Annotated in this window: 56 protein-coding genes (1 of these 56 running past the window's edge); 24 read left to right on the forward strand and 32 right to left on the reverse strand. The window is 53.1% G+C overall.

All coding sequences use genetic code 11. The annotated features are described in order from the left end of the window. Positions 1-235: 235 nt before the first annotated feature. The 10 genes from DS901_RS17355 to DS901_RS17400 form a co-directional block, all read right to left on the reverse strand. A complete protein-coding gene (locus tag DS901_RS17355) occupies positions 236-721 on the reverse strand; it encodes a hypothetical protein (protein ID WP_113778208.1) in 486 nt (161 codons plus the stop codon). 271 nt (positions 722-992) lie between these two features. Continuing rightward, entirely contained in the window at positions 993-1199 is a 207-nt protein-coding gene (locus DS901_RS17360; RefSeq protein ID WP_258546785.1) for a F0F1 ATP synthase subunit gamma, read from the reverse strand. Between the two features lie 216 nt (positions 1200-1415). Next, on the reverse strand, positions 1416-2000 hold the full coding sequence (locus DS901_RS17365) for an HdeD family acid-resistance protein (protein WP_113778209.1): 585 nt from the start codon (positions 1998-2000) through the stop codon (positions 1416-1418). Positions 2001-2276: 276 nt separating this feature from the next. Beyond that, a complete protein-coding gene (locus DS901_RS17370) occupies positions 2277-3908 on the reverse strand; it encodes an alpha-D-glucose phosphate-specific phosphoglucomutase (RefSeq protein ID WP_113778210.1) in 1632 nt (543 codons plus the stop codon). A gap of 212 nt (positions 3909-4120) precedes the next feature. Beyond that, positions 4121-5155, reverse strand: a complete 1035-nt coding sequence (locus tag DS901_RS17375; RefSeq protein WP_113778211.1) for an ABC transporter ATP-binding protein — start codon at positions 5153-5155, stop codon at positions 4121-4123. Further along, positions 5143-6564, reverse strand: a complete 1422-nt coding sequence (locus DS901_RS17380) for a mannitol dehydrogenase family protein (RefSeq protein WP_113778212.1) — start codon at positions 6562-6564, stop codon at positions 5143-5145. Before DS901_RS17380 ends, DS901_RS17375 begins: the two co-directional genes overlap by 13 nt. Continuing rightward, positions 6564-7400, reverse strand: coding sequence for a carbohydrate ABC transporter permease (locus DS901_RS17385; protein WP_113778213.1), 837 nt, complete (start codon positions 7398-7400; stop codon positions 6564-6566). The genes DS901_RS17380 and DS901_RS17385 overlap by 1 nt, the downstream gene beginning before the upstream one ends. A 12-nt stretch (positions 7401-7412) precedes the next feature. Beyond that, positions 7413-8351: a carbohydrate ABC transporter permease gene (locus DS901_RS17390; protein WP_113778214.1), complete on the reverse strand. Its 939-nt coding sequence runs from the start codon at positions 8349-8351 to the stop codon at positions 7413-7415. Positions 8352-8522: 171 nt separating this feature from the next. Continuing rightward, positions 8523-9818, reverse strand: coding sequence for an ABC transporter substrate-binding protein (locus tag DS901_RS17395; RefSeq protein WP_113778215.1), 1296 nt, complete (start codon positions 9816-9818; stop codon positions 8523-8525). 99 nt (positions 9819-9917) lie between these two features. After that, positions 9918-10940, reverse strand: a complete 1023-nt coding sequence (locus DS901_RS17400; RefSeq protein ID WP_258546786.1) for a LacI family DNA-binding transcriptional regulator — start codon at positions 10938-10940, stop codon at positions 9918-9920. Positions 10941-11153: 213 nt separating this feature from the next. On the opposite strand from DS901_RS17400, the gene DS901_RS17405 reads away from it, so the two are divergent. Both DS901_RS17405 and DS901_RS17410 read left to right on the forward strand, forming a co-directional pair. Beyond that, positions 11154-11846, forward strand: a complete 693-nt coding sequence (locus tag DS901_RS17405; protein ID WP_258546787.1) for a FadR/GntR family transcriptional regulator — start codon at positions 11154-11156, stop codon at positions 11844-11846. Beyond that, positions 11847-12764, forward strand: a complete 918-nt coding sequence (locus DS901_RS17410) for a sugar kinase (protein WP_258546788.1) — start codon at positions 11847-11849, stop codon at positions 12762-12764. 48 nt (positions 12765-12812) lie between these two features. On the opposite strand, the gene DS901_RS17415 is transcribed toward DS901_RS17410, so the two are convergent. The 3 genes from DS901_RS17415 to DS901_RS17425 form a co-directional block, all read right to left on the reverse strand. Further along, positions 12813-14264 carry a heme biosynthesis protein HemY gene (locus DS901_RS17415; protein WP_113778217.1) on the reverse strand — a complete coding sequence of 484 codons (1452 nt, stop codon included), beginning with the start codon at positions 14262-14264 and terminating at the stop codon, positions 12813-12815. A gap of 11 nt (positions 14265-14275) precedes the next feature. Beyond that, positions 14276-15442 (reverse strand): COG4223 family protein, encoded by a 1167-nt coding sequence (locus DS901_RS17420; protein ID WP_113778218.1) that lies wholly within the window; start codon positions 15440-15442, stop codon positions 14276-14278. Between the two features lie 75 nt (positions 15443-15517). Continuing rightward, positions 15518-16231 (reverse strand): uroporphyrinogen-III synthase, encoded by a 714-nt coding sequence (locus DS901_RS17425; RefSeq protein ID WP_181820924.1) that lies wholly within the window; start codon positions 16229-16231, stop codon positions 15518-15520. Between the two features lie 67 nt (positions 16232-16298). Between DS901_RS17425 and tsaD the strand changes: the two genes are divergently transcribed. Genes tsaD through DS901_RS17450 form a run of 5 tightly spaced genes read left to right on the forward strand, consistent with a single transcriptional unit; the run spans position 16299 to position 19471 of the window. Then, positions 16299-17375 (forward strand): tRNA (adenosine(37)-N6)-threonylcarbamoyltransferase complex transferase subunit TsaD, encoded by a 1077-nt coding sequence (tsaD, locus tag DS901_RS17430; RefSeq protein WP_113778220.1) that lies wholly within the window; start codon positions 16299-16301, stop codon positions 17373-17375. Continuing rightward, entirely contained in the window at positions 17372-18334 is a 963-nt protein-coding gene (locus DS901_RS17435; protein WP_113778221.1) for an NAD(P)H-dependent glycerol-3-phosphate dehydrogenase, read from the forward strand. The genes tsaD and DS901_RS17435 overlap by 4 nt, the downstream gene beginning before the upstream one ends. Continuing rightward, entirely contained in the window at positions 18335-18607 is a 273-nt protein-coding gene (locus DS901_RS17440; protein ID WP_113778222.1) for a YciI family protein, read from the forward strand. After that, a complete protein-coding gene (locus tag DS901_RS17445) occupies positions 18607-19026 on the forward strand; it encodes an EVE domain-containing protein (protein WP_113778223.1) in 420 nt (139 codons plus the stop codon). The genes DS901_RS17440 and DS901_RS17445 overlap by 1 nt, the downstream gene beginning before the upstream one ends. Before the next feature lie 49 nt (positions 19027-19075). Further along, positions 19076-19471: a DUF1761 domain-containing protein gene (locus DS901_RS17450; protein ID WP_113778224.1), complete on the forward strand. Its 396-nt coding sequence runs from the start codon at positions 19076-19078 to the stop codon at positions 19469-19471. Positions 19472-19683: 212 nt separating this feature from the next. On the opposite strand, the gene DS901_RS17455 is transcribed toward DS901_RS17450, so the two are convergent. From DS901_RS17455 to ahcY, 4 genes are all read right to left on the reverse strand, one after another. Beyond that, the gene (locus DS901_RS17455; protein WP_113778225.1) at positions 19684-20025 is read right to left on the reverse strand and encodes a DUF2853 family protein; all 342 of its coding nucleotides are present in this window, start codon (positions 20023-20025) and stop codon (positions 19684-19686) included. Positions 20026-20152: 127 nt separating this feature from the next. After that, positions 20153-20386 (reverse strand): extensin family protein, encoded by a 234-nt coding sequence (locus tag DS901_RS17460; protein ID WP_181820925.1) that lies wholly within the window; start codon positions 20384-20386, stop codon positions 20153-20155. Then, positions 20383-20862, reverse strand: a complete 480-nt coding sequence (locus DS901_RS17465; RefSeq protein ID WP_113778227.1) for a hypothetical protein — start codon at positions 20860-20862, stop codon at positions 20383-20385. The genes DS901_RS17460 and DS901_RS17465 overlap by 4 nt, the downstream gene beginning before the upstream one ends. A gap of 6 nt (positions 20863-20868) precedes the next feature. After that, entirely contained in the window at positions 20869-22257 is a 1389-nt protein-coding gene (gene ahcY, locus DS901_RS17470; protein WP_113778403.1) for an adenosylhomocysteinase, read from the reverse strand. Positions 22258-22367: 110 nt separating this feature from the next. Here ahcY and DS901_RS17475 point away from each other — a divergent pair, with 110 nt between their 5' ends. Both DS901_RS17475 and DS901_RS17480 read left to right on the forward strand, forming a co-directional pair. Then, the gene (locus DS901_RS17475; RefSeq protein ID WP_113778228.1) at positions 22368-22958 is read left to right on the forward strand and encodes an HD domain-containing protein; all 591 of its coding nucleotides are present in this window, start codon (positions 22368-22370) and stop codon (positions 22956-22958) included. After that, entirely contained in the window at positions 22955-23446 is a 492-nt protein-coding gene (locus DS901_RS17480) for a GNAT family N-acetyltransferase (protein WP_113778229.1), read from the forward strand. The genes DS901_RS17475 and DS901_RS17480 overlap by 4 nt, the downstream gene beginning before the upstream one ends. Here DS901_RS17480 and DS901_RS17485 read toward each other — a convergent pair. Continuing rightward, entirely contained in the window at positions 23443-24753 is a 1311-nt protein-coding gene (locus DS901_RS17485) for a polysaccharide biosynthesis/export family protein (RefSeq protein WP_113778230.1), read from the reverse strand. The two genes, DS901_RS17480 and DS901_RS17485, sit on opposite strands and share 4 nt — an antisense overlap. 187 nt (positions 24754-24940) lie before the next feature. Here DS901_RS17485 and DS901_RS17490 point away from each other — a divergent pair, with 187 nt between their 5' ends. The 8 genes from DS901_RS17490 to DS901_RS17525 all read left to right on the forward strand — a co-directional run bounded on the left by DS901_RS17490 (position 24941) and on the right by DS901_RS17525 (position 31795). Beyond that, positions 24941-26992, forward strand: coding sequence for a putative bifunctional diguanylate cyclase/phosphodiesterase (locus DS901_RS17490; protein WP_113778231.1), 2052 nt, complete (start codon positions 24941-24943; stop codon positions 26990-26992). Positions 26993-27046: 54 nt separating this feature from the next. Beyond that, entirely contained in the window at positions 27047-27658 is a 612-nt protein-coding gene (locus tag DS901_RS17495; RefSeq protein ID WP_113778232.1) for a ribonuclease D, read from the forward strand. Continuing rightward, a complete protein-coding gene (locus DS901_RS17500) occupies positions 27658-28626 on the forward strand; it encodes a KpsF/GutQ family sugar-phosphate isomerase (protein WP_113778233.1) in 969 nt (322 codons plus the stop codon). The genes DS901_RS17495 and DS901_RS17500 overlap by 1 nt, the downstream gene beginning before the upstream one ends. Before the next feature lies 1 nt (position 28627). Further along, positions 28628-29227, forward strand: a complete 600-nt coding sequence (locus tag DS901_RS17505) for a hypothetical protein (protein WP_113778234.1) — start codon at positions 28628-28630, stop codon at positions 29225-29227. 26 nt (positions 29228-29253) lie between these two features. Further along, the gene (gene lptA / locus DS901_RS17510) at positions 29254-29739 is read left to right on the forward strand and encodes a lipopolysaccharide transport periplasmic protein LptA (RefSeq protein ID WP_258546789.1); all 486 of its coding nucleotides are present in this window, start codon (positions 29254-29256) and stop codon (positions 29737-29739) included. Beyond that, positions 29739-30488: an LPS export ABC transporter ATP-binding protein gene (gene lptB / locus DS901_RS17515; protein ID WP_113778235.1), complete on the forward strand. Its 750-nt coding sequence runs from the start codon at positions 29739-29741 to the stop codon at positions 30486-30488. Before lptA ends, lptB begins: the two co-directional genes overlap by 1 nt. 234 nt (positions 30489-30722) lie before the next feature. Next, complete coding sequence (gene hpf, locus DS901_RS17520; protein WP_113778236.1) at positions 30723-31298, forward strand: ribosome hibernation-promoting factor, HPF/YfiA family; 576 nt, start codon at positions 30723-30725, stop codon at positions 31296-31298. Positions 31299-31330: 32 nt separating this feature from the next. Further along, on the forward strand, positions 31331-31795 hold the full coding sequence (locus DS901_RS17525) for a PTS sugar transporter subunit IIA (protein WP_113778237.1): 465 nt from the start codon (positions 31331-31333) through the stop codon (positions 31793-31795). Here the strand turns inward: DS901_RS17525 and DS901_RS17530 are convergent. The 7 genes from DS901_RS17530 to cysQ all read right to left on the reverse strand — a co-directional run bounded on the left by DS901_RS17530 (position 31792) and on the right by cysQ (position 39551). Further along, positions 31792-33225: a sulfotransferase family 2 domain-containing protein gene (locus DS901_RS17530; protein ID WP_113778238.1), complete on the reverse strand. Its 1434-nt coding sequence runs from the start codon at positions 33223-33225 to the stop codon at positions 31792-31794. The genes DS901_RS17525 and DS901_RS17530 overlap by 4 nt on opposite strands. Beyond that, positions 33222-34925, reverse strand: a complete 1704-nt coding sequence (locus DS901_RS17535; RefSeq protein ID WP_113778239.1) for a DUF5927 domain-containing protein — start codon at positions 34923-34925, stop codon at positions 33222-33224. Before DS901_RS17535 ends, DS901_RS17530 begins: the two co-directional genes overlap by 4 nt. Continuing rightward, positions 34922-35905: a glycosyltransferase family 2 protein gene (locus DS901_RS17540; protein ID WP_258546795.1), complete on the reverse strand. Its 984-nt coding sequence runs from the start codon at positions 35903-35905 to the stop codon at positions 34922-34924. The genes DS901_RS17535 and DS901_RS17540 overlap by 4 nt, the downstream gene beginning before the upstream one ends. 37 nt (positions 35906-35942) lie before the next feature. Beyond that, a complete protein-coding gene (locus DS901_RS17545) occupies positions 35943-36968 on the reverse strand; it encodes a glycosyltransferase family 2 protein (protein WP_258546790.1) in 1026 nt (341 codons plus the stop codon). A gap of 16 nt (positions 36969-36984) precedes the next feature. Beyond that, positions 36985-37866, reverse strand: a complete 882-nt coding sequence (galU, locus tag DS901_RS17550; protein WP_113778241.1) for a UTP--glucose-1-phosphate uridylyltransferase GalU — start codon at positions 37864-37866, stop codon at positions 36985-36987. Positions 37867-37953: 87 nt separating this feature from the next. Further along, a complete protein-coding gene (locus tag DS901_RS17555) occupies positions 37954-38754 on the reverse strand; it encodes a 3-deoxy-manno-octulosonate cytidylyltransferase (protein ID WP_113778242.1) in 801 nt (266 codons plus the stop codon). After that, entirely contained in the window at positions 38754-39551 is a 798-nt protein-coding gene (gene cysQ, locus DS901_RS17560; protein WP_113778243.1) for a 3'(2'),5'-bisphosphate nucleotidase CysQ, read from the reverse strand. The genes DS901_RS17555 and cysQ overlap by 1 nt, the downstream gene beginning before the upstream one ends. 104 nt (positions 39552-39655) lie before the next feature. Here cysQ and DS901_RS17565 point away from each other — a divergent pair, with 104 nt between their 5' ends. From DS901_RS17565 to radC, 4 genes are all read left to right on the forward strand, one after another. Further along, a complete protein-coding gene (locus DS901_RS17565; RefSeq protein ID WP_113778244.1) occupies positions 39656-40480 on the forward strand; it encodes an ABC transporter permease in 825 nt (274 codons plus the stop codon). Positions 40481-40693: 213 nt separating this feature from the next. Beyond that, entirely contained in the window at positions 40694-42598 is a 1905-nt protein-coding gene (gene dnaK / locus DS901_RS17570; RefSeq protein ID WP_113778245.1) for a molecular chaperone DnaK, read from the forward strand. A gap of 75 nt (positions 42599-42673) precedes the next feature. Beyond that, entirely contained in the window at positions 42674-43822 is a 1149-nt protein-coding gene (gene dnaJ / locus DS901_RS17575) for a molecular chaperone DnaJ (protein ID WP_113778246.1), read from the forward strand. A 69-nt stretch (positions 43823-43891) separates the two neighbouring features. After that, complete coding sequence (gene radC, locus DS901_RS17580) at positions 43892-44650, forward strand: RadC family protein (RefSeq protein ID WP_113778247.1); 759 nt, start codon at positions 43892-43894, stop codon at positions 44648-44650. On the opposite strand, the gene DS901_RS17585 is transcribed toward radC, so the two are convergent. Together DS901_RS17585 and secA are read right to left on the reverse strand one after the other, a co-directional pair. Beyond that, positions 44647-45636: a hypothetical protein gene (locus DS901_RS17585; protein WP_113778248.1), complete on the reverse strand. Its 990-nt coding sequence runs from the start codon at positions 45634-45636 to the stop codon at positions 44647-44649. The two genes, radC and DS901_RS17585, sit on opposite strands and share 4 nt — an antisense overlap. Positions 45637-45705: 69 nt before the next feature. Further along, positions 45706-48384 (reverse strand): preprotein translocase subunit SecA, encoded by a 2679-nt coding sequence (gene secA, locus DS901_RS17590; RefSeq protein ID WP_113778406.1) that lies wholly within the window; start codon positions 48382-48384, stop codon positions 45706-45708. Between the two features lie 184 nt (positions 48385-48568). Here secA and DS901_RS17595 point away from each other — a divergent pair, with 184 nt between their 5' ends. Genes DS901_RS17595 through DS901_RS17605 form a run of 3 tightly spaced genes read left to right on the forward strand, consistent with a single transcriptional unit; the run spans position 48569 to position 51028 of the window. After that, a complete protein-coding gene (locus tag DS901_RS17595; RefSeq protein ID WP_113778249.1) occupies positions 48569-49414 on the forward strand; it encodes a peptidylprolyl isomerase in 846 nt (281 codons plus the stop codon). Positions 49415-49418: 4 nt separating this feature from the next. Further along, positions 49419-50633: a bifunctional glutamate N-acetyltransferase/amino-acid acetyltransferase ArgJ gene (gene argJ, locus DS901_RS17600; RefSeq protein WP_181820926.1), complete on the forward strand. Its 1215-nt coding sequence runs from the start codon at positions 49419-49421 to the stop codon at positions 50631-50633. Then, a complete protein-coding gene (locus tag DS901_RS17605; protein ID WP_113778251.1) occupies positions 50630-51028 on the forward strand; it encodes a (deoxy)nucleoside triphosphate pyrophosphohydrolase in 399 nt (132 codons plus the stop codon). Before argJ ends, DS901_RS17605 begins: the two co-directional genes overlap by 4 nt. Before the next feature lie 53 nt (positions 51029-51081). Here the strand turns inward: DS901_RS17605 and infB are convergent, their stop codons facing one another. The 5 genes from infB to DS901_RS17630 all read right to left on the reverse strand — a co-directional run. Continuing rightward, complete coding sequence (infB, locus tag DS901_RS17610; protein WP_113778252.1) at positions 51082-53577, reverse strand: translation initiation factor IF-2; 2496 nt, start codon at positions 53575-53577, stop codon at positions 51082-51084. Further along, positions 53574-54209, reverse strand: a complete 636-nt coding sequence (locus DS901_RS17615) for an RNA-binding protein (protein WP_113778253.1) — start codon at positions 54207-54209, stop codon at positions 53574-53576. Before DS901_RS17615 ends, infB begins: the two co-directional genes overlap by 4 nt. 24 nt (positions 54210-54233) lie before the next feature. After that, positions 54234-55844: a transcription termination factor NusA gene (nusA, locus tag DS901_RS17620; protein WP_113778254.1), complete on the reverse strand. Its 1611-nt coding sequence runs from the start codon at positions 55842-55844 to the stop codon at positions 54234-54236. After that, positions 55844-56419 carry a ribosome maturation factor RimP gene (gene rimP / locus DS901_RS17625; protein ID WP_113778407.1) on the reverse strand — a complete coding sequence of 192 codons (576 nt, stop codon included), beginning with the start codon at positions 56417-56419 and terminating at the stop codon, positions 55844-55846. The genes nusA and rimP overlap by 1 nt, the downstream gene beginning before the upstream one ends. Before the next feature lie 212 nt (positions 56420-56631). Then, positions 56632-57671, reverse strand: partial view of an ABC transporter substrate-binding protein gene (locus tag DS901_RS17630; protein WP_113778255.1) — the 3' portion only. The gene runs 502 nt beyond the window's last position; 1040 of the gene's 1542 nt are visible here — the last part of the coding sequence; its start codon lies beyond the right edge, outside the window; it ends in the stop codon at positions 56632-56634.

Raw genomic sequence — 57671 nt, forward strand, 5'->3', positions numbered from 1 at the left:
TTCGAACGAAAGGTGGCTTAAACGAGCAATTGGGGCGGCACGAAAGCGGGACACGTCCATCTTCTCTTCCGACGAATAATGCTTGCGGGTAGCTCGTTTGATATCTTTGACGAGCTTCTCGCCAGGGCTTTTGCGTGTTCCAGTTGTCTGTCTCATCTTCCACTCCTCAGTGGTTACGATGAACCAAGAACACTCTCTTATCAAATACGGCTATTTGGACCCATTAGCGCTGACGTCAGACAGTCACGGCCAATACTTGTTGAAACAGAATTTCAACTGATTTTGGCAAATAGTACCAAGCCGACGCGAACATGAAATCTGGCGGTTCAGAGGGCGCGCGCAATTCGGATACATTTGGCAAAAGCTGCAGGCCATAAACCACAAACAGTGCAAAGCACCCAAGGATCGACACCAGGATCACCCCTTCGTGCATCTGTGTGTTGCGGTTCATACTTTCGGCAATCAAAGATCGGAAAGACCACAGCGCAATGGCGCTCCAAGCAAGATAGTAGGCGGTGAATAGTATCGGCGCGCTATCATACCCGGCGTCGAACGCGAAACTATCTCTGATCAAGTAATAGCCTTGGCTTGAAACAAGCCAGAGTATTGCCGCAATCATGACAGCATACCCCATCTGCCCCAACGCATTGGAGGCAAGCGCACCCCGACACGGCGCATTGATTGGAGTCGTTATGGCCAACGGCGGGTTTTCACCCTGCATGAGGCAAGACCTTTCTTAGAACGCAGAATCTGCGTTTTCTGGGATGTAGTAGCGGGGCACCTCCGACGCCTCGGACCCCAGCATTTATACGGGGACGTCTGTGTTTTTTGTCGTTCAAAATTCAAGAACGCATCATGCGCCGCGCCGACCACATCGATGTGTGCAGTGTCTTCGGTGCTAATTTACGCATAGATTCGAATTTGTTTCGTGATCTAGGTCAAAGGCAAATCATCGGACTAGGTGATGCGCGAACAAAGAGCCCTGTAAAAGCCTACCGAACTTTATCACCGCGCTTGCGTCGCTTGTCCATTTTCAAGGCCTCAAACCCGATAATCACGTCCAAAAGTTCATTTGTAATTTCACTTTGGCGCATCGCACGTGTGTCAGATTTTAGCGCGCCTAACCTGTCATCAACCGATTGTTCTGCCTGCTGCATGATCGCAAGGCGCGCAATTTCATCGTCGAGTTCGACCTCCAAAGCCGTAATGTGCGCCCGAATTTAGTCGACGACATCAGACACGATTATATCTTTCTCCAAAGGATCGGTTATTTAAGGAGTCGGTGCGATTACATCGCGAATTCACCGTAAGCACTACGTGCCTGCGCGCCGCAGACCGATGGGAAGTCTCTGCCAATTGCAATCAGTTCTTTCGTTTTGAGACAGAAAGCAATTTCAAAAATTTCCGCATGTGGGTCATGTCTCCCGCATGTTGCGCTGCATCACCGCTGCAGATCGGGCAATCAACACCATCGCCGTGCCGGTGCTCACAAAATCAATGCCAACCATCAACCCTAAGACCACCGCAGAGGCTTCGGGTAAGACTGCAAAGATATAGACGCCCAAAGCAATACTGATCAGCGCAGAAAACCCGGCCCATGCCCAACCGAGCGCTGGCCTGACCCACAAGGCAAAGATGGTGTGAACGATTCCGGTTATCAACAAGATCACAGCCACAAGAACCGTGAGCGCGACAAGCCCTTCGAGCGGGTAGGACAACAACAATATCCCGCCTATCAACGTGGCAAGAGCTGCACCAATACTCCACGCAAACAGACCCGTCCCGCGCAAAGAAAATGCACCGATCACCGCAAGCGCGCCGCTGACTGTCAACAACCAACCGACCATCAATTCAACAACCAATGAGCTTAGAAGCGGGGCCGTAATCGCGGCGATCCCAAGCAGGATCATCACTACCCCGCCCCACAAAATGCCTTTGCGCATCTTTGTCACAAAAGCTGCGGGTCCTATGTTCAAAAATCCGTCGTGGTCGCTTTTCATGTTCTTTTCCTTCGCGCGCGAATGGGATCTGGATTAAGAAGCCGCAGCAAATGGCGCTATTTGCTCTAGCTATGGATATGGCATCACAACCCAAATGGCCGCTCAGAATTTAGAAGGCAATATCTTCTTGTTTTATCCGACGTCCGCACCCACAAAAGGATGCAGCGCTGCCGGATTTGATCCGCGTAATAATCTTTGTGGTAGTTGTCCAGCCGGCGCGCCAATGACACCCGCAGGACCGCCACCAATTACCCCGCGAAAATCTCACGCGGACATTTAAGTGATTACATCCGGCATGGTGCGTCCAATCATGTCTTGCATCTTGCTGATCGCCAAAGCTGCATCACGCACATTTTGTAACGCATCTTGTGTGGCACGGGACAAATCCCCTGTCTGATCGGCATATTGTTCAAGATACAGCCGGAGTGTCGCCCCTTGTGTGCCTGTTCCCGACAGTCGGAACACAGCGCGACCACCGCCTGTGAACGCAATACGGACCCCTTGGTTTTTGCTGACGGACCCATCCACTGGATCGTCATAAGAAAACTCATCAGCCGACGCGACGGTGAGACCCGCCACAGTTTGCCCTGAAAGCTCAGGCAACCGCGCGCGCAGATCCGACATCAACGCATTCGCTTCTTCAGTCGCGATAGCCTCGTAATCAAACCGTGAATAATAGTCGCGCCCATAGGTCGCCCAGTGATCGGTCACAATTTCAGACACTGATTGCTTGCGGACAGCCAGAATATTCAACCACAATAGCACCGCCCAAAGCCCATCTTTTTCGCGGACATGGTCAGACCCTGTGCCTGCGCTTTCCTCACCGCAAATCGTGACTTTGCCAGCATCCAAAAGATTGCCAAAGAATTTCCAGCCTGTTGGCGTCTCGTATAGCCCGATCCCAAGTTTTTGCGCGACCCGGTCGCTGGCCGCGCTGGTCGGCATGGACCGCGCGATGCCCGCAAGGCCGCCTGTATAGGCCGGAGCAAGATGTGCATTTGCCGCAAGGATCGCCAGACTATCAGATGGGGTGACATAAATTCCGCGCCCCACGATCATGTTCCGGTCGCCGTCACCATCGGAAGCAGCGCCCAAATCTGGGGCCGCATCTGACATCATCAAATCCATCAAGGTCTTGGCCCAAATTGGGTTTGGATCAGGGTGACCTTTGCCAAAATCTTCAAGCGGGGTGCCGTTGATCACTGTACCCGGCGCGGCCCCCAACGTGCGCTCTAGTATCGCCGTCGCATAGGGGCCAGTGACTGCGTGCATGGCGTCAAAACACATAGTGAACCCGGATTTGAAAAGCGTGCGGATAGCGTCGAAATCAAACAGGCTTTGCATCAGCGCTTCATAGCTTTCGACAGGGTCAACAACTTGCACGGACATGGTGCCTATACTCGATGTGCCGATAGACGAAAGATCAACATCAGCGGCCTCAAGCGTATGATATTGCTTTATTTTTTTCGTAATTTCAAAGATTCGAGCAGTCAGGTTTTCGGGTGCTGGACCACCATTTTGACCGTTGAATTTAACCCCAAAGTCTTCGTCAATTCCGCCAGGGTTATGGCTAGCAGAGAGAATAAACCCGCCATCAGCCTGATTTAGGCGGATCAAGTGAGATGCCGCGGGTGTAGATAGGATGCCATCCTTACCGACAATTGCCTTGGTCACGCCATTAGCAGCCGCCATTTTCAGGATAGTTTGAATCGCGTCGCGGTTAAAAAACCGTCCATCACCCCCGACAATCAACGTCTTATCTTGGCCGCCACCAACCGCGTCAAACGTCGCTTGAATAAAATTTTCAAGATAACCGGGCGCCATAAACACGCGGGTTTTCTTGCGTAGACCAGACGTTCCGGGCAACTGCCCTTCAATCGGAGAGCATGCGACGGATTTAATCTTCATGAGCTGATTCCTTTGTCTTGGCTACAGCGCGCATTATTGTCTGGGCGTTTTCTATGCCATTTAGGTACGCACGCACCGTGTCACGAAACCCATCAGGAACCAACCCGCGGGTTTTGTCGTCGGAAAAATGGCGCCGTACCTATTACGTACGACGCCACAAGCCCATGCATTGAAAACCTAAATCGCTTTAGGCTAGGAGGTTCTACATAGGCTTAGCTGCGCAAACCGGTCTCTGCATCAAAGTAATGTGCCAACTCAGGCTTAATCGTAAAGCTAATCACTTCGCCTTTTTTGGCCGCCGGTGGCTTTTCTGTTTTTGCAATAAATTCAACGCCAGTTTCGGTGATCATGTGAACCATCGCGTATTCGCCAAGGTTTTCAACAAGTTCCATCTTGCCTTCAACCACACCGTTTGCAGCATCGCTGATGACCATATGTTCAGGGCGTAGGCCAACTTGTTGCGAGGTTGGCAATTCTTTTCCAAGAACAGCCGCCGCATTTACCGCAAGGTCACCTGGGCCAAAGAAGTTCATCTTGGGGCTGCCGATAAACTGCGCAACAAACGCGTTCTGCGGGCGCTCGTACAGCTCAATCGGAGAGCCGACTTGTTCAATCCGACCATCACGCAGCACAACGATTTTATCAGCAAGGGTCATCGCCTCGACCTGATCGTGGGTCACGTAGATCATCGTGTTCCCAAGGCGTTCGTGCAAACGCGCAATTTCCAAACGGGTCTGAACCCGCAAAGCAGCATCAAGGTTCGATAGCGGTTCATCAAACAAGAATACTTCTGGATCGCGTACAATGGCGCGGCCAATGGCAACCCGTTGACGTTGACCACCGGACAAATTGCGCGGACTGCGGTCAAGGTAATCACCAAGCTGCAAGATTTCTGCAGCCGCTTTCACGCGCTTGTCGATCTCAGCCGGATCGGTTTTTGCCTGTTTCAGACCAAACGCCATGTTTTTGTAAACCGTCATATGCGGGTACAAAGCGTAGGTTTGGAACACCATTGCAACGCCGCGTTTTGACGCGGCAACATCGTTGACGACAGTGTCACCGATAGAAACGGTCCCATCGCTAATCTCTTCGAGGCCCGCAATCATCCGCAACAAGGTTGATTTCCCGCAGCCCGATGGGCCGACAAAAACAACAAATTCACCGTGTTCGATGTCAAGATCGACGCCGTGCATCACTTGCGTTTCACCGTAGCGCTTTTTTACATCGCGAAGTGTTAGACCGGCCATGTTGCCTCCAATTCAGTAATTTCGCGCCGCAACGTAGCGGCAAATTCAGGGTATGTTTCAGGTAGATCGCCCCAAAGCTGGCGACTGGTGATAAAGGCGTCTGTCCCAAGCATCGCTTTAAGATCGCTCCAGCTTGGTTCGACGTAGTCAAACGGGATTTTGCCAGCATCGACAAGGCGCGCAAACTGGTGCCAGCTCGCAATGCTACGGATCGCATGGACAGGCATAATTCCTTGCTTCAAGCAGCCCTCAAGCGTTGGACGCACAAAAATCGGAAATTTCGCCATGCCATCTGCGCAAATCCGCGCGACCGTGTCACCGATCGCTTTGTTCCCAAAGCGGCGGGCGATATCCGCAAGGTAATCTTCCTTCGAGAATGGCAACGCAATCGTCAGCGCGGGCAAGACTTCGTTTTGCTCAAACGCATGAAAATGATCGTTCAAATGTGGGACACGCATCGCGGCGTCAAAGGTTTCAACACCCTCTAACGCAGCAAGATAGCAAAGCGCCGTATGCCCACCGTTCAATACGCGGATTTTAGTTTCCTCGTAAGGATCAACATCAGCCGTCACCGTGACGCCTGCTTGTGCGAGATCGGGCATCGTTGCGGCGGCCCGGTCTTGCAAAACCCATTGGGTAAAATCTTCGGCCATGATCGGCGACGTCACTGTAACCCCGACCATCTGGCTCAGCTCTTCACATAGTTCTTGCGGACTACGCGGTGTGATCCGGTCCACCATCGAACAGGGGAAAGCAACGTTTTGCGCAACCCAACTGGCAAGCTGCGTATCGTTGCAAGCCTTCAAATAGGCCAACAAGTTGCGATGTAGCATCTTGCCATTCTGACGAATATTATCGCAGCAGGCAATCGTGAGTGGTGAGCCGATGCTATCCATCCGGCCACGCAATGCAGCCCGCAGATAACCATAGACACTTTGGGGTTGCCCTCCGGAAACTTCGCCCGCGATCATCGGATCATCCGTGTTTAGATCGCCATTCGGGTCTGTGTAATACCCGCTTTCTGTCACCGTAATGGTCACCAGATGTACCGATGCAGAGCTCAAGAGCTGCTCTGCCTCGGATTGTGCGATGCTCCAATCCACAAATTTCACATGCGAGCGTACACGCCGGAAATCGACGACATCATCCGCCGAAATAGACTTCAGATAATAGCCATCATGCGTTTCGATGTCAGCATTTGCCTCCGCAAATTGCGCGGATTCTGATCCACGTAGGTTAACCGCCGCAATGCCCCAACGCAGGTCGCCAGATACATCCATATAATCATCAATATAGACCGCTTGGTGGGCGCGGTGAAACGCGCCGTAGCCAAGATGGACAATACCCAGGTCACATGCGGATCTGTCATAGCTCGTAGCAGAGATATTCAAAGAGGGCGTAATCGACATTATTTCACAGCCCCGAATGTAAGGCCTTGGACCAGCTGCTTTTGGCAGAACCAACCGAGGATCACGATTGGCGCAATCGCCGCTGTCGACACCGCAGACAGACGCCCAAAGAACAGACCCTCTGGTGCGCGATTCCCTTCGATCAACTTTGACAAGGTCGCGGCATCAATCGTCGTTAGGCGCACGGTCCAATAGGCCTCGTTCCAGCAGAAGATGAATGTCAAAAGCGCCGTAGATGCAATGCCTCCCCACGCCAATGGGATCAGAATATCCTTGATCTCACCCCATGTTGAAACACCGTCCATTTTACCCGCTTCGATGATCTCTTTCGGGATCTCTTTGAAGTAGGTGAACAACATCCAAATCACAATCGGCAGGTTGATCAGGCACAAGACCACGATGACCAGAAAATGCGTGTCAAAGATGCCAAGAAAGTTCTTGGTCAAGAATGTCATCGGATAAAGCACGGCCGCAGCGGGCAGCATTTTCGTCGAGAGCATCCACATCAGGATATCTTTGGTATGACGGCTGGGGTTAAACGCCATCGCATAGGCCGCCGGGACACCCACGGCCAAAGCGAATAGCGTCGCAAAGGTCGATGTGATCACCGAGTTGATCGCGAACTTCCAGTAGTCATAGTTCTGGGTCATGTTCGTGTAGTTTTCCAGCGTCGGCGTAAAGCGGAACAGGTGTTCCGGTTTAACGGCGTCGGCATCTGTCTTAAAGCTGGTGAACACCAGCCAAAAGATTGGAAAAAAGAAGATAAGGGCGACGATCCATGCCACGATGGGCCATGCGATTTTGCCAAAATTTGAACGTTCTGTAACGGCTGCCATGATCTTTTCCCCCTAGTCCATCAAGCTTTTGCCAACCATGCGCAGCAAGAAGATTGCGATGATATTGGCAAGGATGACGGCAAAGATGCCCGTGGCGCTTGCGGCACCAATGTTATTGGATGTGAATTCGCCGATCAGATACGGCAGGTTTTTATTCCCGTTCCCGCGGCTGACGATCTCAATCTCTGCGTAAAGTGACAGGTGAAAGATCGATTGGATCATCACGACGATCGCGATTGGCCGGGCCAAATGCGGCACTGTCAAATTGATGAACTGCGACCAAGGTGATGCCCCGTCAAGCGTCGCTGCTTCTTTTTGGCTTTCGTCTTCAGACTGCAACGATGTCATAAAGATCAGCACGGCAAATGGTGTCCACTGCCAAGCAACCATCATGATCACCGCATAGGCAGAGGTTTGCGTGGCCCGGAACGAGATCGGTTCAAGCGTCGGCCAGAGGTTAAAGAACCAGCCTAATACCGGGAAATCCCGCAGGCCATCGACCAAATTATTGATACCACCAACTGCAATTCCTTGCAGGCCAAGCACCGGATCGAGGATCATGTTGATCCACAAAACTGCGTTCACGGCGGGCATCACAAAGAAAGGTGAGATCAGCAACACGCGAACGATGCCGCGGCCAGGGAAATTTCGGTTAATCAAAACCGCAATCGCAAGCCCCAAAACAACTGTGATGATCAAGATACTGCCTACGATAAAAACCGAGTTTTGGATCGCGAATAGGAAATCCTTGGCCTTCAAGACGTAGGCATAGTTCCCAAAACCGCGCCAGTTACTCAGCGCGGGCGTGGTCCATTCGGGCCGGATGTTGCTGTTCAACACATACCGAATGAATGAGAAATAGAGCGTCATGCTCAGCGGGACCAGCATCCAGATCAACAAAAGTATGACCGCTGGCGTTTGAAGGATGCGGGGGAGCGTTCTTTTGGACATAGCTCGGGTCACCTATTCATTCGGGGTTGCGTAGTAATTATTGGGCGGGCGCTCATTCGGCGATCAGCACAAGATTGGATATGCCGCGATCAAGCCAAGCGATAAAGAGTTCTGCTAGGGTAACAGGCCCGACGTGAACCGCCGGGCCTGCACCATTTCTGTCAAAGAGAGTTAGTAGTAACCCGCTTCGGACATGATTGAATCGGCCGCAGATTGCGCTGCTTCCAGAGCTTCGTCGACAGATTTCGCGCCAGACAATGCCGCTGCGATTTCTTGTGCGACCGCTGTACCCACTTCTGGGAACTCAGGGATCGAAGCGAACTGAACACCAACGTATGGCTTGATGTCTGTGGCTTCTGGTGCCGCAGATTCAATCGCTGCCAATTCTGCGGCTGCGAAAGGTGCAGCAGCTTGGAACTCAGGGATAGCATATGTTGATGCACGTGTCCCAGTTGGAACAGAACCCCAACCGAAGTCTGGGTGGTTACCAACAGCTTCGATATAGGCTTTCGATGTTGCCCATTCGATGAATGCCTTGGCTTCATCGGCAGTATCTGTGCCCGCAGGAACAGCCATTGCCCATGCCCACAGCCAGTTCGCACCAACAGGGTTACCAGCATTCGGAGACTGCGCGTATGCAACACCGTCTACTTCAAGGAAAGAAGCCGCGATTGTCGCATCGATCCAAAGGCCACATTTGCCTTCGTTATAAAGCGCTAGGATCTCGTTGAAGGAGTTACCTTCAGAACCCGGAGGGCCGTATGTGCCCAGCAGCTCAACGTAGAAGTTGATCGCAGCTTTCCATTCGTCTGAATCCAGTGTTGGACGCATTTCAGCATCGAACCATGCACCGCCGAATGAGTTCACAACAGTCGTGACGAACGCCATGTTGTCGCCCCAGCCCGGCTTACCGCGCAGACATGCACCGTAAACCCCGTTGTCTGGGTCGTGCATTGCAGCGGCTGCTGCCATCACGTTGTCCCAGCTATCGTTGTCAGCGATTGATACGCCAGCCGCGTCAGTCAGGTCCTTGCGGTACATAACCATCGAAGATTCACCATAGAATGGTGCAGCGTAAAGCGTACCGTCAGCAGACAGACCGTTGCGCATTGCTGGCAGCATGTCGTCAACGTCGTAGTCAGCGCCGAACTCAAGTGGTTCGATCCAACCTGCAGCACCCCAAATCGGCGCTTCTTGCATGCCGATGTTGATGATGTCGTACTGGCCGCCACCAGTTGCTGTGTCAGACGTGACCTGCTCGCGCAGAACGCCTTCTTCCAGTGATACCCAGTTCAGAGTAACGCCAGTTTCAGCAGTGTAAGCTTCAGCGACAGTTTGCATGTTGATCATGTGACCGTTGTTCACGATCGCGATTGTCAGCTCAGTTGCGTGACCTTCAGCAAATGCAGTAGTTGCAGTTGCAACAGTCATCGACAGACCGACAGCCGTGTTCATCAAAGATTTCATCTTTTTCCTCCCAGAAACAAATCTCCACTAGAAATATCCTGATCAGTTCTGGCCGCGCGGTCAACCAAAATTTTACGCGCGGAAACTTTTTAACCGGAATTAAGCCGATTTTCGCATGATCAAATTGCCTTCAAAAAGAACAACTTTGTCTGTAATTTCATCACCTTCCAGATTTCCAAACAACGTTTCAACAGCATGCTTAGAAATCGCTTCGTAGTCTTGTGAAATTGTTGTAAGCGGCGGGCAAGTGAACCTTGAGAACGGATGATCGTCCATTCCGGCAATGCGAATCGCGCTGTCTTCCTCGAACCCAACGGGTATTTTGCGCGCAAAACAGGCCGATATTAACCCGATCGCAAGACGGTCATTACTGCACAAAACTGTGTCACTCGGGAAGCCGTCACTGTCGATAACTTCAAGCCCTCCGTTCCGCCCAATCTCTTCAAAGTTCCACCCTTCCCCTGTGACACTCACGACCTGCGGGGCGTGGCCAAGGGCTTCCATAGCCGCGATATACCCTTGCCGACGTTTATTTGCGTTTGGGTTTGCTGGGTTCTGCATCTCAAAGAAACACGGCGGCGTACCAGTCCGGCACAAATAGTCGACGATCAATCGACCAAACTGGAAATTATCCGACCCACCAAAGGAAAGCCCGATGTCAGGCAAATAACTATCGAACAAAACAGTTGGAACTTTTTGACTGAATTTTTCGATCATCGCCTTGTCTGAATTGCGCCCCAATGGGGCGATCAACAGCCCGGCCGGTTTGAGCGACCGCAGGCTATCAAGAATTTCAACTTCTTGATCGCGATTCCCATGCGCACTGTACAGCGTTGGTTGATAGCCCGCGTCGATACAACGCCTTTCGACGTTACGCGCAATTTCAGCAAAGAATGGGTCGGCAAGCGACGGGACAACAACGCCGATGTTACGGGTAAGTTTACGGTTTTGGTTCATCGCAAAAATATTTGGGCGGTAATCGTAGGTCTCAAGTGCCTGCTCAATCCGTTCGCGCGTCGTGTTGCGAACGGCATTGGGATCGTTGAAGTACTTGGAAATTGTTGGGCGCGAAATGCCGCTCGCCTTTGCAAAATCTTCCATATTTCGGATCTTGGTTTCCATCACTTCAGTCGCCTTCGGTTCGATAATTGACACAAATTTGCGCAACTTATCAAAAACTTGTCGCGCGATAAAATCAAGTACAGATTTGTAATTTTCGTGAGACGGAAACAGAATTGCAAATTTTGGTCATACCAAAAATACTTGATTTTCTATATATAGAAAAATAAACCCAATTTAGTCATACTAAATTACACAAACCCGGAGTTGGCAAAAGTGACTGGTCGCGCAGCAGATAGCGTCGTTAAAGCGATTTCAGGGCGTATTCACAGCGGCGTCCTTGCTGATGGTGACTTGCTGCCTGCTGAACGTGATCTCATGGAGGAATTTGGGATCAGCCGGACAGTCGCCCGCGAAGCGGTGCGCATTTTGGCCAGCCAAGGGCTCATAGCGGCCAAGCCACGTCACCGCCCTGTCATCCGAAAAGCTGGTTTCGAAGCTGCGTTTGACGCCGCAGGATCAATCGTTGGCAACCTGTTGCAACACCCCGGTGGCGTGCACAATCTGTTCGACACGCGCATCATGCTCGAAGCTGCATTGGTACGCGAAGCTGCCCTATCCGCAGGTAAAAAGGACATTGTGAACTTAAAGACCGCACTTGCCGAGAATGGTGCGACTATTGATGACAACGATCGATTCTACCAGACCGACCAACAGTTCCACGCGGTGCTTTACGATATCCCCGGCAACCCCGTGTACCCTGCCATTCACCGCGCCTATACGACTTGGCTTGCGCCGCAATGGGGACAAATGCCTCGCCTTGCCGACCGCAACCGGATCAATTTTGCATCGCATACCGCGATCATGGACGCGATTTTATTACGCGATCCTGATGCCGCTGAGGCCGCGTTACGCTCACATCTTGCCGACGCTTGGGACCAAGTGCGGCTGACTTTCGGAGACATCTAAATGACGACTAAACGACCAATCCGCACCATCGCCTGCATCGGTGAAGTAATGATCGAACTGATCGCCAACCAAGATGGCAGCGCACGTGTTGGCGTTGCGGGTGATACTTATAACACCGCTGTTTATCTCGCGCGGGCGTTACGTGGCAGCAATATAGCGGTATCCTATGTCACCGCATTGGGCACCGATCCTTACTCGGACCGCATTCACGCCGCGATCCAAAGCCACGGCTTGGATACATCATGCGTTGAACGCCGCTCCGGGCAGATGCCGGGCCTTTATGCGATTGATACTGATGAAACGGGCGAGCGTAGCTTTAGCTATTGGCGCTCTGCGGCGGCGGCACGGCAATTGTTCTCTCCGGGTGGAACTGTGTCGTTTGATGACCTGAACCGGTTTGACATGGTGCTGCTGACAGGGATTTCGATGGCGATTTTGCCACCTTCGATTCGGGAACAAGTGATTGCATGGGCCGAAGAATTCAGCGCCGCGGGTGGCACATTGGTTTACGATAGCAATCACCGTCCCCAGCTTTGGGAGGATATTCAAACCGCGCGTGACGTGAACACAGGAATGTGGCAACGCGCCGACATTGCCTTGCCTTCTGTAGATGACGAACAGGCGCTATTTGGCGATGCGAGCACAGAAGCCACAGTCGCCCGGCTGAACGATATCGGCGCGACAAAAGGCGCGCTGAAACGCGGGGAAGAGGGGCCGCTTGACCTATCAGGCACCCATGTCTTTGCGGTCCCCGCAGAGCCGATCAACGTCGTTGATACAACTGCGGCTGGCGATAGCTTTAACGCGGGCTACCTTGCTGCAATCGCGCGTGGCCAATCGCCCCTGCAAGCGATGGCAGCTGGCCATGCATTAGCGGCCCGCGTCATTGCGACCCCCGGTGCAATTATTCCTGAATAGGTTCGATGCTAGGTTAAAATAGCTGCATTCAATGGGTTTTTAAGTCACCTATGCTTTGGGAGTATCTGGGTCGATAATTTCTGCATCTGGCGTTTCAATCGGCACAGGCAGATTTGGTTCTGCATCCTGCCCCACAATCAGCGGCAACATTTCGGTGCCGGACGGCATTGCGATCTCGCTTGCGGGCGGGGTTTTCCAAGAAAGCGTATCAAACGCTCCGCAATTTTCGCAGGTCGGGGCCCATGCCGCGTGGATATGATGGCATTTATCACAAATCCACTGCGGGCCACGCGGCGCGGTCAACGCACGGGTCAACCAACCACGTACGACGGAATCTTCTGCGCCAGCGCCACGTTCAATCGCGGCCATCAGCGTCAGGCTGCGCGCTGTCGGATTTGTTTCAATCAGATCGCCCAAAGCGCGTTTGGCGGCTGGAAAATCTTCGGCAGCGATATGTAATTCAGCCAAAAGCATCTTTGTTTCGGGATGATCTGGTGTTGCCTTTATCAACCCGCGGAACCGTTTTAGCCGCTCTTGCGGAGTTTCATCGGGCACAATTTCGGCAAATGCTGTTGCAATATCTGGGTGCGGCTGCGCATTCCATGTCTTGGTCAAAACGCGGGTCGCGTAGCGCGCATTATCCGCAACAATATAGCTGCGTGCAGCCATAATCGCGGCTGGGATCAAATCCGGCGATAGACGGTTGGCTTCAACCGCAGCTTCGCGAGCCTCGATTGTTTTTCCTTCATCCATGATGTCGCGCGCTTCGGACAGGGCCAAGACCGCATCACGGCGTTTATGTACATCACGCGGCAAATACCCTGATTTAAGCTTTGCGCCCAAGGTTTGGCGCGCGCCCGCCCAATCCGCCTTTTCTGCCTGCAACTGCAGCAAGACATCTTGGGTTTCTTCATGCTTTGGCTTCAAGGCAAACGCCTTTTGCGCCAACGCCATGGCTGTATCTGTGTCACCCTCGGACAGCTTTTGTTTCATGATCCCGCGCACACCGACAAAACGGGTTTTGTCGTTTTGCAGCAGCTTCTTATAGGTTTCTTCCGCCTTGCGGTGATCACCTGTCATTTCAGCCGCTTGTGCCGTCAACAGGTTCGTCAATTCTGGCTGGTTAAGGTATTTGTCCGCGCGGTTAGCCTTGGTCATCGCAAGGTGCCCTTCGCCTGACGCAAGCGCCATCATCCCTTCGGATAGGGCCTCGTAACCTTTGCGTTCGCGGTTACGGTCAAAGTACTTTGAAACTACCGTTTCATCATTATTCAAAACTTTAAAGAACACTATTAGAAATGTCAGTATCTTTAACCCAAGCCAAACCGTGACCACCAAAGCGACCAGCGCGAACACCATTTCAAGTGTGCTCAACGTGACTTCTTTGCCTGCGATGCCAATCGTGGCGCCCCCTTCGACATCCATCAGTAGCGTGGATCCAAATGTCAGCGCAGTCACAGCGACAACGAAAGCAATAATTTTTATAAGAGACCAGAGCATAAATATCGCCTTTAATTGTCACTAAGGGTGGTAGAAAGCAGATCGATTGCCGATTGCGCGGCCGCGCGCATTTTAGCCCGAGCGAGCCAGTCCGACATTTCCGCGCGCGCAACTTCGGGAAGCCCGGCAATTTCAGCAAGCGCGTCAGACAGACGCCCCGCATCGATGGCCGCACCTGCGCGCGACAAGATCGCATCTGCATCGTCACCTTCGCGTGGCGCAGTCGACCGAACATCAAACTGATCGCGCAAAAATGCGCCAAAACCGCCAGTGTCTTCGCCTGAAACGCCTTCGGCGCGCGCCGTCGCAAGTGCCGTACGCGCCGCATCAGCATAGGTTTCGCGCAAATTCTGCAATGTCGGCACACCATCTTGGACCGCCAATAATGCCTCTGGCGCGCTTTGACCCAAGGCGGCTTCTAGATCGCCAAGCGCCGCGCCAAGTGGCGCGCCCGTTTCCAGGCCCGATTGCACGCGTGCCAAAGCGGCGCGACCCGCAGCATTGCGTGCCGCAAGGGCTGCGTTTTCTTCAATCGCGGCGGCTTCGGCCCGGGCGGCTTCCAACTGCGTTTCGGCGATATTTGTCATATCATCGATTTGGGCGCGTAGCGCGTCAAGCTCTGCCTGATAGGCAGCGGTGGAAGGTGCCACACCCTCGCCAATAACGCGTGGCTGATTTTCAAGCGTTGTGACCCGATCAGAAAGAGCATCAAGCGCAATGGTCACATCAGATTCAAGCGCATCTATTGCACCCGCAATTTCGTCTTGTGCAGTCGTAATGCCCGCTAAATCAACATCGGGGATTTGCGCGATTTGCTGACGCAAGCTATCAATTTCACCCGCCTGAGTTGCTAGTTGATCAGCGTAAGACGTATCGGTGGCTGGTTTCGTCAAGGATGCAACACCAAACCCAATCGCACCAGCAATCACGCCACCGAGCAGCAGAGGAATAAATCCGCTGGCACGTTTTTCTGGGACAGGCTGCTGCTGAAGTACGGGTGCAGGCGTTGGCTCTGGCGCAACTGCCTTAGGTTCTGGTGGCGCTGGCTCCGGCTGAACGGATTCCGTTGCGTAAATCTCGGCCGGAATAGAATCAATATGGGGTTTTGCGTCGTCCAACGATTCTGTTGCCACGTTTTCTGGCGCTTTTTGCACCTTTTTAGATGGCTGTTTTGCCACAATAATACCCTTCCAGCGAACATACTCGCAGTTTACGCTAATATTCACTTACTTTACCCCGGAGATGAGAGGCTCTCAACCTTCGGTATTGTCTTTCAATAGCGCATCCAGACGCGCAACGGTCGCGTCAACCATCGCACGTCCACTGGGTTGCACCGCAATGCCGGTCGTTTGTGCATTCATGCGTCCCACCGCCCGTTTTATCTGCTCACTCATTACGACAACGTGTAGAGGCGCGAAAAATGGCCCTTGTTCATTCAATATGGTGGCTGTTCGCGTAGAAAACAGGGGCAATACGACAGGAAGCTTCCCTTTTAGCGCATTTTTCGATTCGGCAGTCAATGTAAGGGGGCGCTGATCATAAGCGATAATATCCGCACAAGGGATACCAGATTCGTTCAAACGTCGCGCGACGTTTTCTTGCACATGACGCCCCCGAATATGCGCCAATCGGCCGCAGGGCGCTGCCTGCATTATCATCTGTGCCAACCCGGCTGCATCGCCCGGCCCTGTAATTGTTGCGAACCCCGCGCTTTTAGCCCGTTCGGTCGTCCTGGGACCAACGCACCATGCGGTCAAACCGCGGGGTAGCGCCAGCACATCTACCGCCTGCGCAGAGGTAAAGATGACCCCGGTGATTTCGGACAGATCGTCGGCTACTGGCAGCGGTACAATTTCAAGCAGAGGCGATGTAATAAACCGAACCTGATCGCCAAATCTGTCACGCAATTGACCCACAAATGCCTTTGCGATTGGCGCGGGTCTTGTCACGATCAGGGTCGGGGTCATCTGCTCACCATTGTTCGGAGTGTCGCGCGATGTTACCTGCCTAGCACACACAAGCAAAGAGCCGCACATGACCCTGACCCTTCTTGGAATAGAAAGCAGCTGCGATGATACCGCCGCCGCCGTGGTACGTGGCACAGATGTGCTTGCCTCTGTGGTTTATGGGCAGACGACGCTGCACGCCGATTTTGGCGGTGTCGTCCCTGAAATCGCGGCCCGCGCCCATGCCGAAAAACTTGACCTTTGTATCGAAGAAGCATTGCAAAAATCGGGTCTAACACTGCCAGAATTGGATGGGATTGCCGTAACAGCTGGCCCCGGATTGATCGGTGGTGTGCTGTCAGGCGTGATGTGTGCCAAAGGATTATCCGCCGCAACAGGCTTGCCGTTAATCGGCGTGAATCATCTTGCGGGGCACGCATTAACACCGCGCCTGACTGATCAGGTGCCATACCCCTATTTGATGCTACTTGTATCAGGCGGACATTGTCAGTTCCTGATTGCCGAATCCCACGACACCTATCAACGCATCGGTGGCACAATTGATGACGCCCCCGGCGAAGCCTTTGATAAAACCGCACGGATTTTAGGCCTGCCGCAACCCGGTGGGCCTTCGGTTGAAAAAACGGCAGCAGCAGGCGATGCAAAACGGTTCAAGCTACCGCGTCCACTGTTGAACCAAACAGGATGTGACATGTCATTTTCCGGGCTCAAAACCGCGATCTTGCGTGCCCGTGATAGTGTCGTTGCCGAAAAAGGCGGGTTAACCCCGCAAGATCAAGCCGACCTTTGCGCGGGTTTCCAATCAGCGGTCACTGACGTCTTGATCGAAAAGACACGGCGCGCGATGGAGATTTATCTCGCGCTGAACCCCGAAAAACGCAGTTTTGCAATTGCAGGTGGGGTCGCTGCAAACGGGGCCATTCGGGATGGATTGATGCAGCTTTGCGCTGGATTAGACACTGATTTTGTCGCACCACCGCTGAACCTTTGCACAGATAACGCCGCAATGATCGCCTATGCTGGAATCGAAATGATGCAAGCGGGGCACCGTGATGATTTGACGCTTTCTGCGCGTCCGCGATGGCCCCTTGACCAACGGGCGGCGCCCATGCTCGGATCGGGAAAAAAAGGGGCGAAGGCATGAAGATTGGGATCGTTGGTGGCGGTGCGTTTGGCACTGCACTTGGGGTGGCGCTTGCACTTGATGGTAATGACATCGCGCTTTGGGCGCGGAATGCCGATGCTGTCACAGCAATGCAAAACACGCGTAGCAATGCCAAACTGCCCGGTGTAACCTTACCCAAAAATATATCGACTTCAGCTAAGTTAGAGACTGTTTTTAGCTGCGACATCTTGTTGTTGGCAATCCCGGCACAAACCTTGCCTGCGTTCTTGAATGCCCATGCTGCCCAGCTGTCTGGCAAATACCTTGTAGCGTGCTGCAAGGGCATCGACTTAACCCGCATGACGGGCCCAGCCAGCACAATCCGCGATCTCGTGCCGGATGCGACCGCAGCCATGCTAACCGGACCCAGCTTTGCGGCAGATATTGCGCGTGGGCTGCCGACGGCGCTAACGCTCGCTTGTGCAGATGATGCACATGGGGCGATTTTGCAAACCGCACTTTCGACCACATCACTTCGGATTTACAGAACGACAGACACAGTGGGCGCGGAATTGGGTGGCGCGCTGAAAAACGTGATGGCAATCGCATCAGGCGTGGCCATTGGCGCCGGGCTTGGCGAAAGTGCCCGCGCGGCTTTGATCACCCGCGGGTTTCCCGAAATGCAGCGGCTCGCCACAGAATTGGGTGGGCAAGCGGATACGCTGTCTGGGCTATCCGGTTTTGGCGATCTGGTGCTAACTTGCACATCCGAACAATCACGCAATTTTCGCTATGGGCTCGCTCTTGGACGTGGTGAAAGCTTTGACAGTGACACCACTGTTGAAGGGGCCGCAACCGCCCGCGCCGTGCGCCAACTTGCGCGCGATCTAGACATTGATATGCCGATCTGCACAGTTGTCGCAGATCTAACCGAAGATAAAACCGATGTGATGCGCGCGCTAAATGCACTGCTATCACGGCCACTAAAGGAAGAATAAATGCGTTTTGCACTCATGACGACAGACAAACCCGGTGCGCTGCAAGTACGGCTTGATAATCGCGACGCCCATTTAGCATATATAGCGGATACAGGCGTTGTCGAAATGGCGGGGCCATTTCTAGACGACAGCGACCAAATGTGCGGGTCTCTTATTGTGCTAGAGGTCGCTGATCTGGCCGCAGCCCAAGCCTGGGCCGACAATGATCCTTATGCCATAGCTGGGCTTTTCAGCGACGTGCGGATCCAAGCCTGGAAAAAGGTCGTCGGCTAATGGCACATTGGCTGTTCAAATCTGAGCCTGACGTTTGGGGCTGGGACAAACAAGTCGCCAAAGGCAAAGCCGGAGAAGAGTGGGACGGTGTGCGCAACTACCAAGCGCGCAACAACATGCGCGCGATGAAGCTGGGCGATCGGGGGTTTTTCTACCACTCGCGCAGCGGGCTTGAGATCGTTGGCATTGTCGAGGTGTGTGCCGAAGCCCACCAAGACAGTACCACCGACGACGCGCGCTGGGATTGCGTAGATATCAAGGCGATCCGCCCCTTCATAACCCCGGTGACGCTGGCGCAAATCAAAGAAGACGCGCGCTTGCAGGACATGGCGCTGGTAAAGTCTTCGCGCCTGTCTGTGCAGCCCGTCACCGATATAGAATGGGATATCGTCTGCGCCCTTGGAAACACAAAACCCTAGCGTGATGGGGCAAAGCGCCGCATAATCCTACCAAATGGGAGGTTATCTAATGGCTATTCTTTCAATTGTCGTCGCGACAATCGCGGCATTTGCATTTGGCGCAGCCTATTACATGGTGCTTGCAAAACCATGGATGGCAGCGGCAGGCATCAAGGTTGGGGCAGACGGAAAACCTGAAAACGGGGCGAATCCGACTCCTTACATCGTTTCATTCATCTGCATTCTGCTTGTCGCAGGGATGACACGGCATGTTTTTGCGCTTTCGGGAATCGAAACAGCGGGCAAAGGGCTGCAAGCTGGGTTAGGTATTGGGCTGTTTCTTATTACGCCGTGGATTTTCATCAACACGGGTTATTCTGATCGGCCGTGGAAGCTTGCCGTGATCGATGGTGGCTACGCGACTGCAGCCGCGGCAATCATCGGTTTAGTGTTAACGCTGTTTTAAAAAAGGGGGCTCAGACATAGCCCGAACCCCCTTTTCACCCCGCGTGTTCCTAAGCCACCACACGCATATGAATATCTAGGTCCGGGCCTACTGATCCTGATCCCTACTTAACTACAAAATTCAGTATCTAGCAAAGATTTAGCGCGGCGCATTTAATTCAAATGCAAAACGCCCGCGCAATGGCGGGCGTATCTTAACGTAATAACAAAGACTTATCCGTAGATGGCCTCTTTGCCGAAATGCTTTGTCAGCATGTAGTACACAACCGCGCGGTATTTGTTGCGCTCTGATTGGCCATAAGTAGTCAGCACGGAATCAATGGCTGTATCAAGTTCGGCACTGTCTTTGAGGCCAAGCTTCTTGATCAGGAAATTGTTTTTTACTGTCTCAATTTCATCGGGTTGGCTGGCGGCAACGGTTGACGCGTCGGCGTTATAGATCGCAGGGCCGCAGCCGATTGTAACCTTCGTCAGCAAATCCATATCTGGTGTGATGCCGCATTTGTTTTTCAGGTCGTCTGCGTATTTTGCGATTAAATCGTCTCGTTTACCCATGAAATTGTCCCCAGTGTTGATATTTTGAATTGATCGACGTCGCGCGCTTTTGCCGCGCTGAGTGCACGTTAACGGGGGATATTGTTGCACGTAAAGAAAAAACCCTACATGCGGCAATCTTTCGCCGTCAGCGACACAGCCCCCAACCCCGCGATTGCAGATGAAAATGGTCCGCATGAAGCGCGTTGTACTCTGGCGAGAGCGTAAGCTTGAAGAAGCTGCAAGCGCCGTCCCGCGCGGCCCGAAGAAACTGCGCTTGGGATGTGTTCCCGTCCCAATCTCGGATCAAAGATATCCGTTCCCCGTTTGAAAATTGAAACCCACTGATATCAATCGCCTCAGCTGTGGCGTGGGTGCTCATGCTTGTGCTGTTGCCATCAACGGTCCGCATCGCACGGCGGGTTGCAAGCTGTGGTATTCCCACATCGCCATCCGCAGCGCGATTGCGCACCTTGTTTCGACCTCGGCCAATTTGGCTTGCCCGACCGCGGATAGCGCGACCCTATCTTGGATATGACACTGATCGGAAATCACCATGTCGCTCATCGGTGTAAACGACGAATACCCATCTAGTGCAGCAAGACATAGCGCCGGATCATCCGATGCGCGCGATAGCTTCCATGTCGTCAGGGGCGTTATCGCGTCGTCAATACGCAACGGTTGCACTGGATTCCAACCTCGTGGCAACGGGGTTTCAGGATGCACAAACATCCCATAACCGCCCGCTAACAGCGTCATCGCAAAGAAAAACGCGACCACCCCACGCAAAATGGGATGGTCGCGTTTTTTGGTTTCTACTGCGGCCCGGGCCTTCGCCTGACGAATGCTATGCCGCATGATCGCTTAGTAGCGGTAGTGTTCAGGCTTAAACGGCCCTTCGACGGTCACACCGATATAGTCCGCTTGCTCTTTACGAAGCGTCGACAGCTTCACGCCAATCCGATCAAGGTGCAAACGCGCAACTTTTTCGTCCAAATGCTTTGGCAGGATAAACACGCCCGGCGCATATTCGTCGCCTTTGGTCCAGATTTCGATCTGCGCAAGAACTTGGTTCGTGAATGACGCCGACATCACAAATGACGGGTGGCCGGTTGCGTTCCCAAGGTTCAACAAACGCCCTTCAGAGAGCAAGATCAAACGGCTACCCGACGGCATCTCGATCATGTCGACCTGTTCTTTGATGTTGGTCCATTTGTGGTTTTTCAGCGCGGCAACCTGAATTTCATTGTCGAAGTGGCCGATGTTCCCAACGATTGCCATATCCTTCATCTCGCGCATGTGCTCGATCCGGATGACGTCCTTGTTGCCCGTGGTCGTGATGAACACATCCGCGCTATCGACGACATCTTCAAGAACGACAACTTCGAACCCGTCCATCGCAGCCTGAAGCGCGCAAATTGGGTCAACTTCCGTCACTTTCACACGCGCACCAGCGCCGGACAGGGACGCAGCCGACCCTTTGCCCACATCGCCATAACCGCACACAACCGCAACTTTACCGGCCAGCATTGTATCCGTTGCACGGCGAATACCGTCGACCAGCGATTCCTTACAGCCGTATTTATTGTCGAACTTCGACTTGGTCACCGAATCGTTCACGTTGATTGCCGGGAAAGGCAGTTCGCCTTTCTTGTGCAGATCATAAAGGCGGTGAACGCCTGTTGTTGTTTCTTCGGACACGCCTTTGATGGCTTCGCGTGTTTTGGTAAACCAGCCCGGAGTTTCGGCCATACGCTTTTTGATTTGCGCAAAAATGGCTTCTTCTTCCTCAGAAGTCGGAACGGAAAGCACATCTTCGCCAGCTTCGGCGCGCGCACCCAGCAGGATGTATAACGTCGCATCGCCACCGTCGTCCAAAATCATGTTAGCGCCGTCGGGGAATTGGAACGACCGATCAAGATAGTCCCAATGTTCGACAAGTGACTGACCTTTAATCGCAAATACAGGCGTGCCGCCTGCCGCAATCGCCGCAGCGGCGTGATCTTGTGTTGAAAAGATATTGCAAGACGCCCAACGTACGTCCGCGCCCAGCGCGACCAATGTTTCGATTAACACGGCGGTTTGGATCGTCATGTGCAACGATCCCACAATCCGCGATCCCGCAAGCGGTTTGCTTTCTCCATATTCCGCTCGCAGCGCCATCAGCCCCGGCATTTCAGTTTCGGCAATATCCAGCTCTTTGCGGCCAAAGGCAGCGAGGTCGATATCTTTTACGACGTAATCTTGCGACATCATTCATTCTCCTAGAAAGGTTGCGCGCCAATACCACCGCAAACAGCTTGCTACAATCCAAAGCCACGTATTATCCAGATCATTCAACATTAGATTAAGGCAGAATCACTATGAAGCAACCACGCGCGTGGCAACGGATGCTTTCGGGGCGCAGGCTGGACCTGCTAGACCCAACCCCGGTCGACATCGAAATCGCTGATATCGCGCATGGCTTGGCTTTTGTCGCACGTTGGAACGGGCAAACGCGGGGTGATTTTGCTTATTCCGTGGCCGAGCATTCGCTGCTTGTGACTGATATCTTTGCACGGCAGCAGCCCAGCGCCCCAGTGAAATGGCAACTGGCCGCGCTTTTGCATGACGCACCTGAATATGTGATCGGCGATATGATTAGCCCAGTCAAAGCCGCTGTTGGCCCTGATTACGGCGCATTGGATGATCGGCTGACTGCCGCCATCCACATTCGCTTTGGCCTGCCCGCGCAGATCCCCGTCGCGATCAAGCGTCAAATCAAAAAGGCCGACAAGCTATCAGCTTGGCTTGAAGCCGTGCAAATTGCTGGATTTACGGAAGCCGAGGCAAACAAACTGTTCGGCAAGCAGGACCCAGCCTTGACCAAGCAATTGTCGATCCATTTGCGCCCGCCAATGGAAGTGCGCGACGACTTTACCGCAAGACACAAACAACTGATGGATACCCTATGATTGTTCGCCTCGCGACACCCGCCGACGCTGCTCACATGACCACATTGCTCAACGCGATTATCGGAGTTGGCGGGTCAACGGCGCATGAAACGCCATTTACTGTCGAAAAGATGCTGTCTGACTATATCCTGCCGCCTGCGCTGGTCTGTTGTCACGTTGCTGAAAACGCGGGCAAAGTTGTTGGATTCCAGTGGCTGGGATGGCCGCGAAATCCCGATGATCCAATGCCCAAAGGTTGGGGCGTTATCGCAAGCTTTGTCGCGCCAGAGGCGGCAGGCATGGGTGTTGGACAGGGCCTGTTTGCTGCTACAAAATCTGCAGCGAACACGGCGGATGTTGCAGTGATCGACGCAACAATCCGCGCCGATAACGTCGCTGGATTGCGCTATTACGGCGGGCTTGGATTCCAAGACTATGATCGGTTGATCGATATCCCGCTGCGCGACGGCACGAAAGTAGATCGGATCCGCAAGCGGTTTGATCTTTAGTTCGCAGCGAGTGCTGCGCCACCGGTAATCAATGACGGAACCATCTGCTGCACAACCCGGTGCCACCGTGTAACCGGTTGCTCAGCGATAAAGATGATATCGTTGGGGCGTAGGTTCATCTGTGTCGCCAAGACCAAATTGGCGACATTGCGCGCATCAAGCTGCCACGCCGTAACAGCGCCATCGTAACCCGCGCGCAGCACATAGATTTGCGCAGGGTTCGCGGTTTGGCTGGTAAAGCCCCCTTCAGAAAACAACGCATCGGCCAATGTCGCCTCGCGCCCGAACGGCAAGGTAAACCGCCCCGGTGCGATGACTTCACCGGTTAGGTAAACATCGTCGCGCGCGACAGCATCAAGCGCCAGTTGATCCTGAAAATTCGTACGGCGCACTGCCAACGTCGCGCGGCGCTGGTTCAGTTCGGCGGTCAATGCCGCCACTGCTTGCGCCCGTGCTTGGTTCCGCGTTTGCGCCAAGGTGATCTGCTGCTCAAAATATACCTGCGCCCGCTCAAGTGAAAATTCAGTATCGATATAGATACTATCCCCGCCCAAAAGTCGTATTTTGTGAAATTCTGGCGTCGTCAAATATTCGGACAGCAACAACTGATAAAGTGAGCCACCGCGATAAATTCGGATCGACACGTCGGTCCCATCAGACACGGCGACACCGCCAGCACGTGAAATTGCTTCATCCAGGTATATTGGTGTGAGCGTGATCGGAATCGAAACTGGTGCCGCCACCGCACCTCCGATCACGACGGACTGCGCATGAAACTCTGCCATTTCTAAGCTAAACGTCGGGTCGATCCGCGCGCTCACAAAGCTCTCGAAAAGACGGGCTTCTGCTTGCGCGAGCGTCAGATCAAGCAGCATGACCCGGCCAACTGCGGGAATGGAGATCATCCCATCATCTTGGACCGTATATGTCGCTTTCTCGTCTGGCGGAGCCGAAGATGTATCGCGGTTTGTTTCTGGCTGTGTCGTTAACCTGACGATGTCACCGATGCCAATTTTATAGGGCTCTGGGTCAACCTGTGGCGGGATGCGCGTCGCCAATTGCCGGGGTTGCGGCGCGTCGCCTAGCACAGGCAAAACGCCCATCCCTTGCACCCCATTGCTAGCGTTTGCCGCGATTTGCTGTGTAAATGCCGCCGGAATTGCGCGTGGGCTATAGGGTGACTGATTGGCCGTTTCGATGGCTTGGGCCGTCAAGGGTACGACCGTAACAACCCCGTCTTCTGCTTGAACCTTGGGCGATACATATGCGGCCCCGCACCCCTGCAAAACAAGGACTGCGAACAGCATTAAGCATAGGCGTACATCGTGAATCGCTTGACCAAGCAAAATGAAATTATTCCTACCAACATCCCCAACGCCCAAGATGCGTCAAGATTGGTTAATGATTACTTAATAGGAGGAGCTCGCAGGCACCTAACCTTACCTTAAGCAATCCAGTTCAACTTGCATGGCCAAACCCCATAGGATTCGGTTGATGCAATTTTTGCGACCCATTGCGCATCGCGCTCGGAAAATATTCACCCTGCGCCGCCCAGAACGGCTCTGGATTCATTCGTGTGCGGCGCTACTCATCATCTTGGCCTTGCTGGGCACGACCCAATATATCAACCACACCATCATTGATCGTCAGCTCATCGCTGAAACGGGGATCAAGACCTCGCAATCGCAAATCACCTACGCACATGAGATATTATTGATCGCAGAACGCATGACATCGGGGCGCGTCAGCTCTGCTGCGCCTATTGAAAAAGCGATCAAACAGTTTGAACGCAGTTACGCCATGACCGTTTTTGGGAGTCTTTGGACGGACGAGCAACGAACACACTACTTTGGTTCCGCTGAACCACTGCATGCTCTCATCGCCGAATTTGTCGATATTTCGTCAAGATTTAGCACGGCCACCCCAGCGCAATATGCTGGGTTAACGCGACAGCTCAATGATCTCTACACTCACCGCGGTTTGGGAAACGGGCTCGATTCTGCGGCCGCCCTGATGGAGCAAGAGGCCCATGCAGATGCCATTCGTCTCTCTAAATGGCAACGTAGCGTGCTGATAGTTTCAGCGCTTGCACTTCTTGCAGAGGCGATCTTTATCTTTGTGCCCACACATCTCGCCGTGCAGTCAACGATAGGGAAACTACACAGACAAACAAAATCGCTCCGCGATTCACAACATGAACTGCGGCAAATGAACCGCAAGTTGGAACATACCGCCCACCAGGACCCGCTCACCGGTTTACCCAACCGCGCCCATCTGGCGACCTACCTTGGACGCATGAACAAAGAAGAAAAAAGCATAGGTCTTTCGGTTCTGTTTGTGGGGTTAGATAATTTTAAGGCAGTCAACAATTCAGCTGGGCATGATTTTGGAGATGAACTGCTCATCACCGTCGGGCGCGCACTGCAAAGTTGCGTCGACGACGACAATATCGTCGCGCGCGTTGGCGGGGACGAATTTGTACTTGTCACGCATGAGCCCGCACATGTGATGATCGAGAGAATACGGGCATTGTTCGCGGATCCATTCGAGGTAAAGGGCCGTCGTATTCCGATTCACGCGAGCATCGGTTACCTAAAACTTGCCACAAATTCTGAAGACCCGATCAACACGATTGCGGACGCGTCAATTGCCATTCAAACTGCGAAAAATTCTGGTGAAAACAAAACGCTTCAGTTTGAAAAATCGCTGCGGGACAATGTAGAACGCATGCGCTCCTTACAAGCGGAACTTGCGAATGCAATCAAACAAGGTGAGATTGAACCTTGGTTCCAGCCACAGGTCCGCTTGTCGGACGGGCATCTGCATGGGGCCGAGGTTCTGGCACGATGGCGCCACCCAACGCTCGGCTTATTAACCCCTGATCTGTTCATCCCTGCCGCAGAGCGTGCAGGGCTCGTCATCGACATGGATCATAGTATTTGGCGCGCGGCGATGGCGCATGCGGTATTGTGGCAAAAGGAAAACCTTTGGCATCCCAGTATTTCGTTAAACGCCGCACCTGAAACAATTTCGGATCCGCATCTTATTGAACGGCTTTTATTAGAGCTGCAACGTTCCGGGCTTGGGGTCGATCAGATTATTGTCGAGGTGCTAGAAACCACACTTATCAACGGTGCGGATGACATGGCAGCAATCAACATCGATAGTCTTTCTGAATGTGGCATTAGTCTGGAGCTCGATGATTTTGGAACAGGCTACGCCTCGCTCGCGAAACTCACGCAATTACCACTTGATGGGATTAAGCTGGATCGCTCGTTGGTGGCCCCGCTTCCCGATGCAAAGGCCGATAGTATTGTGCGCGCAATTCTTGCTTTGGCTTCAGAACTTGGGCTGCAAGTTATCGCAGAGGGCGTCGAAGAAGACATCCAAGCCACGCATCTTAACGCGCGCGGTTGCGCAGTTGCCCAAGGGTACGGTTATGCGAAACCCATGCCGGCCGAAGAATTCCGTGTCTGGTTAAAAACCCATGCAAATGCCCCGCTACATATCGCGCCGCGCGTCGCGCAAGTGATCTCGTCACCTTGAGGAATGTTATGATAGCCCCTATTTGATGAGAAGCATCGCCAAAAGGATTCCACCGTGGCTAACCATCTCTATCAAAATGATCTGCCTGACGGGCTTGACCTTGGACCAATCGTCGCAATCGACTGCGAAACCATGGGGCTAAACCCACATCGTGACCGTCTATGCCTTGTGCAGATGTCCAGCGGTGACGGCTATTGCCATATGGTTCAGATCGCAATTGGGCAAACAACAGCCCCAAACCTATGCGCGATGTTGACCGACACTAATGTACTCAAACTGTTTCACTTTGGTCGCTTTGATATAGCCGCACTTTTTCACGCGTTTGGCGCGCTCGCTACTCCAGTCTATTGCACGAAAATCGCCTCAAAGCTGGTCCGCACATATACCGAACGCCATGGGTTGCGTAACTTGCTGCAAGAAATGATCGGCGTCGATATTTCTAAATATCAACAACAAAGCGATTGGGGCGCAACCGATCTTACGGAGGCGCAGCTAAATTATGCGGCCTCTGATGTCTTGTATTTGCACCAGCTGAAATCAGCGCTTGATACACGGCTTGCGCGCGAAGACCGCACGCAGATCGCCCAAGCATGTTTTGACTTCCTACCAACACGGGCACAACTAGACCTTGCAGGTTGGCCCGAAACAGATATTTTCGCGCATTGATGGAAAACACAGAAAAATTTCTCGCCACAGGGCGCCGGGTCATAACCGAAGAAGCTGCAGGTCTTACGCAGCTTGCAGACGATCTTGGCAATGGGTTCGCCGCGGCGGTTACGCTACTGTTAACCGTAAAAGGGCGCGTGATCGTATCGGGGATGGGAAAATCAGGCCATATCGCCCGCAAAATCGCAGCGACATTTGCCAGCACAGGCACGCCGGCACATTTTGTCCACCCGGCAGAGGCAAGCCACGGCGATCTGGGCATGATGACTGAAGACGATGTTGTGCTTGTCTTGTCCAATTCGGGCGAAACACCCGAACTTGCAGATATGGTGACCTATACACGGCGCTTTGGTATCCCGATGATCGGCATTGCAAGTCGCGCAGAAAGCACCTTGTTGCAGCAATCTGACGTGCAAATTCTTTTGCCCAAACGCGGCGAAGCCTGCGGATCAGGCGTGGTTCCGACCACATCCACGACCATGACCCTCGCGCTGGGTGACGCGCTCGCCGTAGCGCTCATGGAACATCGCAAGTTCACGTCTGAGAATTTCCGCAAATTTCATCCCGGCGGCAAATTGGGCGCTCAGTTGGCCAGCGTGTCCGATCTCATGCATGTTGGCGCGACAATACCAACGGTAACCACTGATACGCCGATGACCGAGACATTGCTTGCGATCAGCCAAAAGGGGTTTGGCGTTGTCGCCGTTTTGGACGACAACCAGACGCTTGTTGGGATCGTGACCGATGGGGATTTGAGGCGGCACATGGACGGTTTGCTTAATCTCACAGCGGGTGAAGTTATGACCCGAAATCCGGCGACGGTGTCAATTCATGCGCTCGCCGCTGAGGCGCTTGCGATCATGAATGATCGTAAGATCACCTGCCTATTTGCCGCCCACCCAGATTCCCCGCGCAAGCTGGCCGGGGTCCTGCATATCCATGACTGCTTGCGTGCAGGCGTCGTCTAAAATGGGTGGACGCGATAACATCTATTCGCAAATCGTCAATCTCGCGAAGATTATTCTGCCGATTGGGGCTATCGGGCTTTTGTCGACACTGTTCTTGTTCGCCCGCGCGCCCGGCGAACCGACGCAGTTAGATATGACCGAAGTAACTGAAATCGCCCGCGAACAGCGGCTTTCTGCGCCACGATTTTCAGGCGTCACTGATGATGGCGCGACCCTGTCCATCTCAGCGCGCGCCGCGCATCCAAGCCCGGCAGATCCCGCAGTTATTCACACCGACGATATGCGCATGCAAATGAATAACCCTGATGGCAGCAATATTATCATCACCACCATCAGCGGAGAGCTAAACGGCCCTGAGAAAATCGCGCGTTTCGTTGGTATTGCCCATTTGGAAACCTCGTCTGGCTATGCGATGGAAACCAATGGGATCACCGCAGCACTCGACACCGGGGTGATTACGTCTGACGGTCATCTTGAGGTCCGCGCGCCTTTGGGCGAATTAACTGCGGGCAAGGTCACGTTTCAAATGGCCAGCGGTGGCGCCATCCAGCAGATGCTATTCACCAATGGCGTTAAACTGATATACACACCGCAAGAATGATGCGTTCAAAATAGGAAACCTGCCAAGTGTTCAGAAAATTCGCGATCTTGTCGACCTTCCTTTTGTCACTTGCGGGTCCCGTGCTGGCGCAGACCAACATTGATTTGGGCGGCATGACCGTAGATACATCGGCAGCAATCGAGGTCACCGCTGATAGCTTGGCCGTTGACCAAGAGAATGGCACAGCCCAATTCACCGGCAATGTCATCATTGGGCAAGGCGATCTGCGCCTATCCGCGGGTGCCGTCGAAGTGGTCTATGGGACTGAAAACAGCGAGATTGCACAGTTGATCGCGACAGGTGGCGTGACTTTTGTCACCGCAACCGAAGCCGCAGAGGCACAAAACGCCGAATACGATATCACAACGGGGCTATTAACCCTGACGGGTGACGTTTTGCTAACCCAAGGCGCCAGCGCAATTTCCGCGCAAAGCATGGTCGTCAATGTCGAAACCGGAACGGCATCTATGGAAGGGCGCGTGCGCACAGTTCTTCAGCAGGGCGACAACTGATGGACGGCTCCACTATGGATGGCGGCACGGGCCTCAAAATCGTTAATCTGCGCAAAAGCTACCGTAAGCGCCCTGTAATCCGCGACGTCACGATTGATTTGGGCCGCGGAGAGGTTGTCGCACTTCTTGGCCCAAACGGGTCTGGAAAAACAACCTGTTTTTATTCAATCGCTGGTCTTGTCACCCCCGAGGGCGGCAAAGTCATCATTGACGGGCGCGACGTGACATTGTTGCCCATGTATCGGCGCGCGCAGCTCGGTATAGGGTACCTCCCGCAAGAGATGTCAATTTTCCGGGGTATGAGCGTCGAAGATAACATCTTATCGATACTCGAAATCGCACTGAAAGATCATCATAAACGGCGCGAACGGCTCGAAGAATTGCTTTCTGAATTTTCAATCGAACATCTGCGGCGCGCCTCTGCGATGGCACTGTCGGGTGGGGAACGCCGCCGGGTTGAAATCGCGCGATGTCTTGCTGCGGGGCCCAAATACGTCTTGCTTGATGAACCATTTGCCGGTGTTGACCCTATTGCTGTTGGTGAAATCAGGCATCTTGTTGCTGACCTAAAAAACCGCGGGATTGGCGTGCTAATCACCGACCACAACGTCCAAGAAACACTCCAAATCGTTGACCGTGCTTACATTCTGCATGACGGCACAGTCCTGATGAATGGCACCACCGACGAAGTCATCGCCGATGAAAATGTGCGGCGCGTATATCTAGGCGATAGTTTCCGCGTGAACTGATTCTTTGTTCACAATGGCGGCTGAGATATTGACAAGCTTCGTTTTTCGTCGCCAACTGTAAGAGATGACTAACCCGGTTTCTTCTCTCATGACTCGGCTGGCGCCTGCGCCAGGGTCTAAGAATAAAGCAAATGAAATTGGGCTGTTATCGTTTTCTACCGACTAGATGCGCGTTAACGTCACCTCTAGATTTGAGGTGTATTGCGTATCTGCAACCATAAGATAGGAGAAACGATGCGGTATCAAATCAGCGGTAAGCAAATCGACATTGGCGAAGCACTGCAGACACATGTAAAATCAGAGCTCGGTGATATTCTTGGAAAATACGCCGGGCGCCCAACTGATGCATATGTCGTTTTCTCCAAGTCTGGGCATGAATATGTCTGCGAATCCGTTGTGCATCTTTCGACAGGACTGACAGCGCAAGCCACAGGAAAGGCATCAGAAATTTACGCCGCTTTCGATAGCAGCGGGGAAAAAATGGACAAACAACTGCGCCGTTATAAGCGCCGTCTCAAGGACCATCATTCCGGCCGGTCACAACCTGTTGAACTTTCTGATGCTGGGTCATATATCCTCGAGCCAAGAGACGAGTCAGATGAGGCTGCGCAGGATACCGTTAACGCTATGATTGTAGCGGAGATGGAAACAAAAATCCCATCGCTCTCGGTTGGTGAAGCGGTGATGCAAATGGAAATCGCAAGTGCCCCGGTGCTGGTGTTCCGCAATGAGAAACACAATGGAGTTAACGTCGTCTATCGACGTGACGACGGAAATATTGGCTGGATTGACCCCAAATCATTGGGCTAATCCCCCAGTAAATTTGGTGAGAGAAACAACCGATGCAAGTTGCAGACATCCTCAAGCCGGACGCGGTGAAAACCATCGCGTCTTGCACCAGTAAAAAGCGGCTGTTTCACGACTTGGGCGAGATGGCGAACACAAGCTATGGTTTGAACCCAACCCATGTTATCGATGCTCTCATCGAACGCGAGGGGCTTGGACCAACCGGTGTCGGGCATGGTATCGCATTGCCCCATGCCCGCCTGCACGGCGTAAATGAAGTTCAGGGTATTTTTCTACGTCTTGAAAAGCCTTTGAACTTTGACTCTGTTGATCGCCAGCCCGTCGACCTTGTATTTTGCCTGATTGCACCTGAAAATGCAGGCGTTGAACACCTTAAAGCGCTTGCGTTGATATCACGTACCCTGCGTGATGACGCGATTTGCGCAAAACTGCGCGCGAATAGTGATGCCGCCACACTGCACACAATTTTGACCGCAGAGCAGTCGTCGCAAGCCGCTTAGGCCCAGTTTCCGAACCCAAACGCTGCGTAGTCACGCGCATAGGCAGCACGCGTGGCATCCTCGATCACCCCATCGTAGATCGCGACCAATCGGTTGTGGTGTTGATGAACGGTGCCACCCAGCAGCGGCATAGACTCAATTCCTACCTGTGCCGCAAGCACTGCAAGTTCGTCGCCAAGACTGTCTTCTCGACAAATCACGTCAGGGAGTGAAATCGTAGCGATGCCTTGCAAAAGGGAGAGCTGGCTAGACCAAGCTGGGTCAACCCGAATGGCCGTTTGCCCCCCCAGATTTTGACGCAAAAACTGCAGAAATCCCAAAAACGCTGCGCGATGCGCCGTGTTGCTATATGTATTCGTATCCGTTAGGTCCGGCAACGGCTCTGGAATCGGGAGTTTGTGAACCCTGCGCAAATTGGCGCGAATGCCGGGAAGACTTTCCGGTCCATCGGATAAAATACAGTCGCAAAACGCGGCATGTGCGCGGGCCACCGGATGCCGCAGCACGGTAAAACTACGGTAGCCGGCATGGGTTTCTTGCCATGTGCGCAATGTTTTTTGGGTAAACTTGCGACGCAATTCGCGTGGCCGCGTCGCTTCAACATCAGCGAGCCAGCGCCGCACCTCCCAGTCCGGCCCCGACCGTAACGGCATAAACAGAAGCCCCGCTTTGTCTGACGCGACATATGTTGGCACGGCCGCACCACGCCGTGGTTCAAAATTCGGGGTCCGCGATAGATCAAACCGATCCAACGGCCCAAGCGCCGCTTTCATCGTGTCAAAATTGCTCACGCGCTGATCAAGCGGCTCAGGGTTTTGTTTCTTCATCTTTTTATCAAGCCCATCAAGACGCGCATCAACGCCCAAAAATGCGGCTAAGCCGTTTAAGATTTCCACGTCGCGTAGGTCGTCATAACCAATATAGAATGCCGTTTGCCCGCTGGTCTGTAGCCTGCGTTGAATATCCAACTGAAACTCTTGCAGCCGCGCCAGTAGCGCCTCAAACTCTTCTGAATCAAAAGCAATTTGTAACGATTTTGCATTCGTCGCATTGGTCAGCTTCCATTGCCCCGTCGCCCGCGCGGATTTCCAGCTCACGTAGCTGTCCAGCGGGTTGCGCGTCAGAATAATCTTGGCACAGCGCGGGTCATCCATGCATATGGTTAATGCGCGCGGATCATGATTATGAAAGAATCGAAACCCAACTAAACCGTCATCCGCGACGATTTTTGTGATAAGTGCGGAGGGGTCCGCGTCACGATCATCTCGTGACATTCCAAGCAGATCATCCGTTTTGGGGTAACCGATAAACGCGGGGTTAAAGGCTTCTCCGTGGCAGGTTACCCCTTCCAGCGCGTTCAAATTCGCTTCAAGAAAATTGGACCCTGTCCGCATTTCCGCCAGGATAATGAAATAGTCAAATTTGGTCATTTGTGGCCAACTACATAAGATCGCGGTTCAGAAACCACAGTCGCCCGACGATGCATTTCTTCCGAAAGATGACCTGTCAAAAATGGGTGCATCCCTTGATTTTTGAGCTCTTGCAGAAACGCTGGCAAGCCGCCTAAATCAACCATTTCAGGAAGTTGCCCAAGCGCATGGGCCTTGTGTCCTCCGATTTGATCAACAAGCATTTGCAAGATATCGCGTGGGTTTTCAAGAAAATCCGCCAAAGTATAGATATGGATGCGCGCATGTGCGTCAGGCGCGCGTAGTGCGTTCAGAAATTGGTTTTCGCGACGCTGCAAACGCGCGGCTTCAGTCCTCACCTCCGCTGCAGACCGACCTGATAAGAACAATGGAATCGACCAAGCGCCAGAGATCACCCAAACGCGCGCGTTGGTATCATGTGCCAGAAACCATCGGATAGACTGTGTATCCGCAGGCCCAAACATAAAGCATTGATATTGATCACGCGTGGTCCACATCAAATTTGTTAAAAATCCTTGCGCATTGTAATCGCGCAAGCGCGCACTGTCAGACAGCGCGCCGCGAAACACCGCTGCACCATCTGCAAAATGGGCCTTATCCTTTGCATAAAGATGCCCGTGAACGGTTGCCTCGGTTTGCAGCGCAAGCCAGTTCTGAAAACCTGGAAACAGCGCGTCAAAGCCCTGCATTACCGAAAACGGCGCGGCAGCGATCCCGTTTGCCTTTTGCATATTCGGAAAACGGCTATGCATATATAGACCTGCCCGCCCGCGCGTACGGCGCTCAACCGCTTTGTCGAAAATGCGGTCCACTGTGCCCGTACTCGGCCTTACAGCACCCGCTGCCTTATCCGTCGCGCAGGGAAAACTTTCATAGAGCACCTGTGCATTTGGCCAAATTTTACGCGCGACAAAGCAACCAGAGCGTCGTAATATTTCTACGTGATCATCGTAAAAGATATGCGGCTTCCCCTGAAAATCGAATTTTGACAACGTCAGTGATCGACTTTGGATGCGTGCTGCATGTTTACGTGCAAGCGTTTGAAAATAGCTTTCGTCAGGGATCCAAACCCGTTGGAAATATCGGTCATATCTGCGCCGAAGTGGGTCGTTCAAAATCGCCTCAAGCGTCTTACGCGTCAGACACCACCACTGCGATCCCATATGTGGCACTAAACCCTTTGGGGTTCGCCGCTTGATCCCAATGATCTGCTGCAACCGAACATAGCCGTCAAACATCCGCCGCCGCCGTTTCCAAGCAAAAGGGAAACGCAGGGTAAATCGTTCACGATCAAGCCCACCGATCGTCCAAGGGACGTCAGCGGTCGTGGCGCTTTCGATGAAATCGGTTTGAGGGCTGGCATCCAAAAATGCGCGCAGTTCCGAGATTGGGCGAAGTGGCAGGCAGGAACCGGACGCCAAAAAGACGCGCCCCACTTGTTCAAACTCAGCCAACAAATGCTGCACGGCGTCTTGCGTGGCCGCAACCAGCCCCCACATGCCCCATTCGCAACGGTGACGCGTGCTAAACCGGACGTCAGCCAGATCATCCAAATTTGCAACAAAGCTATCATAGGTCGTGTCATCGACATTGCTATCGACATGTATCGCCACCGGACACCCGCCCTCAGACCAATGGCGCACCATCTGTTCTGCACGGTCAAAATCCGTATGTACCAATATGACGACACCTAAACTCATGCCCAGTTCCCCTTGGACATCAAGCCGAGCGCCTCAAGCTGGCGCCAGTTCAAATATTGTTCGCTCCACTGGCACCAGATTTCCGGATCGTTATCAGCACCGGCATAGGATTTATATTCTCGCCCAGCACCATAGTGTTCGGCGCGTTCCGCTTCTTGACTGGCGCGCGGGCCAAAGGTGTTCAGAAACTTTGCGTGCAACAATACCCCGGACGTTTTCTCACCCCCATTTTGCCCGTAAACAAGGTTTAGCCCGCGCGGCAAAAGCATGTGGGTAGAGCTGACATAGGTGAAATCACGATCCCATTTAACGAAGGGAATTTTGTTCAATGCCGGGGCTTGTCTGGGTTTTTCTGCAAAGAAAACGCGTGCGCGCGCCCCCCCTTGAATCCACAAATTGCGGTAAAAATCATTGCGCTTGAGCGTGTAATTTCCTGGATCAAACCAATTGGCAAGTTTGAACGGGTCCGCGCCGCGTTGGTAAACCGCGTCACTGACTTGCCCTTTTGGATACATATCCAGCATCATCGTGCCGAACGACCGGACTTCTGACGCTTCAAGCCAATCGGCCAAGGCCCGCACAGGCCGTGTATCGCAAAACGGGTAGACAAAAAATTCGTCGACATCGACAGTTAATACCCAGTGGCCATGCGCGTATTTCCCTTGCAAATAGGTTAACCAATCCATCCCAAAACGCGATTTACCATAGTGTGCATCCGTTTTCCAAAGCGACACATCCGGCTGACCTGCGACATACGCGTCGCCGCCATCATCGCTGCCGTTGTCGACCAAAAGAAAGTGGGTCACCCCCAGTTTGCGGTAATAGTCCAAGAAAAACGGCAGTCGGATATCTTCGTTTCGAAACGTACAGCATAGCAGGATATCAGATGGGGTAATTTGCGCTGTGCGATCTTGGATAGGGGTCAATTCACGACCTTTACGGCGCGCGCGTATTTTCCAACGTTTCCGCCGTAATCGCAGCCGATATGATGTCCAAACCCCCAAAATGTATCCCTCTCTAACGCCATTCACCCGGCGCAATCAGCCCAAGCTCAACGAGCTGTTCCCACCCTTTATAGGTCATAGACCTATCGGTCCACAAATCAGGGCCTGCAATCAAACCCTGATAATATTCCGCATAAAGCGCACTATTCTCGAAATGCTGCTGTCGATCCATTTCCTCGGACGAACGGGGTGCGATATCGGGCAGAAATTTGGTATGCAACAAGACGCCCGTCATCTTTGTCTTTGATGGCCAGTCGAACACCTGATTCAACCGTCGCGGCAGCATGTGATGGGTCGAAGTCACATAAACATTGCGCCAGTGCCATTTGACTAGTGGGGTTTTATTCAGGCTCGGCGCCCGATCTGGGTCAGCTTGGAAAAACACGCGGTCACGCACCCCGCCTTGAATCCATTGGTTGCCGAATACCGGATGCACCCGATGCCGATACCCCGATCCATCAAACCAGCCCAGCGCAGTAACAGGGTCTTGTCCTTGTTTATAAGATACATTGGTTAACGGCCCCTGAGGATACATATCCAACATCAACGCACCAAATGTGGGCAAACCTTGTGAATCGAGATGGGCCGTCAACGCTTGCAAATCGCGGCTGTCGCTTTGCGGATAGACCAGCAATTCATCAGCATCGACAGTCAAACACCAGTGATCCGATCCATATTGCCATTGCAGCCAACCTAACCAATCCATGCCAAACCGCGATAATTTGTAACTATGCGATGTGGTCCACAGAGAAACGTCAGATTGCTTGGCTAGAAAATCGGCCGTACCATCCGTGCTAGCGTTATCCACGATAAGAAAATGTGCGACGCCAAGCTTGCGGTAATAGTCCAAAAAATGCGGCAACCGCAGCATTTCATTGCGCACCGTCGAAAACGCCAGAATTGCACCGGGCGTGATCTGTTTAGTACGATTGGAACGCAGTTCAATCTGCTTGCGGTTGCGCCAAATGCGCAACAGAATGCGCCGCCGTTTCCAGCGCAAACGGTACGCTAACCATGCATCCGTGAACTTCGCGCGCAATCTTTCCCCTTGCTGCCTAAGCAGGCAATTTCAAATCTTTCAGGAACGTTGTTAACTCGTCACGCAGTTCAGGCCTGTTCAATGCAAATGACACCGTCGCTTGCAAAAATCCTGCCTTTGACCCGCAATCGAACCGCTCCCCTTCGAACTTAAACCCAAAGATGTCACGTCCAGTGGTCAGCTCATAAGCGATCGCGTCAGTGAGCTGGATTTCACCACCAGCACCGCGTTCGATCTTTTCAAAATTTTGCATAATACGTGGCGTCAAAATATAACGCCCAATCACAGCAAGATTTGATGGCGCCGTGCCGGGGGCAGGTTTTTCGACCATGCCTTTAACCTCAACAACCGATCCTTCGTCACTGATTACATCCAAAATTCCATAGGACGATGTTTTTTCTGGCGCGACTTCCATCGCAGCAACCATTGCACCGCCTGTGTCTTGATAGGCTTCGATCATCTGTTGCAGACAAGGTTTCTCTGCCGCGATCACATCATCAGGCAGGATAACCGCAAACGGTTCATCGCCAATCAATTTGCGCGCGCAAGACACAGCATGCCCGAGGCCAAGCGCCTTGTGCTGACGGATATAGGCAATCGCACCGCTGTCCATATTGGTGGCTTGCAAGGTTTCAAGCAGCTCTGTCTTGCCCGATTTGCGCAACGACGATGCCAATTCAGGAGAATGATCAAAATAATCTTCGAGCGCAGATTTCCCGCGTGACGTCACAAAAATAAAGTCTTCGATCCCCGCAGCCCGGGCCTCGTCAATCGCGTATTGGATCAACGGGCGATCCACCAAGGTCATAATTTCTTTGGGGACAGATTTGGTTGCGGGCAAAAACCGCGTTCCCATGCCAGCCACTGGAAAAATTGCTTTGGTTACTTTTCTTTTCATGTCCGTGCCTCTTTATTACTTACACTCAGCGTAGTGCCGATGGTCGTGGGCCTAAAGGGAATTTTTCTAGCTTTTATGCCCCAGCGGCTAAGCATCGCCCATTTCTTGCAACATTGCCTCAATAAGTGGCACATCTTCAGGATTGTTTAATTCCCAAAACTGACGACCCTTTCCCTCAACTTCGACGCAAAGCACGGGCGTACCGCGCTCCAAGAACCGGAGCTGTTCCAGACCTTCGAGCTGCTCGAGCGGCCCTGCGTCCCATGTCGGATAGGATAAAAGCGCATCGGGTCGGTAAGCGTAGACACCCACATGGTGAAACACAGGCGTTTCATCCGCATCCTCATAGGTCTTACCCGTATAGGGGATCACCTCTTTTGAGAAATAAAGCGCATTGTTACTCTTTCCAAACACGGCCGTGGTGCCCCCAACGCGACCGGCGCGGCGATCAGCCATAAAGCTGTTTAAGGCGCGCCCTTCGGTCCGTAAAACAGGCGTTGCCACGTCTGCTTGCGGGTTGGCACGTAGCCCAGCAACAAGATCTTCGACGAACCACGCAGGTGTTAGCGGCGCATCACCTTGTAAATTCACGACAATGTCGTAGCCGCCACCGATATTTGCGACCGCTTCGGCACAGCGTTCGGTCCCGTTTTGGCAATCAACCGATGTCATCACCACCTCGGCCCCAAAGTCGCGCGCAGCTTCCGCGATACGGTCATCGTCCGTCGCGATCACAACCCGATCGACACCTTTCACTTGCATCGCGGCATCCCAAGACCGGCGGATCAGCGTTTTCGCAATCCCATCAGCCCCGCGCAATTCAACAAGCGGCTTGCCAGGATAGCGGGTCGATGCATAGCGCGCTGGGACAACGATAAGGACAGGCATTATCCTTGCTCCAACGTGACACCCGGCGACAGCGCAATAAAGAATGGGTTTTCGAAAATAGGTTTGCCATAGGTCAGCGGCGTATGATCATCAAACCGCACCACCTGCCCGCCGGCCCCTGTCAGTACGGCATGCCCGGCAGCCGTGTCCCATTCCATCGTGCGACCAAGACGTGGATAAAGATCGGCCTCGCCCGTTGCGACCAGACAGAATTTCAACGATGACCCTGCGCTTTTCATGTCTTGGACATTGTATTTATTGATATAATCATCTGTCGCTTGATCCCGGTGGGATTTGGACGCAACGATCAAAAGCGCGCTATTGTCCGGCTTGGACACCTGCAAAGGCGCCGTTTCACCAACCATATCTTTCGCAAACACGCCAGTTTCCTCGACCGAAACGCCCGCCGCATCGGTATAAAACAGCCGCTCTTTGGCGGGAGCATAAACGATCCCGCGGACCGGGACGCCATCAACCACATAAGCAATGTTCACCGTAAAATCTCCGCGCCGTTTGATGAATTCTTTGGTCCCATCCAACGGGTCAACGATTAAAAACGTGCTAACGGATTGACCGTGCGAGTCTGACTGCTCCTCGGTCACAAGCGGCACATCAGGGAATGCCGCACGCAGGCCTGCGCTGATGATTGCATCGGCCGCTTCATCTGCTGCAGTTACCGGGCTTTCATCGCTTTTCGCGCGCACATCAAAATCATCGGCAGCGTAGATTTCCATAATCTTATCGCCCGCCAAAAGCGCGAGTTCCCGCATCACGGTGTTCAGTTTCTCAAAATCCATCGCGGGGGTCCTGTTTATTGAATAATTAGGGTGTGGCGGTTATGAAGGCTTGATCCAATGACGGCAAGCCAATCCTAGCGCAGGCACAGAGCGAAAGCATCACCATGTTTCAAACCCGCCGGAATGTGTCGACCTTAGGCAGCTTTTTCAGCAATCTCGACCTGATTTACGAAGTCACCGTGCGATCTGTGCGCGGTGGCCACAGAAATGCTGTCGTCGGCCTTGTTTTGACTATTTTACAAAGCCTTGTTTTGGTGGCCGTATTCTTGGTGATGTTCATGGTCGTCGGGGTGCGCAGTTGTCCGATACCGGGCGAAGATTTCCTGATCTACATCATGTCCGGCGTGATGCTGTTTCGTACACATGTCCAATCCGTTAAGGCGACCCAAGGGGCTAACGATGCATTGGCGCCGATGATGCTTTATGCGCCAATGAACCCGATTGTGACGATATGCGCATCAGCGCTTGCAACATTGTATCAACAGCTTTTGGCGATTTTGGTCGTCTTAACAGTCTACCATTGCGCAGTTACCCCGATCTATATCGACAATCCGATTGGCGCGATGGGAATGTTTTTGCTCGCGTGGTTTTCGGGATGCTGCATCGGGGTTCTATTTCTTGCCATTACGCCATGGTTTCCACGTACAATGGCCATTGTCGGGCAACTCTATCGCCGCATGAATATGATTGCTTCTGGTAAGATGTTTTTGGTAAACTCTCTGCCTGCAAGCATGATCGCGATGTTTGACTGGAACCCCTTGTTCCACATTATCGACCAAAACAAAGGCTTTGTTTTTCTGGATTATAACCCACATTTCACCACAATTTCTTACCCATTGCAGGTATCACTGGTCTTCTTGGTTCTCGGCATGATGGGCATGTTTTTCACGCGGCAACATGTTTCTGCCAGTTGGAGCATGGGGAAGTAGGGCGTTCGCCAACATCTCTTAACTTTCCCCGAACAAAAAACCGATTTTTTGTTGTTTTGTTGAGCCCAGAGCGCTTGCAGCCCCGATTATGCATCCCTATATACGCCTAGATCACTTGTTTAGGGGGGTTCCCCTGATCAACAGAACGTAACTGGTGCGGGTGCCGAAACGGGTTCGCGCTACTCAAACTGCCTAAAGTAAGGGATTTGAAAAATGGCCAAAGTTATTGGTATCGACCTCGGAACGACAAACTCTTGTATTGCCATCATGGATGGCTCTAAACCACGCGTGATTGAAAACGCCGAAGGTGCGCGCACAACGCCATCTATCGTTGCGTTCACCGACGACGAACGCCTTGTCGGTCAGCCTGCGAAACGTCAGGCCGTCACCAACCCAGAAAACACAATCTTTGCTGTGAAACGTTTGATTGGCCGTCGTTTTGACGATGCCGATCTGGCGAAAGAAAAGAAAAACATGCCGTTTGAAATCGTCAATGGCGGCAACGGCGATGCGTGGGTTGAATCCAAAGGTGAGAAATACTCCCCTAGCCAGATTTCTGCTTTCATTCTTGGTAAGATGAAAGAAACCGCCGAAAGCTACCTTGGCGAAGACGTCACACAAGCGGTTATCACCGTTCCTGCGTATTTCAACGACGCTCAGCGTCAGGCAACAAAAGACGCCGGCAAAATCGCGGGCCTCGAAGTGCTGCGCATCATCAACGAGCCAACAGCGGCTGCGCTGGCATATGGCCTTGATAAAGAAGACACACAAACAATCGCGGTCTATGACCTTGGCGGTGGTACATTCGATGTGACCATCCTCGAAATCGACGACGGCCTGTTCGAAGTGAAATCTACCAATGGTGACACATTCCTTGGTGGTGAAGACTTTGACATGCGCATCGTGAACTACCTCGCGGATGAGTTCAAAAAAGAGCACTCAGTCGATCTGACTCAAGACAAGATGGCGTTGCAGCGTCTTAAAGAAGCTGCGGAAAAAGCGAAAATCGAACTGTCTTCGTCTTCCAGCACCGAAATCAACCAACCGTTTATCTCTATGGGATCAAACGGCCAACCATTGCACATGGTCATGAAACTGACCCGCGCGAAACTGGAATCGCTTGTTCTGGACCTGATCAAAAACTCGATCAAACCATGTAAAGATGCGATCAAAGATGCTGGCCTGTCCGTTGGCGACATCGACGAAGTTGTTCTTGTGGGTGGTATGACCCGCATGCCGCGCGTCAAAGAAGAAGTCGGTAAGTTCTTTGGCAAAGAGCCGCACCAGGGTGTGAACCCGGATGAAGTTGTTGCCATGGGTGCCGCCATTCAGGCCGGCGTTCTGCAAGGCGACGTGAAAGACGTTGTTCTGCTCGACGTGACACCATTGTCATTGGGCATCGAAACATTGGGCGGTGTGTTCACACGTTTGATCGATCGCAACACAACGATCCCAACGAAAAAATCGCAGGTTTTCTCAACTGCCGAAGACAACCAAAACGCGGTGACCCTGCGTGTCTTCCAAGGTGAGCGTGAAATGGCCGCCGACAACAAAATGTTGGGCCAGTTCAACCTCGAAGAAATCCCACCCGCACCTCGCGGCCTGCCACAGATCGAAGTGACCTTTGACATCGACGCCAACGGCATCGTTGAAGTAGGCGCCAAAGACAAAGGTACCGGCAAGGAACAGAAAATCACGATCCAAGCCTCTGGTGGTCTGTCAGATGACGACATCGAAGCAATGGTGAAAGACGCGGAAGATAACGCCGAGGCCGATAAAGATCGCCGCGAGCTTATCGAGGCCAAGAACCAAGCCGAAAGCCTGATCCACTCGACCGAAAAGTCGATGGAAGAGCATTCTGACAAGGTCGATCCAACAACCATCGAAGCCATCGAATTGGCCATCGCTGCGTTGAAAGACGATCTTGAAGACGGCACCGCCGAAAAGATCAAATCGGGCATCCAGAACGTCACAGAATCTGCGATGAAACTGGGTGAAGCCATCTATAAATCCAGCCAAGAAGAGGCCGGAGAGGCCGAGCCCGACGCGCCAGCCGCCGATGAAGAAATTCTCGACGCTGACTTCGAAGATCTGGATGACGACAAGCGCGACAACTAAGCCAGCGCTGTCTTAGGAAAGAGGACCGGCCCACCACCGGGCCGGTCTTTTTCCATTCCCAAGGGGGAAATTATCATGGCAAAACGTGACTATTACGAGGTTCTTGGTGTCGCAAAAGGCGCCGATGCGGCGGCCATCAAAAAGGGCTATCGCCAAAAGGCGAAAGAATTGCACCCTGACCGCAATGCCGACGACCCGACCGCTGAAACCAAATTCAAAGAAGCCAACGAGGCTTACGAAGTCCTGAAAGACGCCGAGAAGAAAGCAGCTTATGACCGTTATGGTCACGCAGCCTTTGAAAACGGCATGGGCGGTGGAGGGCAGCGTCCGGGTGGCGGTCAAGGCGACTTTGGCAGCGCATTTTCGGATGTGTTCGACGACCTGTTCGGCGATTTTATGGGCGGCAACCGTGGCGGCGGTGGGCGTCGCGGCGGCGCACAACGTGGCAATGATCTACGCTACAACTTGCGCATTAGCCTCGAAGAAGCCTTTGCTGGCCTCACAAAAACGGTGAATGTCCCAACTGCGGTCAGCTGCGAGGTCTGCAGCGGCACGGGTGCCGAAGGTGGATCAGAACCCCAAACCTGCCCAACTTGTGCGGGCATGGGAAAGGTCCGCGCACAACAAGGTTTCTTTACCGTTGAACGCACCTGCCCAACCTGTTCTGGCATGGGGCAAACCATTAAGGACCCATGTAAAGCTTGTCATGGTCAGGGCCGCGTCGAGAAAGAAAAATCGCTTTCCGTCAACATTCCTGCTGGCGTCGAAACTGGCACGCGTATCCGTCTTGCTGGCGAAGGCGAAGCCGGAATGCGCGGCGGCCCGACTGGCGATCTTTACATCTTTATCGAGGTCAAAGATCACGCGCTGTTCGAACGCGAAGCCAATAACCTGTTCTGCCGCGTGCCGGTATCGATGGCGACCGCCGCTTTGGGTGGCGAAATCGAAGTGCCGACCATCGATGGTGGCCGTAGCCGCGTAAAAGTACCCGAAGGGTCGCAATCAGGGCGGCAAATGCGCTTGCGTAGCAAAGGGATGCCCGCCCTACGCGGGGCCGGTAGCGGCGACATGTTCATCGAACTCGCCGTTGAAACCCCTGTTAAACTGACGGCGCGCCAGCGTGAGCTTCTCAAAGAATTCGACGAGCTAAGCGAAGAAAACAACCCGCATGGGTCGAGCTTCTTTACCTCTGTCAAAAGCTTTTGGGACTCGATGAAAGGTTAAGATAAGGTCCCGGATCGTACCGGGGCCTTATTCACGCTTCATTAACCGATACCGGCGAACAATTGGGATATGTCCCATTTTGCCGAATCGCGCTCTCTTTTTGCTGACATTGATGACGTTGTGGTGCCCGCCAAGGCGCGCGCACCTTCCTATCTGCGCGACCACCGCAAACGGTTGCGCGATCGGTTCCTAAACGGCGGCGCGACAGCCATCCCCGACTATGAACTGCTTGAATTAATCCTCTTTCGTGCGATCCCACGCCAAGATGTGAAACCGTTGGCACACTTGCTGATTCAAACCTTCGGTGACTTTAATCGCGTCGTATCAGCGCCCGTAAGGCAACTGACGCAGGTCCGGGGCGTCGGCGAATCTGTAGCGACTGAATTGAAAATTGTCGAAGCAGCGGCGCACCGTCTTGCCCGCGCGAAAGTAATGCAACGCCATGTGGTATCCAGTTGGGACGCGTTGTTGAACTATTGCCACACGACAATGGCCCACCGCGATACAGAACAATTTCGCATCCTGTTTTTGGATACCAAGAACACAATTATTGCCGACGAAGAACAGGCAAAAGGCACGCTTGATCACGTGCCAGTCTATCCACGCGAGGTCGTCAAACGCGCGTTAGAGCTAAATGCAGCTGCATTGATATTGGTGCATAATCATCCTTCAGGTGATCCAACGCCATCGGCCGCCGATATCGACATGACCGCGCAGGTTAACCGCGCTGCGCAGGCGCTTGGCATCACACTGCATGATCATCTTATTGTTGGAAAGTCTTGCGAAACCAGCTTTCGTGCACAGGGGTATCTGGGCGCGGATGCTTAACGCACGAGACTTGTATAGGGCGCAATCGCATCCGGCAGCATAACGAATTCACCCGCTGAACTGCAGGCCGGCACCTGAATTGACACATCAATCGGCACCCATATTCGTCCTGAAACCACATGGATAAGTTGCGTACTAAACAAACGACCACAGTTTTGCAGGGTGACCATCAGGCCAACCGGCATCGTTACGGAAATATCAGCTCGATCAAAACGCGCCGGATACGAGTAAACTTCAGCCTGATAAGGAATATCAGCGGTGTGCGTCCCATGGCTTGTCACAAACCCATGCTGCCCCATCGTCGCCAGCTCCGCCGTATGGCTCGAGCCTGTCCAAATATGCCCCGGTTGGCCAATGCTTGCCCCAACCTCTAGCACGTGCAGTTGCAACTTATCGGCGCCACGCCATTGCAGAATTGTGCGGTCATATTGCGAAACATCCGGCGCGTAGATCGCCACACGCGCAAATTCAACGTTATCAAATAAGACAGATATCTGCGCGTCTTGTGCCATAATCGGGAGAGTGACTTCAGCGGTGCCCAATCCGTCTGTACGCGATGAGAACCGCAAGCTTTCATGCAAGATGACAAAATCTGCATTCAGGTGACATGGTGCCTGCACCGTCAAAAGCGCCATTTCGGCAGGTTTCTCGGTCGCTGAAAGCATCACTTTACAAGCATCTTCGATCGCGGGTACAGCCGAGATCGTACCCATTGCGGGCGCGGTTTCCTCTGTATTTGTCTCACGCACAAGCGCAACGTGTTGAACGTTTGAAATGTGGTCGACAAGCCTATGCGCATTTTCGGGCACGCCAAAAACCGAACTCGTTTGGCTGTTCGTCACAACTGTCACGGCCCGCGGTACAGCCGTGCGGGCCGGTGTGCTCGCTCCATCCGAGGGTGTTTCCCCAATTTGAACCAAAAACCCAAGACCAAGCGCGGCCGCAACTGTCGACAAAACCGTCCTATATGTGATCGTGCGCGCCATAGCGATTCCGTTAACCCTTCACAGTGGCAAACAGTCTAGCAGCGTCTGGCAACGGGTCTAAGCATTAATTCACGCAAAGCGACCGTGGCAATGCTTGAATTTTTTACCTGATCCACAGGGGCAATCGTCATTCCGCGAAGGATTACCCCATGTGGTCGTATCGTTTTCGTCAAAACTAGGGAGCGCATTACCCGTTGTGGCCGCCGCCACTGCGGCCGCCTGCTGCTGCTGCATTGCCTGCGCGATCATGGCCTCTTGTTCTTCTTTAGACATCGGGCGAATCCGCGACAATTGTTTTGTCACATCTGCGCGCAAACCATCCAAGAGACTTTCAAACAATTGGAAGCCTTCGGTTTTATATTCGTTCAACGGATCTCGCTGCGCGTATCCGCGAAAACCAACAACCGACCGCAAGTGGTTCAGCGTCAACAGATGCTCACGCCATTTACTATCGATCGTTTGCAGCAATATCTGTTTTTCAACACGGCGCATTGTTTCATCGCCAAAACTTTCTGTTTTTTCAGCCATGAATTTGTCGCAAGCGTCTTCAAGACGTTCAACAATGTCACCATCATCAACACCTTCTTCAGACACCCATTCTGCGACGGGTAAATCAAGCCCAAGCTGCTCTTTCACGGCCGTTTGCAACCCTTCTCCATCCCATTGATCTGCATAGCTTTTTGCAGGGATGTAGTCGCCGACCAGATCGTCTATCACCTGATCGCGCATATCTTTGGTAATGTCGGACAGGTCCGTTGCTTCCATGATATCGCGGCGCTGCGAAAAGATCGCTTTGCGCTGATCATTCATCACGTCATCGTATTTCAACAGCTGCTTACGGATGTCAAAGTTGCGCGCTTCGACCTTTGCCTGCGCGCGTTCCAGAGATTTATTGACCCAAGGGTGCACAATCGCTTCGCCGTCTTTCATACCCAATCCGGACAACACTTTATCAAGCCGTTCAGACCCGAAAATCCGCATCAGATCATCATCGAGCGAGAGGAAGAACGACGACCGCCCCGGATCACCCTGACGACCAGAACGGCCCCGCAGCTGGTTATCAATCCGGCGGCTTTCGTGGCGTTCTGTCGCCAAAACAAACAGCCCACCTGCATTTTTGACGGCTTTTTCATCAGTATCGTGAGCGGCTTCAATCTGTGCGCGGATCGCTGCGTGATCGCCCTCGGGATTGGCGGCGATAGCTTCCATGATCGCGAATTCGACGTTACCTCCCAGCTTAATGTCAGTCCCTCGACCCGCCATGTTGGTGGCGATAGTTACAGCGTTCAGACGGCCGGCGTCCGCAACAATCTGCGCTTCTTGTTCATGTTGGCGGGCGTTCAACACGTTGAATTTAATGCCTTCAGCACCGAGAAGTTGTGCAAGATGCTCTGACTTTTCAATCGAAGTCGTCCCAACCAAAATCGGTTGCCCAGTGGCATGTGCCTCTTTGATTTCTTTGACGACGCCTTCGAATTTTTCTTTGGCGGTGCGATAAACCTGATCATGTTCGTCAACCCGCGCAATCGGACGGTTGGTGGGCACTTCAACCACGCCAAGCCCGTAAATTTCCATGAATTCTTCGGCTTCCGTTGTCGCGGTCCCTGTCATGCCACCCAGTTTTTCGTATAGGCGGAAATAGTTCTGGAATGTGACCGACGCCAATGTGACGTTCTCGGGTTTGATCGCGACGCCTTCTTTGGCTTCAATCGCCTGATGCAACCCGTCAGACAGCCGGCGTCCATCCATCATCCGGCCCGTGAATTCATCAATTAAAACAACCTGGTTGTTGCGCACGATGTAGTTGTCATCACGCGTGAACAGCTTATGCGCTTTCAGCGCTTGGTTCACGTGGTGGACCAAGGTCGCACTTTCCGGATCGTATAGCGTTTGACCTTCAGGAAGCAGGCCCAATTCGGTCAATCGCGCTTCAAGGAAATCGTTACCCTCATCAGTGAATGTCGTCTGTTTGGTCTTTTCGTCCAGCGTATAGTGTTCTTCGAGAATTTCCGGAATGACCTTATCCATAGTCGCGTACATTTCGCTACGATCTTCGGCAGGGCCGGAAATGATCAGCGGTGTCCGTGCTTCATCGATCAGAATACTGTCGACCTCGTCCACAATCGCGAAATTGTGGGGGCGTTGGTACATCTGTGACAGCTCGGATTTCATGTTGTCGCGCAGATAATCAAAGCCAAGTTCGTTGTTCGTGGCATAGGTCACGTCACAGGCGTAGGCTTCTTTCTTTTCGTCATCCGGCTGATTGGGCACAACAACGCCAGTTTTCAGACCCAATGCACCGTAAACTTTGCTCATCCATTCAGCGTCGCGGCTGGCAAGATAATCGTTCACGGTCACGATGTGCACGCCTTTGCCTGTCAGCGCATTTAGATAGGCCGCAAATGTCGCCATAAGGGTTTTACCCTCACCGGTTTTCATCTCGGAAATGTTACCTTGATGCAGGAATATCCCGCCCATCAACTGCGTATCAAAGGCACGCAGGCCCAAAGAACGTTTGGCCGCTTCGCGACAGTTGGCAAAGGCTTCCGGCAGCAGTTTATCAAGGCTTTCGCCACTCATGGCGCGTTTTGCGAGCGCCTCTGTCTTGTTTTTGATGTCTTCGTCAGAAAGGGCTTCGAACTCAGGCTCAAGCGCGTTGATCTGCGCGACCAGCGGGCGAACAGCCTTCACTTTGCGGTCGTTGGCGGTACCAAACACCTTTTTGGTAATCGTTCCAATACCCAGCATATTCACTCCGGCGGCGCATCTGCGCCTGTCTGACATCAAATTAAGACGAGGCCGCTTGTAGGCCCGCGACTGGCCACATACAAAGGGCCAAGAGCCAGCCCCGTCGAGGCATCTTAGGGATGTAAGGGGCCGGATATGCAGTGTCAACGCCACGCACCCGCGTGGATCATTTAGGGATCGATTTATGCTGAAACATGTTACATTTTTGGGTGCAACCGCGCTGACAATGTCATTGTCAGGAACCGCATTTGCCCAAGACGACGTAACAGTCGACACCGTCATCGCGACTGTCGGCGAAACTGAGATCACATTGGGCGAAGTGCTGATCGCACGCACCGAATTGCCAGAACAATACGCGCAGTTTCCCGAAGAAGTGTTATTTGAGGGATTGATTGACCAATTGATCCAACAGCAGCTTCTTGCAGATACTGTCGAAGACGCCCCTGCCACTGTGCTATATGCGCTCAAAAACGAAGAGCGCACGTTGCTTGCGGGTGCGGCAATTACTGTTGTCGCCGAAGCCGCGATTACACCAGACATCATTCAAGCTGCCTACGACGAACGCTTTGCGAACGCCGAAGAACTTCCGGAATTCCACGCGGCGCATCTTTTGGTTGAAACAGAAGAAGAAGCAATCGCCGCAAAGAACCGCATTGATGAGGGCGAAGAATTTGCAGATGTTGCGCGCGCCGTGTCCACGGGTCCAACTGGCCCAAATGGTGGTGATCTTGGTTGGTTCGGACCCGGTGCAATGGTCCCCGAATTTGAAACCGCCATCACCGAACTTGAAGTCGGCGGCGTGTCTGATCCGTTTGAAACCCAGTTTGGTTGGCACCTTGCAACATTGCTTGAAGAGCGCGTGCAACCACGTCCGACGCTCGAAGAAATGACCCCGCAGTTGACCGGCGAATTGCAAGAGGCTGCAATCACCGCGCATCTTGAACAGCTTGCCGCTGATTCAAATGTCATAAAGCCCGAAGAAGGTCAGTTCGACGCCACCATCATCAGCCGTTTCGACCTGCTGGATTGATCGCGTGACTGTTTCACCGCTTGCCCCCGCGCAATTTCCGGACCTTCCGGAAATTGACGGCGTCACTTTTGCGTCAGCCGCAGCCGGTGTACGCTACGCTGGACGTACCGACGTGATGTTGGCTTGCCTTTCCGCCGGCAGCGCGATTGCCGGCGTCTTCACCCGTTCCGCGACGCGGTCAGCAAATGTATTAGATTGTCAGGCGAAATTGGGCGGTGACCCAAGCGGGCCAGCGGCGATTATTGTGAATTCCGGAAACTCAAATGCGTTCACAGGAAAGCGTGGCGACGATAGTGTTGTCGCGATTTGCGATGCCGTGGCATCAACGTTGTCAATTGACGCCGCGCGCGTCTTTACTGCGTCAACCGGGGTGATTGGCGAACGGCTTCCGCATGATCGGATTACAGCAAAAATCGCAGAGCTTGCGGCGAACCAAAGCGCGGACAAGATCGAAGACGCGGCGCGCGCCATCATGACCACAGACACCTTTCCCAAAGGCGCGAGTACAACGGTGATAATCGCCGGCAAACCCGTGAAAATCGCCGGAATCGCCAAAGGTTCAGGCATGATCGCTCCCGATATGGCGACAATGCTGGTTTATCTGTTCACCGATGCCAAAATTGCCCAAACCGATTTGCAGCAAGTCGTCAGCGAACAGAACGACAAAACCTTCAACTGCATCACGGTTGATAGCGATACGTCTACTTCTGACAGTCTTATTCTTGCGGCAACTGGCGCATCTGACGTCGATGTCACTGGAAACAGCGATTTCGTTGATGCACTACACGGCGTGATGCTTGATCTTTCACATCAAGTCGTGCGCGACGGCGAAGGCGCGACCAAGTTCGTGACTGTCGATGTCACCGGTGCTGCCGATGCCAAAGATGCGCGCAAAGTCGCCATGGCCATTGCCAATTCACCCTTGGTCAAAACCGCCGTCGCAGGCGAGGACGCCAATTGGGGCCGTATCGTCATGGCGGTCGGGAAATCTGGGGCTGCGGCAGATCGTGATCGTTTATCCATTCGCTTTGGTGATATTCTCGTCGCTGAAAGCGGCTGGCGCGCACCCGATTATTCCGAAGAGGTCGCGAGCGCCTATATGAAGAACCAAGAGCTAACGATTGGTGTCGATCTTGGGCTTGGAACCGGCGCATCAACCGTTTGGACCTGCGACTTGACCCACGGCTATATCGATATCAACGCGGATTATCGGTCGTGAAGACCGTGCTTGTCTCCGCAGTTGCCTTGATTGATCCTGACGGGCGCGTGCTTTTAGCACAGCGCCCTGCGGGCAAATCTATGGCCGGGCTATGGGAATTTCCTGGCGGCAAAATTGAACCAGGTGAAACGCCCGAAGCCGCGCTCATCCGCGAACTGCACGAAGAGCTTGGCATTGAAACATGGGGTTCATGCCTTGCGCCGCTTACTTTCGCGAGCCACAGCTATGATGATTTTCACCTGCTGATGCCGCTGTTTGCCTGTCGTAAATGGGATGGCACACCACAGGCTCGCGAGGGTCAGGTACTGAAATGGGTGCGCCCAAATGATATGCGCGATTACCCAATGCCAGCGGCAGATGTGCCGCTAATCCCCATCTTGCGCGACTGGTTATAAACGACAAAGGGCGGCCCGCTGGACCGCCCCTTTATTTATTGACGTTATGCCCCCTACAGGTTGCGTTCGACTTCTTCACGCTCGAAGATTTCGATCACATCGTCTGGGCGGATATCGTCGTAGTTTTCAAACGCCATACCACATTCTTGACCTGACTGCACTTCGGGGACTTCATCCTTGAAGCGTTTCAGTGTCTTCAGCGTACCTTCGTGGATAACCACGTTGTCGCGCAGTAGGCGCACACCAGCTGAGCGGCGTGCGACACCTTCGGTGACGATACAGCCGGCAACCTTACCGACGTTCGATACCTTAAAGACTTCTTTGATGGACGCGTAACCGATGAATTTCTCGCGAATCTCAGCGGAAAGCAAACCAGAGGCCGCTGCCTTAACATCGTCCACAAGATCGTAGATCACCGAATAATAACGGATCTCAACGCCTTTTTGGTTGGCTGTGTTCCGTGCAGATGTGTTTGCACGTACGTTAAAGCCAAACACTGGGGCGCCCGATGCTTCGGCCAGACCAATGTCGGTTTCTGTGATCGCGCCAACGCCCGAATGCAGAACCCGCACGCGGACTTCGTCGTTACCGATTTTCTCCATCGCTTGCACGATCGCTTCGGCAGAGCCCTGCACATCGGCTTTAACGACCACAGGCAATTCGTTGACGTTTTCGTTTTGCTTGGCGTTTGCCATCAACTGTTCAAGCGTCGTCGCAGCACCCGCCGCAGCACGTTTTTCTTTCGCTGCCTTTTCACGATATTCCGCGATTTCACGTGCTTGCGCGTCGGTATCAACCACGTTCAGCACGTCGCCCGCTTCGGGTGTGCCATTGAGGCCAAGAACCTCGACAGGCACGGCAGGGCCAGCTTCAGTCACGCGCTCACCTTTATCATTGATCAACGCACGGACCTTACCGTGCTGTTCACCAACAACAAAAATGTCGCCTTGGCGCAGGGTACCGTTTTGGATCAAAACAGTTGCGACCGGACCGCGACCAACATCAAGCTGCGCCTCGATCACCGCACCTTCGGCAGAACGATTAGGGTTGGCTTTCAGTTCTAGAATTTCAGCCTGTAACGCAATCGCTTCAAGCAACGTATCCAGACCTTGGCCTGTCATCGCTGACACTTCGACGTCTTGCACATCGCCAGACATCTTTTCAACAATCACCTCGTGTTGCAACAAATCTGTACGTACTTTGTCGGCGTTTGCTGCTGGCTTATCGATCTTGTTGATCGCGACAATCATCGGTACTTTCGCGGCTTTCGCGTGATTAATCGCCTCGATGGTTTGTGGCATCACCGCATCATCAGCAGCCACAACAAGTACAACAATATCAGTCACATGCGCACCGCGTGACCGCATTGACGTAAACGCCGCGTGACCCGGTGTATCAAGGAATGACAAAACAGCACCGCTGTCTGTTGTCACCTGATAAGCACCGATATGCTGTGTGATCCCGCCAGCTTCGCCAGCGACAACTTTTGCATTCCGGATCGCATCAAGAAGTGATGTTTTACCATGGTCAACATGGCCCATGATCGTGATGATCGGCGGACGCGGTTGCAGATCTTTTGGATCATCATCAATCTTGGTGATCACATCTTCGACGTCCGCATCAGAAACGCGGACAACGGTGTGGCCAAATTCTTCGATGATCAGCTCGGCTGTGTCCGCGTCGATGGTTTGGTTCTGGGTCGCCATGATGCCATTTGTCATCAAGGCCTTTACCACATCTGCCACACGTTCGGACATCCGGTTTGCCAATTCTGAAACGGTGATCGCTTCGGGCAGGGCAACGTCGCGGAATACCTTTTCACGCTCAGCCGAAACACCCATTGCTTTGGCGCGGGCACGGTCTTGTTTACGCTTCATCGCAGCCATTGAACGCTGACGGCCACCTTCGCGGCCTGCCGTTGCATTGTTGAGCGTTAGCTTACCAGAACGACGGCCATCGTTGGCGCCACCACGACCGGGTTTTGCTTTGGCTGCTTTGTCACGGCTTGGTGCGTCGCGGTCTGTTTTACGTGGCGCAGAAGATGGGCGTGTAACGGCGGTTTCGCCAGGCGCGGCAGCGGCAGCAGGGGCAGCGGCGGGCGCATCTGCTTTGGCTTTAGCTTTTGCAGCTTCGGCACGCTTGCGTTCTTCTTCTTCGGCTTTTGCCTTAGCGCGCTCCTCGCGGGCTTTTTCTTCAGCTTCTTTTGCTTCGATCTCGGCGCGGCGTGCTTCGCGTTCAGCGGCGCGGGCTTTTTCTTCGGCTTCGCGCTTTGCTTTTTCTTCTGTCTCGCGGGCCTTCGCCATCGCGAGCGCCTTCATCCGGCGTTCGAGTTCGACATCTGAAATGCCTGCAGGACGTTTTGAAGGGTCGCCACCAATGGGGCCGGAACCACCTGTTGGTTTGGCTGCGCCGGGTTTTGGTACCACAACGCGTTTACGCTTGGTTTCCACCACGACATTCTTGGTCCGCCCATGGCTAAAACTTTGTTTCACGTTGCTTGGACGCGAACCACCGAGACCGAGTGTCTTTTTACCGTCGTTATCGCTCATTTAGCTTCTATATCCTTCCCGGAGGCCGTATCGCCACCGTCCACTTCGCGTAAGCCACGTAGCCTTGTGGCTTCCTCTACAACACGATTGCTGAGTCCGCCAGTCGCAAGCGCGCCATGTATCACACTTTGCCGCCCAAAAGCCAAACCCAATTCTTCGGCTGTGAAGCAGCCAAAGTACCGGGCACCTTCAGGCGTCCATAATTTTGCTTTGCCCCGTTCGGACCCATTAGAGGCCTGAACCAAGACTCGAACCCGCTCGCCACCAGCGAGCCATCCTTTAACCTTTTCAAACCCACAGACCGCGCGGCCCGATTTACGCGTCATCGCGATCAAATCCACCGCGTGACGTGAAATTTGCCGTTCTACTTCGGCGGTCAGACCGTCAGGAACGGTGACCGCTTGTTTGGCAGAGCGTGAAAACTGCCCTTTGTTTGCCGCATCTAACGCTTCGCGTGTTGACGAAACATACATGCCGCGGCCGGGCAATTTACCAAGAACATCGGGATAGACCTGATCATCGGGCCCCACAACAAACCGAACCAGCCCAGCCTTTGGCTGCGCTTCGCCGGTGACGATACACTTACGTGTCGCCGCGTCATCTTTTGCTTTGTTGTGGCCGCCACGCGCCATGATCTATTCCCTCAAAGGGCCTGATTAGGCCTCTTCTTCCTCTGTCAGTTCTTCTTCTTCGGCCTCAGCTTCAAGCTCAGCCGGATCAACCCAGCCCAACATGACGCGAGCGGTCATGACCATGTTTTGCGCTTCTTCCAAAGACACTTCAAACGGTTCCAGAACGCCGTCATCTTTGCTGCGCTCGCCATCGACGATGGTCCAGCCGCCAGCCAGTTCCCAGTCTGCGCAGGTTGCAAAATCTTCCAGCGTTTTCACGCCGTCTTTGCCCAGTGCTTCTAGCATATCTGGAGTCAGGCCTTCGAAGTTCACAAGGCTGTCTTCAACACCCAACGCGCGGGCTGCATCCATTGCTTTTTTCGCTTTGGCTTCAAGATAGTCGCGCGCACGTGCCTGCAATTCGCTGGCAGTATCGCCGTCAACGCCTTCAATCACGGTCAGTTCGTCAACTTCGACATAGGCCACCTCTTCGAGGTTTGTGAACCCTTCGGAAACCAATAGTTGGGCAAAGAACTCGTCCAGATCAAGAGTGTCCATGAACAATTTCGTGCGCAGCTCAAACTCCGCCTGACGACGCTTGCTCTCTTCTTCTTCGGTCAGAATGTCGATGTCCAAGCCAGTCAATTGTGACGCAAGGCGCACGTTTTGGCCACGACGGCCAATCGCCAATGACAGCTGTTCGTCAGGAACAACAACTTCGATTTTGCCAGCTTCTTCGTCTAGAACAACTTTGGATACTTCGGCCGGCTGCAACGCGTTCACAAGGAAAGTCGGCATGTCTTCATTCCAAGGAATGATGTCGATCTTTTCGCCCTGCAATTCGTTCACAACAGCCTGAACACGTGATCCGCGCATACCGACGCAGGCACCGACAGGATCAATAGAGTTATCGTACGAAATCACAGCAATTTTCGCGCGTGAACCCGGGTCGCGGGCAACGGCCTTAATGTCGATCACGCCTTCATAGATTTCAGGCACTTCCATTTTGAACAGCTCGGCCATGAACTCTGGCGCTGTCCGTGAAAGGAAAATCTGCGGTCCGCGCTGTTCGCGACGAACTTCTTTGATGTAGCAGCGGATACGGTCGTTCGGGCGGTAAGCCTCGCGGCCGATCTTTTCGTTGCGACGCAAGACAGCTTCGCCAGCGCCCACATCCACGATGACGTTGCCGTATTCTTCGCGCTTAACCAGCGCGTTGATGATTGTGCCGGCCTTGTCTTTGAATTCTTCGTATTGCTTGTCACGCTCCGCTTCGCGGACTTTTTGCAAGATCACCTGCTTGGCAGATTGCGCAGCGATCCGACCCAGTTCAACAGGTGGGACTTCTTCGACGAACTGCTGCCCCACTTCGGGATCTTCCATGTATTCGCGGGCTTGCTCGACGGTGAATTCAGCCTGATAGTTTTCAAGCTCTTCTTCCTCAACAACCGTACGCACACGTGTAAACGTGGCTTTACCGGTCTTACGGTCGATATCCACACGGATGTCCATTTCAGCGCCGTAGCGAGACTTTGCAGCCCGCGCGAGCGATTCTTCCATCGCTTCAACAACCAAGCCGGGCTCGATGTTTTTTTCACGTGCGACGGCTTCGGCCGTTTGCAAAAGCTCCAGCTGGTTCGCGGAAGTATATGCCATCAGGTGTTCTCCTCACCATCAATTATGGTTTCAATCTCATCAAATTGGGCTTCGTCGATTTGGCCCGCATCTTTACGACCGCGCAAAACATCGCGGATCAATTCATCTGTCAGTACCAGTTTGGCGTCTGACAGCCATTCAAATTTCAGACCAATCGTCCCTTCGGGGATCGTGATCAACACTTCGTCACCTTCAACGCCAGCAAGCGGGCCTTTGAAACGGCGACGGCCATCAATCAATTCGTCGGTTTCGATCTTGGCCTCAAAGCCTTCCCATTGCGCGAAATCTTTGAACCGTGTCAGCGGGCGGTCAATGCCCGGGCTAGAGACTTCAAGGTTATAAACATCAACAATCGGGTCTTCGACATCCAAAACCGCGCTCAGCGCCGTGGACACATGCCCGCAATCGTCGACTTCCATCGTGCCATCAGGCTTTTGCACCATGATTTGCAGGATGCTTTCCTTGCCAGTCATCAAACGCACACGCACGACTTCGAACCCCATGTCTTCGACGACGGGGGTGATAATTTCAGCGATACGGCGGTCAATGGCCGCTTTGGCGATCAGGTCGTTCATATCTCTCTCAAGCACAAAAAAACGGGCGCGCGGCCCGTTGATGTTTCCCGGTGGAACCTTGGGTTTGGAAGCCAACGTGCCGCTATTACCGACCATATACGCCCACGAAGGTGAGTCTGCAACCCCTTGCGGGCGCGATCAGTATCCAAACACCAAAGCCAAAACGCCCCACCTTTCGGCAGGGCGTTTCGATTGTATCAGTGGAGTAGCGTTTACGCGACAGACCAGCGCTCTGCCATACGTGCGTTATCCATCTGCCAGATGTTCCCAACAACTTCAGGAGATACGATCCGGTTGTTCACGGCTTGCACGTAGTTCGCGAACATTGGGATCAATGTGCCGCCTTCTGTGCTCAGGATTTGCTGCATTTCATAGTACTGACCGCGGCGGACATCACTATCAAGTTCAGCGCGTGCATTTACCAGAAGCTCTTCGAAGCGTGGGTTATCCCACATGCTGTCATTCCATGGAACGCCAGCTGCATAGGCAGATGAGAACATCCAATCTTCGGTCGCGCGACCAGACCAGTAGCATGCGCAGAATGGCTTTTTCAGCCAAACGTTTGACCAGTAACCATCGGCAGGCTCTTGCACTACGTTGATATCAATGCCGCCCGCAGATGCAGATGCTTGGAACAATTGTGCAGCGTCTACAGCACCCTCAAACGCGGCATTTGACGCAGACAGATCAATGCTCAGACCATCAAGACCAGCCTGTTGCAAGTGATACCGCGCCTTATCGGGATCGTACGCCAGCTGCTCCATTTCAGCATGATAATACTGGTTCGCTGGGCCGATTGGGCTGTCGTTACCAACTTTACCGTGACCAAGCAGGATCTTGTCGACCATTTCCTGACGGTTGATGCCGTATTTCAGCGCCTGACGCACGTTAACGTCGTCAAATGGGGCGGTGTTTGTGTGCATCGGGAAAGTGTAGTGCTGGTTGCCCGTTACTTCTTGGATACGCACAGCAGGATTGGCCTTAAGCAGTGCTTCAGCCTTAAAGTCGATCCGGTTTACCGCATCGACCTGACCCGTCAGCAATGCGTTCATACGCGCAGTGTTGTCGTTGATCGCGATGTATTCGATTTCTTCGAAGAAACCAGCATCGTCACCTTTATAGTGGTTTTCGTAACGCTTACCGACAAAACGCACACCCGGATCAAATGCAGCAACTTCGTAAAGCCCTGTACCGATCCCTTTTTCGATCGCTTCTTCAATTTGGCCAGCGGGATAGATCAGCAGGTGATAGT

The organism is Loktanella sp. D2R18 (assembly GCF_003318235.1).
Classification (GTDB): Bacteria; Pseudomonadota; Alphaproteobacteria; order Rhodobacterales; family Rhodobacteraceae; genus Yoonia.

What these genes read in the sequence shown, in the direction of transcription:
- DS901_RS17355 (WP_113778208.1), bottom strand. Translation starts at nt 721, where the DNA reads ATGCAGGGTGAAAACCCGCCGTTGGCCATAACGACTCCAATCAATGCG.
- DS901_RS17365 (WP_113778209.1), bottom strand. Translation starts at nt 2,000, where the DNA reads ATGAAAAGCGACCACGACGGATTTTTGAACATAGGACCCGCAGCTTTT.
- DS901_RS17370 (WP_113778210.1), bottom strand. Translation starts at nt 3,908, where the DNA reads ATGAAGATTAAATCCGTCGCATGCTCTCCGATTGAAGGGCAGTTGCCC.
- DS901_RS17375 (WP_113778211.1), bottom strand. Translation starts at nt 5,155, where the DNA reads ATGGCCGGTCTAACACTTCGCGATGTAAAAAAGCGCTACGGTGAAACG.
- DS901_RS17380 (WP_113778212.1), bottom strand. Translation starts at nt 6,564, where the DNA reads ATGTCGATTACGCCCTCTTTGAATATCTCTGCTACGAGCTATGACAGA.
- DS901_RS17385 (WP_113778213.1), bottom strand. Translation starts at nt 7,400, where the DNA reads ATGGCAGCCGTTACAGAACGTTCAAATTTTGGCAAAATCGCATGGCCC.
- DS901_RS17390 (WP_113778214.1), bottom strand. Translation starts at nt 8,351, where the DNA reads ATGTCCAAAAGAACGCTCCCCCGCATCCTTCAAACGCCAGCGGTCATA.
- DS901_RS17395 (WP_113778215.1), bottom strand. Translation starts at nt 9,818, where the DNA reads ATGAAATCTTTGATGAACACGGCTGTCGGTCTGTCGATGACTGTTGCA.
- DS901_RS17400 (WP_258546786.1), bottom strand. Translation starts at nt 10,940, where the DNA reads ATGGAAACCAAGATCCGAAATATGGAAGATTTTGCAAAGGCGAGCGGC.
- DS901_RS17410 (WP_258546788.1), top strand. Translation starts at nt 11,847, where the DNA reads ATGACGACTAAACGACCAATCCGCACCATCGCCTGCATCGGTGAAGTA.
- DS901_RS17415 (WP_113778217.1), bottom strand. Translation starts at nt 14,264, where the DNA reads ATGCTCTGGTCTCTTATAAAAATTATTGCTTTCGTTGTCGCTGTGACT.
- DS901_RS17425 (WP_181820924.1), bottom strand. Translation starts at nt 16,231, where the DNA reads ATGACCCCGACCCTGATCGTGACAAGACCCGCGCCAATCGCAAAGGCA.
- tsaD (WP_113778220.1), top strand. Translation starts at nt 16,299, where the DNA reads ATGACCCTGACCCTTCTTGGAATAGAAAGCAGCTGCGATGATACCGCC.
- DS901_RS17435 (WP_113778221.1), top strand. Translation starts at nt 17,372, where the DNA reads ATGAAGATTGGGATCGTTGGTGGCGGTGCGTTTGGCACTGCACTTGGG.
- DS901_RS17440 (WP_113778222.1), top strand. Translation starts at nt 18,335, where the DNA reads ATGCGTTTTGCACTCATGACGACAGACAAACCCGGTGCGCTGCAAGTA.
- DS901_RS17445 (WP_113778223.1), top strand. Translation starts at nt 18,607, where the DNA reads ATGGCACATTGGCTGTTCAAATCTGAGCCTGACGTTTGGGGCTGGGAC.
- DS901_RS17450 (WP_113778224.1), top strand. Translation starts at nt 19,076, where the DNA reads ATGGCTATTCTTTCAATTGTCGTCGCGACAATCGCGGCATTTGCATTT.
- DS901_RS17455 (WP_113778225.1), bottom strand. Translation starts at nt 20,025, where the DNA reads ATGGGTAAACGAGACGATTTAATCGCAAAATACGCAGACGACCTGAAA.
- DS901_RS17460 (WP_181820925.1), bottom strand. Translation starts at nt 20,386, where the DNA reads ATGAGCACCCACGCCACAGCTGAGGCGATTGATATCAGTGGGTTTCAA.
- DS901_RS17465 (WP_113778227.1), bottom strand. Translation starts at nt 20,862, where the DNA reads ATGCGGCATAGCATTCGTCAGGCGAAGGCCCGGGCCGCAGTAGAAACC.
- ahcY (WP_113778403.1), bottom strand. Translation starts at nt 22,257, where the DNA reads ATGTCGCAAGATTACGTCGTAAAAGATATCGACCTCGCTGCCTTTGGC.
- DS901_RS17475 (WP_113778228.1), top strand. Translation starts at nt 22,368, where the DNA reads ATGAAGCAACCACGCGCGTGGCAACGGATGCTTTCGGGGCGCAGGCTG.
- DS901_RS17480 (WP_113778229.1), top strand. Translation starts at nt 22,955, where the DNA reads ATGATTGTTCGCCTCGCGACACCCGCCGACGCTGCTCACATGACCACA.
- DS901_RS17485 (WP_113778230.1), bottom strand. Translation starts at nt 24,753, where the DNA reads ATGCTGTTCGCAGTCCTTGTTTTGCAGGGGTGCGGGGCCGCATATGTA.
- DS901_RS17490 (WP_113778231.1), top strand. Translation starts at nt 24,941, where the DNA reads ATGCAATTTTTGCGACCCATTGCGCATCGCGCTCGGAAAATATTCACC.
- DS901_RS17500 (WP_113778233.1), top strand. Translation starts at nt 27,658, where the DNA reads ATGGAAAACACAGAAAAATTTCTCGCCACAGGGCGCCGGGTCATAACC.
- DS901_RS17505 (WP_113778234.1), top strand. Translation starts at nt 28,628, where the DNA reads ATGGGTGGACGCGATAACATCTATTCGCAAATCGTCAATCTCGCGAAG.
- lptB (WP_113778235.1), top strand. Translation starts at nt 29,739, where the DNA reads ATGGACGGCTCCACTATGGATGGCGGCACGGGCCTCAAAATCGTTAAT.
- hpf (WP_113778236.1), top strand. Translation starts at nt 30,723, where the DNA reads ATGCGGTATCAAATCAGCGGTAAGCAAATCGACATTGGCGAAGCACTG.
- DS901_RS17525 (WP_113778237.1), top strand. Translation starts at nt 31,331, where the DNA reads ATGCAAGTTGCAGACATCCTCAAGCCGGACGCGGTGAAAACCATCGCG.
- DS901_RS17530 (WP_113778238.1), bottom strand. Translation starts at nt 33,225, where the DNA reads ATGACCAAATTTGACTATTTCATTATCCTGGCGGAAATGCGGACAGGG.
- DS901_RS17535 (WP_113778239.1), bottom strand. Translation starts at nt 34,925, where the DNA reads ATGAGTTTAGGTGTCGTCATATTGGTACATACGGATTTTGACCGTGCA.
- galU (WP_113778241.1), bottom strand. Translation starts at nt 37,866, where the DNA reads ATGAAAAGAAAAGTAACCAAAGCAATTTTTCCAGTGGCTGGCATGGGA.
- DS901_RS17555 (WP_113778242.1), bottom strand. Translation starts at nt 38,754, where the DNA reads ATGCCTGTCCTTATCGTTGTCCCAGCGCGCTATGCATCGACCCGCTAT.
- cysQ (WP_113778243.1), bottom strand. Translation starts at nt 39,551, where the DNA reads ATGGATTTTGAGAAACTGAACACCGTGATGCGGGAACTCGCGCTTTTG.
- DS901_RS17565 (WP_113778244.1), top strand. Translation starts at nt 39,656, where the DNA reads ATGTTTCAAACCCGCCGGAATGTGTCGACCTTAGGCAGCTTTTTCAGC.
- dnaK (WP_113778245.1), top strand. Translation starts at nt 40,694, where the DNA reads ATGGCCAAAGTTATTGGTATCGACCTCGGAACGACAAACTCTTGTATT.
- dnaJ (WP_113778246.1), top strand. Translation starts at nt 42,674, where the DNA reads ATGGCAAAACGTGACTATTACGAGGTTCTTGGTGTCGCAAAAGGCGCC.
- radC (WP_113778247.1), top strand. Translation starts at nt 43,892, where the DNA reads ATGTCCCATTTTGCCGAATCGCGCTCTCTTTTTGCTGACATTGATGAC.
- DS901_RS17585 (WP_113778248.1), bottom strand. Translation starts at nt 45,636, where the DNA reads ATGGCGCGCACGATCACATATAGGACGGTTTTGTCGACAGTTGCGGCC.
- secA (WP_113778406.1), bottom strand. Translation starts at nt 48,384, where the DNA reads ATGCTGGGTATTGGAACGATTACCAAAAAGGTGTTTGGTACCGCCAAC.
- DS901_RS17595 (WP_113778249.1), top strand. Translation starts at nt 48,569, where the DNA reads ATGCTGAAACATGTTACATTTTTGGGTGCAACCGCGCTGACAATGTCA.
- infB (WP_113778252.1), bottom strand. Translation starts at nt 53,577, where the DNA reads ATGAGCGATAACGACGGTAAAAAGACACTCGGTCTCGGTGGTTCGCGT.
- DS901_RS17615 (WP_113778253.1), bottom strand. Translation starts at nt 54,209, where the DNA reads ATGGCGCGTGGCGGCCACAACAAAGCAAAAGATGACGCGGCGACACGT.
- nusA (WP_113778254.1), bottom strand. Translation starts at nt 55,844, where the DNA reads ATGGCATATACTTCCGCGAACCAGCTGGAGCTTTTGCAAACGGCCGAA.
- rimP (WP_113778407.1), bottom strand. Translation starts at nt 56,419, where the DNA reads ATGAACGACCTGATCGCCAAAGCGGCCATTGACCGCCGTATCGCTGAA.